Source organism: Nitrospira sp., from assembly GCA_024998565.1.
In the GTDB taxonomy this organism is placed as follows: Bacteria; Nitrospirota; Nitrospiria; order Nitrospirales; family Nitrospiraceae; genus Nitrospira_A.
This window is the reverse complement of the sequence record JACOEM010000001.1, coordinates 339412-394384: the sequence shown is the minus strand read 5'-3', so window position 1 is coordinate 394384 and position 54973 is coordinate 339412. Positions and strand designations below refer to the sequence as shown.

At 59.4% G+C, this 54973-nt stretch carries 61 protein-coding genes, 1 tRNA gene and 1 other RNA gene; 45 read left to right on the top strand and 18 right to left on the bottom strand.

Annotation, left to right across the window (positions count from 1 at the left end; translation table 11 throughout):
- The first annotated feature begins 92 nt into the window (after positions 1 to 92).
- Positions 93 to 656, top strand: a complete 564-nt coding sequence (locus tag H8K11_02020; protein MCS6262505.1) for a sugar O-acetyltransferase — start codon at positions 93 to 95, stop codon at positions 654 to 656.
- Positions 657 to 682: 26 nt separating this feature from the next.
- On the top strand, positions 683 to 1288 hold the full coding sequence (locus H8K11_02015) for a nitroreductase family protein (GenBank protein ID MCS6262504.1): 606 nt from the start codon (positions 683 to 685) through the stop codon (positions 1286 to 1288).
- Positions 1289 to 1298: 10 nt separating this feature from the next.
- Here H8K11_02015 and H8K11_02010 read toward each other — a convergent pair whose 3' ends face one another.
- Positions 1299 to 1976, bottom strand: coding sequence for an SAM-dependent methyltransferase (locus H8K11_02010; protein MCS6262503.1), 678 nt, complete (start codon positions 1974 to 1976; stop codon positions 1299 to 1301).
- Positions 1977 to 2084: 108 nt separating this feature from the next.
- Here H8K11_02010 and H8K11_02005 point away from each other — a divergent pair, with 108 nt between their 5' ends.
- From H8K11_02005 to H8K11_01985, 5 genes are all read left to right on the top strand, one after another.
- On the top strand, positions 2085 to 2816 hold the full coding sequence (locus H8K11_02005; GenBank protein MCS6262502.1) for a glucose 1-dehydrogenase: 732 nt from the start codon (positions 2085 to 2087) through the stop codon (positions 2814 to 2816).
- Between the two features lie 179 nt (positions 2817 to 2995).
- Positions 2996 to 3379, top strand: a complete 384-nt coding sequence (locus H8K11_02000; protein MCS6262501.1) for a RidA family protein — start codon at positions 2996 to 2998, stop codon at positions 3377 to 3379.
- A gap of 47 nt (positions 3380 to 3426) precedes the next feature.
- Positions 3427 to 4104, top strand: coding sequence for a DNA-3-methyladenine glycosylase 2 family protein (locus H8K11_01995; GenBank protein MCS6262500.1), 678 nt, complete (start codon positions 3427 to 3429; stop codon positions 4102 to 4104).
- The gene (locus tag H8K11_01990; GenBank protein MCS6262499.1) at positions 4097 to 4960 is read left to right on the top strand and encodes an MBL fold metallo-hydrolase; all 864 of its coding nucleotides are present in this window, start codon (positions 4097 to 4099) and stop codon (positions 4958 to 4960) included. Before H8K11_01995 ends, H8K11_01990 begins: the two co-directional genes overlap by 8 nt.
- A 20-nt stretch (positions 4961 to 4980) precedes the next feature.
- Positions 4981 to 5652: an ankyrin repeat domain-containing protein gene (locus tag H8K11_01985; protein MCS6262498.1), complete on the top strand. Its 672-nt coding sequence runs from the start codon at positions 4981 to 4983 to the stop codon at positions 5650 to 5652.
- 27 nt (positions 5653 to 5679) lie between these two features.
- On the opposite strand, the gene uraH is transcribed toward H8K11_01985, so the two are convergent.
- Positions 5680 to 6030, bottom strand: a complete 351-nt coding sequence (uraH, locus tag H8K11_01980; protein MCS6262497.1) for a hydroxyisourate hydrolase — start codon at positions 6028 to 6030, stop codon at positions 5680 to 5682.
- 25 nt (positions 6031 to 6055) lie between these two features.
- Positions 6056 to 6970, bottom strand: a complete 915-nt coding sequence (locus H8K11_01975) for a hydrogen peroxide-inducible genes activator (GenBank protein MCS6262496.1) — start codon at positions 6968 to 6970, stop codon at positions 6056 to 6058.
- 132 nt (positions 6971 to 7102) lie between these two features.
- On the opposite strand from H8K11_01975, the gene H8K11_01970 reads away from it, so the two are divergent.
- From H8K11_01970 to H8K11_01930, 9 genes are all read left to right on the top strand, one after another.
- Positions 7103 to 7309 (top strand): hypothetical protein, encoded by a 207-nt coding sequence (locus H8K11_01970; protein MCS6262495.1) that lies wholly within the window; start codon positions 7103 to 7105, stop codon positions 7307 to 7309.
- A 47-nt stretch (positions 7310 to 7356) separates the two neighbouring features.
- Positions 7357 to 8430, top strand: a complete 1074-nt coding sequence (locus H8K11_01965; protein ID MCS6262494.1) for a c-type cytochrome — start codon at positions 7357 to 7359, stop codon at positions 8428 to 8430.
- A 147-nt stretch (positions 8431 to 8577) separates the two neighbouring features.
- Complete coding sequence (locus H8K11_01960) at positions 8578 to 10203, top strand: hypothetical protein (GenBank protein ID MCS6262493.1); 1626 nt, start codon at positions 8578 to 8580, stop codon at positions 10201 to 10203.
- 20 nt (positions 10204 to 10223) lie between these two features.
- Positions 10224 to 11174, top strand: coding sequence for a VTT domain-containing protein (locus tag H8K11_01955; GenBank protein ID MCS6262492.1), 951 nt, complete (start codon positions 10224 to 10226; stop codon positions 11172 to 11174).
- A 246-nt stretch (positions 11175 to 11420) separates the two neighbouring features.
- Positions 11421 to 12035: a hypothetical protein gene (locus tag H8K11_01950; protein MCS6262491.1), complete on the top strand. Its 615-nt coding sequence runs from the start codon at positions 11421 to 11423 to the stop codon at positions 12033 to 12035.
- 170 nt (positions 12036 to 12205) lie between these two features.
- Positions 12206 to 13252: a DUF4325 domain-containing protein gene (locus tag H8K11_01945; protein ID MCS6262490.1), complete on the top strand. Its 1047-nt coding sequence runs from the start codon at positions 12206 to 12208 to the stop codon at positions 13250 to 13252.
- A 189-nt stretch (positions 13253 to 13441) separates the two neighbouring features.
- Positions 13442 to 13792: a transfer-messenger RNA gene (ssrA, locus tag H8K11_01940) on the top strand.
- Positions 13793 to 13907: 115 nt separating this feature from the next.
- Positions 13908 to 14471 (top strand): FABP family protein, encoded by a 564-nt coding sequence (locus tag H8K11_01935; GenBank protein ID MCS6262489.1) that lies wholly within the window; start codon positions 13908 to 13910, stop codon positions 14469 to 14471.
- A 156-nt stretch (positions 14472 to 14627) separates the two neighbouring features.
- Entirely contained in the window at positions 14628 to 15038 is a 411-nt protein-coding gene (locus H8K11_01930; protein MCS6262488.1) for a hypothetical protein, read from the top strand.
- A gap of 193 nt (positions 15039 to 15231) precedes the next feature.
- Here the strand turns inward: H8K11_01930 and H8K11_01925 are convergent, their stop codons facing one another.
- Positions 15232 to 17028, bottom strand: coding sequence for a glycoside hydrolase family 15 protein (locus H8K11_01925; GenBank protein MCS6262487.1), 1797 nt, complete (start codon positions 17026 to 17028; stop codon positions 15232 to 15234).
- A 38-nt stretch (positions 17029 to 17066) separates the two neighbouring features.
- On the opposite strand from H8K11_01925, the gene H8K11_01920 reads away from it, so the two are divergent.
- Together H8K11_01920 and otsB are read left to right on the top strand one after the other, a co-directional pair.
- On the top strand, positions 17067 to 19298 hold the full coding sequence (locus H8K11_01920; protein MCS6262486.1) for a trehalose-6-phosphate synthase: 2232 nt from the start codon (positions 17067 to 17069) through the stop codon (positions 19296 to 19298).
- 17 nt (positions 19299 to 19315) lie between these two features.
- The gene (otsB, locus tag H8K11_01915) at positions 19316 to 20080 is read left to right on the top strand and encodes a trehalose-phosphatase (protein ID MCS6262485.1); all 765 of its coding nucleotides are present in this window, start codon (positions 19316 to 19318) and stop codon (positions 20078 to 20080) included.
- Here otsB and H8K11_01910 read toward each other — a convergent pair.
- On the bottom strand, positions 20077 to 20562 hold the full coding sequence (locus H8K11_01910; GenBank protein ID MCS6262484.1) for a macro domain-containing protein: 486 nt from the start codon (positions 20560 to 20562) through the stop codon (positions 20077 to 20079). The genes otsB and H8K11_01910 overlap by 4 nt on opposite strands.
- A gap of 234 nt (positions 20563 to 20796) precedes the next feature.
- Between H8K11_01910 and H8K11_01905 the strand changes: the two genes are divergently transcribed.
- The 4 genes from H8K11_01905 (at position 20797) to H8K11_01890 (ending at position 25031) form a co-directional block, all read left to right on the top strand.
- Positions 20797 to 21615: a polyphosphate kinase 2 family protein gene (locus tag H8K11_01905; GenBank protein MCS6262483.1), complete on the top strand. Its 819-nt coding sequence runs from the start codon at positions 20797 to 20799 to the stop codon at positions 21613 to 21615.
- A 112-nt stretch (positions 21616 to 21727) separates the two neighbouring features.
- Positions 21728 to 22609, top strand: a complete 882-nt coding sequence (locus tag H8K11_01900) for a DUF4412 domain-containing protein (GenBank protein ID MCS6262482.1) — start codon at positions 21728 to 21730, stop codon at positions 22607 to 22609.
- Positions 22610 to 22640: 31 nt separating this feature from the next.
- The gene (locus H8K11_01895) at positions 22641 to 23354 is read left to right on the top strand and encodes a DUF4412 domain-containing protein (GenBank protein ID MCS6262481.1); all 714 of its coding nucleotides are present in this window, start codon (positions 22641 to 22643) and stop codon (positions 23352 to 23354) included.
- 1251 nt (positions 23355 to 24605) lie between these two features.
- Entirely contained in the window at positions 24606 to 25031 is a 426-nt protein-coding gene (locus tag H8K11_01890; GenBank protein MCS6262480.1) for a mechanosensitive ion channel family protein, read from the top strand.
- Between the two features lie 92 nt (positions 25032 to 25123).
- Here the strand turns inward: H8K11_01890 and H8K11_01885 are convergent, their stop codons facing one another.
- The gene (locus H8K11_01885) at positions 25124 to 25861 is read right to left on the bottom strand and encodes a glycerophosphoryl diester phosphodiesterase (protein MCS6262479.1); all 738 of its coding nucleotides are present in this window, start codon (positions 25859 to 25861) and stop codon (positions 25124 to 25126) included.
- Between the two features lie 239 nt (positions 25862 to 26100).
- Between H8K11_01885 and H8K11_01880 the strand changes: the two genes are divergently transcribed.
- The 3 genes from H8K11_01880 (at position 26101) to H8K11_01870 (ending at position 29103) form a co-directional block, all read left to right on the top strand.
- On the top strand, positions 26101 to 26589 hold the full coding sequence (locus H8K11_01880) for a CBS domain-containing protein (GenBank protein ID MCS6262478.1): 489 nt from the start codon (positions 26101 to 26103) through the stop codon (positions 26587 to 26589).
- 86 nt (positions 26590 to 26675) lie between these two features.
- Positions 26676 to 27023, top strand: a complete 348-nt coding sequence (locus tag H8K11_01875) for a 4a-hydroxytetrahydrobiopterin dehydratase (GenBank protein ID MCS6262477.1) — start codon at positions 26676 to 26678, stop codon at positions 27021 to 27023.
- Positions 27024 to 27237: 214 nt separating this feature from the next.
- Positions 27238 to 29103 (top strand): RiPP maturation radical SAM protein 1, encoded by a 1866-nt coding sequence (locus tag H8K11_01870; protein MCS6262476.1) that lies wholly within the window; start codon positions 27238 to 27240, stop codon positions 29101 to 29103.
- A gap of 36 nt (positions 29104 to 29139) precedes the next feature.
- Here H8K11_01870 and H8K11_01865 read toward each other — a convergent pair whose 3' ends face one another.
- The 3 genes from H8K11_01865 to H8K11_01855 all read right to left on the bottom strand — a co-directional run bounded on the left by H8K11_01865 (position 29140) and on the right by H8K11_01855 (position 30796).
- Positions 29140 to 29472, bottom strand: coding sequence for a carboxymuconolactone decarboxylase family protein (locus tag H8K11_01865; GenBank protein ID MCS6262475.1), 333 nt, complete (start codon positions 29470 to 29472; stop codon positions 29140 to 29142).
- An 88-nt stretch (positions 29473 to 29560) separates the two neighbouring features.
- Positions 29561 to 29830 carry a hypothetical protein gene (locus H8K11_01860; protein MCS6262474.1) on the bottom strand — a complete coding sequence of 90 codons (270 nt, stop codon included), beginning with the start codon at positions 29828 to 29830 and terminating at the stop codon, positions 29561 to 29563.
- Positions 29831 to 29974: 144 nt separating this feature from the next.
- On the bottom strand, positions 29975 to 30796 hold the full coding sequence (locus H8K11_01855; protein MCS6262473.1) for an inositol monophosphatase: 822 nt from the start codon (positions 30794 to 30796) through the stop codon (positions 29975 to 29977).
- A gap of 250 nt (positions 30797 to 31046) precedes the next feature.
- Here H8K11_01855 and H8K11_01850 point away from each other — a divergent pair, with 250 nt between their 5' ends.
- A complete protein-coding gene (locus H8K11_01850; protein ID MCS6262472.1) occupies positions 31047 to 31556 on the top strand; it encodes a winged helix-turn-helix domain-containing protein in 510 nt (169 codons plus the stop codon).
- 241 nt (positions 31557 to 31797) lie between these two features.
- Here H8K11_01850 and H8K11_01845 read toward each other — a convergent pair whose 3' ends face one another.
- The 6 genes from H8K11_01845 to H8K11_01820 all read right to left on the bottom strand — a co-directional run bounded on the left by H8K11_01845 (position 31798) and on the right by H8K11_01820 (position 37203).
- Entirely contained in the window at positions 31798 to 32724 is a 927-nt protein-coding gene (locus H8K11_01845; protein MCS6262471.1) for a UDP-3-O-acyl-N-acetylglucosamine deacetylase, read from the bottom strand.
- Between the two features lie 284 nt (positions 32725 to 33008).
- Positions 33009 to 33680, bottom strand: a complete 672-nt coding sequence (locus H8K11_01840) for a response regulator transcription factor (protein MCS6262470.1) — start codon at positions 33678 to 33680, stop codon at positions 33009 to 33011.
- Positions 33667 to 34788: a hypothetical protein gene (locus H8K11_01835; GenBank protein MCS6262469.1), complete on the bottom strand. Its 1122-nt coding sequence runs from the start codon at positions 34786 to 34788 to the stop codon at positions 33667 to 33669. Before H8K11_01835 ends, H8K11_01840 begins: the two co-directional genes overlap by 14 nt.
- Before the next feature lie 108 nt (positions 34789 to 34896).
- Positions 34897 to 35361 (bottom strand): transcriptional repressor NrdR, encoded by a 465-nt coding sequence (nrdR, locus tag H8K11_01830; protein ID MCS6262468.1) that lies wholly within the window; start codon positions 35359 to 35361, stop codon positions 34897 to 34899.
- A 15-nt stretch (positions 35362 to 35376) separates the two neighbouring features.
- The gene (locus H8K11_01825; protein ID MCS6262467.1) at positions 35377 to 36633 is read right to left on the bottom strand and encodes a serine hydroxymethyltransferase; all 1257 of its coding nucleotides are present in this window, start codon (positions 36631 to 36633) and stop codon (positions 35377 to 35379) included.
- A gap of 75 nt (positions 36634 to 36708) precedes the next feature.
- Positions 36709 to 37203 (bottom strand): 50S ribosomal protein L9, encoded by a 495-nt coding sequence (locus H8K11_01820; GenBank protein MCS6262466.1) that lies wholly within the window; start codon positions 37201 to 37203, stop codon positions 36709 to 36711.
- A 302-nt stretch (positions 37204 to 37505) separates the two neighbouring features.
- Here H8K11_01820 and H8K11_01815 point away from each other — a divergent pair, with 302 nt between their 5' ends.
- From H8K11_01815 to H8K11_01805, 3 genes are all read left to right on the top strand, one after another.
- Positions 37506 to 38981: a hypothetical protein gene (locus H8K11_01815; protein ID MCS6262465.1), complete on the top strand. Its 1476-nt coding sequence runs from the start codon at positions 37506 to 37508 to the stop codon at positions 38979 to 38981.
- An 89-nt stretch (positions 38982 to 39070) separates the two neighbouring features.
- Positions 39071 to 39157 (top strand) — tRNA-Leu (locus tag H8K11_01810).
- Between the two features lie 346 nt (positions 39158 to 39503).
- Positions 39504 to 40874, top strand: a complete 1371-nt coding sequence (locus H8K11_01805) for a cytochrome P450 (GenBank protein MCS6262464.1) — start codon at positions 39504 to 39506, stop codon at positions 40872 to 40874.
- Positions 40875 to 40973: 99 nt separating this feature from the next.
- Here the strand turns inward: H8K11_01805 and H8K11_01800 are convergent, their stop codons facing one another.
- From H8K11_01800 to H8K11_01790, 3 genes are all read right to left on the bottom strand, one after another.
- Positions 40974 to 41435, bottom strand: coding sequence for a flagellar basal body-associated FliL family protein (locus H8K11_01800; protein MCS6262463.1), 462 nt, complete (start codon positions 41433 to 41435; stop codon positions 40974 to 40976).
- 416 nt (positions 41436 to 41851) lie between these two features.
- Positions 41852 to 42268 (bottom strand): DUF393 domain-containing protein, encoded by a 417-nt coding sequence (locus H8K11_01795; protein MCS6262462.1) that lies wholly within the window; start codon positions 42266 to 42268, stop codon positions 41852 to 41854.
- A gap of 18 nt (positions 42269 to 42286) precedes the next feature.
- Positions 42287 to 43204 (bottom strand): cobalamin B12-binding domain-containing protein, encoded by a 918-nt coding sequence (locus tag H8K11_01790; GenBank protein MCS6262461.1) that lies wholly within the window; start codon positions 43202 to 43204, stop codon positions 42287 to 42289.
- A gap of 137 nt (positions 43205 to 43341) precedes the next feature.
- On the opposite strand from H8K11_01790, the gene H8K11_01785 reads away from it, so the two are divergent.
- From H8K11_01785 to H8K11_01710, 16 genes are all read left to right on the top strand, one after another.
- Positions 43342 to 43638: a hypothetical protein gene (locus H8K11_01785; protein MCS6262460.1), complete on the top strand. Its 297-nt coding sequence runs from the start codon at positions 43342 to 43344 to the stop codon at positions 43636 to 43638.
- 57 nt (positions 43639 to 43695) lie between these two features.
- Positions 43696 to 44658, top strand: a complete 963-nt coding sequence (locus H8K11_01780) for an SUMF1/EgtB/PvdO family nonheme iron enzyme (GenBank protein ID MCS6262459.1) — start codon at positions 43696 to 43698, stop codon at positions 44656 to 44658.
- Positions 44659 to 44721: 63 nt separating this feature from the next.
- On the top strand, positions 44722 to 45780 hold the full coding sequence (locus H8K11_01775) for an SUMF1/EgtB/PvdO family nonheme iron enzyme (protein ID MCS6262458.1): 1059 nt from the start codon (positions 44722 to 44724) through the stop codon (positions 45778 to 45780).
- A 52-nt stretch (positions 45781 to 45832) separates the two neighbouring features.
- Positions 45833 to 46201, top strand: coding sequence for a hypothetical protein (locus H8K11_01770; GenBank protein ID MCS6262457.1), 369 nt, complete (start codon positions 45833 to 45835; stop codon positions 46199 to 46201).
- Between the two features lie 38 nt (positions 46202 to 46239).
- Complete coding sequence (locus H8K11_01765; GenBank protein MCS6262456.1) at positions 46240 to 47028, top strand: SUMF1/EgtB/PvdO family nonheme iron enzyme; 789 nt, start codon at positions 46240 to 46242, stop codon at positions 47026 to 47028.
- A gap of 492 nt (positions 47029 to 47520) precedes the next feature.
- Positions 47521 to 47799, top strand: coding sequence for a hypothetical protein (locus tag H8K11_01760; protein MCS6262455.1), 279 nt, complete (start codon positions 47521 to 47523; stop codon positions 47797 to 47799).
- Positions 47800 to 47831: 32 nt separating this feature from the next.
- On the top strand, positions 47832 to 48770 hold the full coding sequence (locus H8K11_01755) for a TIGR01777 family protein (protein MCS6262454.1): 939 nt from the start codon (positions 47832 to 47834) through the stop codon (positions 48768 to 48770).
- Positions 48746 to 49228 (top strand): DUF4149 domain-containing protein, encoded by a 483-nt coding sequence (locus H8K11_01750; GenBank protein MCS6262453.1) that lies wholly within the window; start codon positions 48746 to 48748, stop codon positions 49226 to 49228. Before H8K11_01755 ends, H8K11_01750 begins: the two co-directional genes overlap by 25 nt.
- A gap of 22 nt (positions 49229 to 49250) precedes the next feature.
- A complete protein-coding gene (locus tag H8K11_01745; GenBank protein MCS6262452.1) occupies positions 49251 to 49733 on the top strand; it encodes a PDZ domain-containing protein in 483 nt (160 codons plus the stop codon).
- Positions 49734 to 49740: 7 nt separating this feature from the next.
- Positions 49741 to 50265 (top strand): hypothetical protein, encoded by a 525-nt coding sequence (locus H8K11_01740; GenBank protein MCS6262451.1) that lies wholly within the window; start codon positions 49741 to 49743, stop codon positions 50263 to 50265.
- A gap of 48 nt (positions 50266 to 50313) precedes the next feature.
- Complete coding sequence (locus tag H8K11_01735) at positions 50314 to 50745, top strand: hypothetical protein (GenBank protein MCS6262450.1); 432 nt, start codon at positions 50314 to 50316, stop codon at positions 50743 to 50745.
- Positions 50742 to 52187 carry a deoxyribodipyrimidine photo-lyase gene (locus H8K11_01730; GenBank protein ID MCS6262449.1) on the top strand — a complete coding sequence of 482 codons (1446 nt, stop codon included), beginning with the start codon at positions 50742 to 50744 and terminating at the stop codon, positions 52185 to 52187. The genes H8K11_01735 and H8K11_01730 overlap by 4 nt, the downstream gene beginning before the upstream one ends.
- The gene (locus H8K11_01725; GenBank protein ID MCS6262448.1) at positions 52184 to 53137 is read left to right on the top strand and encodes a DUF523 and DUF1722 domain-containing protein; all 954 of its coding nucleotides are present in this window, start codon (positions 52184 to 52186) and stop codon (positions 53135 to 53137) included. The genes H8K11_01730 and H8K11_01725 overlap by 4 nt, the downstream gene beginning before the upstream one ends.
- A gap of 182 nt (positions 53138 to 53319) precedes the next feature.
- Positions 53320 to 53688, top strand: a complete 369-nt coding sequence (locus H8K11_01720; GenBank protein MCS6262447.1) for a hypothetical protein — start codon at positions 53320 to 53322, stop codon at positions 53686 to 53688.
- A gap of 39 nt (positions 53689 to 53727) precedes the next feature.
- Positions 53728 to 54237, top strand: coding sequence for a CbiX/SirB N-terminal domain-containing protein (locus tag H8K11_01715; GenBank protein ID MCS6262446.1), 510 nt, complete (start codon positions 53728 to 53730; stop codon positions 54235 to 54237).
- An 84-nt stretch (positions 54238 to 54321) separates the two neighbouring features.
- The gene (locus tag H8K11_01710; protein MCS6262445.1) at positions 54322 to 54900 is read left to right on the top strand and encodes a chalcone isomerase family protein; all 579 of its coding nucleotides are present in this window, start codon (positions 54322 to 54324) and stop codon (positions 54898 to 54900) included.
- Positions 54901 to 54973 lie beyond the last annotated feature (73 nt).

Genomic DNA, 54973 nt, shown 5'->3' with positions numbered 1-54973 from the left:
CCTATGATGATCCGGCGGACCTCTTGCGCCACCTGGACGAATGTGGCGTACGGCCTGAACCACCCGTGTAACGTGTCGAAAGCGTCGAGTTGATGGCCGAGAAGACCGAAAAAAACAAGATGCTGGGAGGGGAGCTCTATCGTGCACACGATAAAGAGTTGCTCGATGAGCGACGCCATGCCCAGCAGCTACTGGCCAGGTACAACGGGTTGCCGGACAGTGGTCACGATATGCGTACGACCCTGCTTCGGCATTTCCTATGTGCCGTCGGCGAAGGAACCGTGGTCCTTCCCACCTTCACGTGCGACTACGGATACAACATCAGCCTTGGCCGGAACGTCTTCATCAATTATCACTGCATCTTTCTTGACTGTGCTCCTATCGCCATTGGAGATGATGTACAGATCGGCCCTGCCGTGCAACTCTATACGGCGCAACATCCCATTGATGCCAAGGTGCGTCGCTCCGGCCTGGAATCCGCAAGCGCGATTCGGATCGGCAACGATGTGTGGATCGGCGGCGGGGCGGTGGTGCTGCCGGGCGTCACGATCGGAGATCGTAGCATCGTGGGAGCAGGCAGCGTGGTCGTGCACAACGTGCCTCCGGATAGCCTTGTCGTCGGCAATCCAGCCCGCATTGTGCGAACGTTGGTGTAAATTCTGATCCGGAGAAGGATTCGTTCATGGAAAAACCTGCTGATGTGATCCACCCCATTCATGCTCTGTTACAGCGGCGGTGGAGTCCGCGCGCGTTTGCGGACCGGATGGTGGAGCCGGAACAACTGCAGAGCCTGTTCGAGGCGGCGAGGTGGGCGCCGTCTTCGAACAACGAGCAGCCCTGGCATTTCATTGTCGGGACGAAAGCGGACCCTCCCGCGCACGACCGTCTCGTGGCCTGCCTCAAGGAGGGCAACAGGAAGTGGGCGTTTCGTGCCCCGGTCTTGATATTGTCCGTCGCACGGCTGAATTTTGAGGACGAAGGCACTCCGAACCGACATGCCTGGCACGACACGGGGATGGCCGCGCTCAGCCTCTGCTTGCAAGCGACGGCGCTGGGATTGGTGACTCACCAAATGGCGGGATTTGAGATAGAGAAGGCCCGCACCGATCTCGGTATTCCCGCCGGGTATGAACCGGTGGCGATGATCGCCGTGGGATACCCGGGCGACCCGGCTGCGTTGCCGGACTATTTGCGCGAGCGGGAATTGAAACCGCGGGAACGGAAGACTGTGACCGAGTTCGTGTCTCACGGAAGGTGGAATGGCCCGACCAAGTGGCCGACCAGGTGATGGTCCCCGGTTACGCTCGCTGCAGGCGCAGCATCTCGTTTCCACCCCGTTGAAGTTCGTACCCCACCCGTTCGATCGAGAGGTGATGGCCTTCTCGACGGAGTTGCTCACACACCGGTTCCAGGTGCTGTGACCGCTCAGCGCGGAGCGCGAGCAGAGGGAAAATTCTCACTTCATGGGCGACGCGCAGCAGGGCTCGAATGGCATCGAGGTGAAACGCTGCATCGAAGTGGTCCGAGTAGAGAAAGTGCGACGACAGTGCCAGGTCGAACCGGTCGGTTTCGAACGGGAGGTTCGGCAAGGCGCCGCAGAGATATCGACCTGTTCCCGTCCCCTCGCTGTAATCGGCGACAAATTGTTTCATCACCGCGATCCGGTTCCGCCGCAGATCCTCCGGGTCGCGATGATAACTCCAGACCCAATTTTGCGGCGTCGCCCGCACCTGCTCGATGACGTGATCCAGGGTGGAGAAGAATTGCCGTTGGATCTCCGCTCCGCTGAATTGATACAGTGGGTCGATCGACCGGACGTCACCACCGGCCGCCGTAAGTTCGGCATTGAAGCTGGACGGTCCGGCGGCACAGTCCAGAATTCGGCTCCGGCGGTCGACCGCGCTGAACGAAAACATCAGTTCATATTCGCGTAGCGACCGCCCGAACGGCACGGTCTGGTCAAGACGGATGCTCATGGCCGCACTCTATCAGACGCGGTCTTCACGAGACCATCGGCCTACGGAGAGTGATCTGTGGATGAGCCGGCCGATGGCGAGTGGCAGGACGGGAATGGAGGTGCGGGCATGGGGTTGTTGAAGGGCAAAGTGGCCATTGTGACCGGATCGTCCAGCGGGATCGGCCGCGCCATCGCCGAACGCCTGGCGCAGGACGGCGCGACGGTGGTGGTGAATTACCATGCGCACGCGGAGAAGGCCCGGGAGGTTGCCGCAGCGATTCAGGCCAAGGGCGGGATCGCTGCCGTCCTCCAGGCGGACATGAGCCGGGTGGCGGACGCGCAACGTCTGGTGCAGGAGACGGTCAACCAGTTTCAGCGGCTCGATATTCTGGTCAACAATGCCGGTCGCTTCATTCCCAAAAAGTTGGTGGAGACGACGGAAGCCGAATTCGATGCCATTTTTGCGTTGAATGCGAAGGGGCCCTACTTTGCGATGCAGGCGGCGGCCACGGTGCTCAGCGACGGTGGGCGCATTGTGAATATTTCCTCGGCGCTCACCCACCTGAAGTTTCCCGGCGCCACGGCGCACCTGGGAAGCAAGGCGGCGCTGGAGCAGTACGGCAAGGGGCTCGCGCAGGAACTGGCACCACGCGGCATTACGGTCAATACCGTGTTGCCGGGCTTTACCGATACCGGTGTGTTGACGGAGCAGTATCGCAGCATGGGTGAACAGCTGTCGCCGTTCAAAAGGCTCGGGCTTCCGTCCGACGTGGCCGATGTGGTGGCGTTTTTGGTGAGTGAGCAAGCGCGGTGGCTGACTGGCCAGGTCATTCAGGCCGGCGGCGGGTTGGTGATGTAACGTGTAACAGGATGCGGAAAACGGCCTCCAGCGGCGTTCTCGCTTCATGCAGAACCTCAACGTACCGCAAAGGGTACGCTTCGGTTCTCCATTCGCTGCGGCCTTGCTGGAGAGTCCTTTTGCGCATCCTGCGTGCTGTGTAAATTGGAGTTTTTCCGTAGCGGATCAAAGGAGGATTCATGGCAAGGCAGAACGTTTCGACCGGTGGACCATGGGAAGCGAAAATCGGGTATTCACGCGCGGTGCGAGTCGGTCAGTCGGTGCAGGTCTCCGGAACGACCGCGATGACCGCCACGGGGCTTGTCGGCAAGGGTGATCCCTATGCGCAGACAATCCAGGCCTTGAAGACGATTGAGGCGGCGCTCGTACAGGCCGGCGCGTCGATGGCGGACGTCGTGCGCACGCGCATCTACATGGCGAATATCGATCAATGGCAGGAGGTCGGACGCGCGCATGGCGAAGTCTTCGGGGCGATCAGGCCGGCGACCACCATGGTGGAAGTGAAACGGTTGATCGATCCGGATATGTTGATTGAAATCGAAGCGGACGCGATCGTGTCCTAAGCGGATGGCCGTTCTCCACCGTCTGCAGTTCGGATAGGCGAAGTCGTATGAACCAGCCGTCACCGGCCATTGCTCACCTGTGTAAGATCGATCCGGTGATGAAGCGGGTGATCGGTGAGGTCGGGCCCTATGCACTCTCGCTTCGAGCGAGGCGCTCCCCGTTTGAGTCGCTGGCCCGCGCCATTGCCTATCAGCAACTGCATGACAAGGCAGCGGAGAGCATTCTCAAGCGGTTCATCGCGTTGTTTCCCGGCCGGCGGTTTCCCCGTCCGGCTGACTTGCTGGCGATGGCGCCGGAGATGATTCGCGGCACAGGGTTTTCTCGCGCCAAGATTGCCGCGTTGCAGGACCTAGCGGCCAAGGCGATGGATGGAACCGTGCCGACCACGGCCGTGATTCAACGCCTCGAGGATGATGCCATTGTCGAACGACTGATCGCGGTGCGCGGTGTCGGACGATGGACCGTGGAGATGCTGCTGATTTTTCAGCTTGGCCGACCCGATGTCCTGCCGGTGGATGACTTTGGCGTGCGGAATGGATTCCGGATCGTATACAAACGAAAGGCCATGCCGACTCCAAAAGAGCTGCTGGTGTACGGAGAACGCTGGAGGCCCTATCGCACGGCCGCAGCCTGGTATCTCTGGCGCGCGGCGGATCGGGCGAAAGTGCTGCGCACAGCTCTGCCCGTGGTGACGGGTGCGGGGAAGCGAGCTCCGAATGGCTGACGCGCGTAAACGATTGGATGCGAATCGAGCCGGCAACTTCTATGTCGATTCCACCTGCATCAATTGTGATGCCTGCCGACAATTGGCTCCGTCGAGTTTCGAAGAAGTGGGAGAATATTCGGCGGTGACTCATCAGCCGGCCACCGAATTGGAAACCAGGCAGGCCTATCGCGCGTTGCTCGCCTGCCCGACCGGGTCGATCGGGGCCGAGCATACGAACCAAACCCTCTTGAGTGCCGCGAAAGCCGACTTCCCGTTCCCTATTGAGGGCAACGTCTACTACTGCGGCTTCAATTCGGAAAAGTCGTTCGGGGCGAACAGTTTCTTCGTGCAACATCCCGGCGGCAACTGGTTGATCGATTCGCCGCGGTATCTCAAACCGCTTGTCGATGTCTTCGATCGGATGGGAGGTCTCGCCCATATTTTTCTCACCCATGAAGACGATGTGGCGGATGCCGCCAGGTATGCACGCCGGTTCGGTGCCCGGCGAATTATCCACCGTGCGGATGTCCATGCCATGCCCGATGCGGAGGTGATCATTGAAGGGGCGGACGCTCGCGTCTACGGTGAAGACTTTCGCATCATACCTGTTCCCGGCCATACGGCCGGTAGCCTCTGTCTGCTGTATCGGGACCGGTTTCTGTTTACCGGCGATCATCTCTGGTGGGAGCCGGAGGTTAGGGAACTTGCCTCGCCGCGGCAGTTGGTGTGGAATGCAGCAGCCTTACACCGTTCCATCGAGCAACTGACGAACTGTTCATTCGAATGGGTGTTGGCCGGTCATGGCGGCCGTGTCTGGCTGCCACAATCCGAAATGCGAGCGGCGGTGCGTGATCTGGTCGAGCGACGACAATGAGGTGGAATCAGATGGGTTGGATGCGCGCTCTGTCATGGACCGGTCTGCTCTTCATGGCGAGCGTCACCCTGGCTGGCGCCGAGCCGGGTCATCGGACGAGAGACCAGGCTCTGATTGCGGCGGCAGAACGCAACGATCTTGAGGCGGTGCGGAAGCTGTTGAAAGATGGAGCCGGCGTCCGGGCTCATGATCCGCAGGGGCGCACGGCCCTGATGGCTGCAACTTATCGGAATCATGTCGAGGTCGCCAAGATGTTGATTCAGGCCGGTTCCGATGTGAATGCGCAAGATGCCATGCAAAACAGTCCTCTGCTGTTGGCCGGGGCGAGCGGGTATATCGACATTCTGCGAATGACGTTGGCTGCCGATCCCGACTTCACGATCTACAATCGCTACGGAGGCACCGCCTTGATCCCGGCCTGCGAGCGCGGCCACGTGGAAGTGGTGAAAGAACTGCTGAAGACAAAGATCGACGTGAATCACGTGAACCGGCTGGGCTGGACGGCTTTGTTGGAAGCCATCATTCTCGGTGACGGTGGATCGACACATCAGACCATCGTCGGATTGCTGGCGGCTGCAGGGGCTGATCTCAACCTGGCCGACGGAGACGGGGTGACGCCGCTCCGGCATGCCAGACAGAAGGGCTACAGAGTCATTGCCGACATTCTCCTGTCGGCGGGGGCGCGGGAATAACCGGCAGAGGGGATCGCCGATCTTCGCTCAACTCCCTCGATAGGTGCTGTAGCCGAAGGGGCTCAGGAGCAGCGGAATGTGATACGGCTGTCCCGCGTCGGACAGATTGAAGATGACGACTACCTCAGGGTAAAAGCTCGGCACGTGCTGTGCGCGAAAATAGGTCGAGACGTCAAATGTGAGACGGTAGACTCCGGGCTGAAGGCGGAGATTTGCAGGGTACAAATCATTGCTACGGCCGTCCGCATCCGTTCTGCTCTTGCCGAGTAGTTTCCAGATTCCCGCCAACCCCTGGCCTTCCAACGTGACGGGAATACCCTGCGCCGGTCGGCCTTGCGCAATGTCCAGCACATGCGTGCTGAGTCGTGACTCGGCCATTCTTCCTCCTTTCATCGTGGGATGCTTAGGATCCTGAGGTGATGGGCGTCAGTCCGGGAATTTTCAACGCACCGACCGCATCCTGGATCACCGGAATCACCGAAGGCCTCGTGAATCCCTTCCGCCACGCCAGCGCAATCCTGCGTTCCGGCACCGGCTTCATGAACTCCAGGACAGCCAGCCGTTTGTTCTGATGTTTGGCCGTGACGGCACTGCAGGGCATGACGGTGATGCCCAGTCCGGAGGCCACCATCTGACGGATCGTCTCCAGCGAATTGCCCTGCAAACTTTCCGTGTCCGACCGGCTGAGTTCCGGGCAGCTCTCCAGGACCTGTTGCCGGAAACAATGTCCTGCGTGCGGTAAGAGCACGCGCTCCGTGCTCAAGAGTGCCGAATCGATTTTTGACCGTTTGGCCAGCCGGTGATCGGCCGGCACGACGGCCTTGAACGGTTCGTCATAGAGGGCTTGGGTGAGAATGCCCGGTTCTTCGAACGGTAGCGCGATCATAATCACGTCCAGTTTGCCGCTCTTCAGCATGGCGGTCAGATTGACGGTCAGATTTTCTTCGATTTCGAGCGGCATGCCGGGGGCGCGCTTGTGCAGCAGCGGGATCAGGTCGGGCAAGAGATACGGCCCCACCGTCGCAATCACCCCGAACCGCAAGGCGCCGACGAGTTGGTTCTTCCCCTGCGCGGCGAGCAGTTTGATCTGATCCGCCTCCTCCAGCACGCGTTGAGCCTGATGGACGATCTGCTCCCCGAGCGGCGTGAGCTCGACGTGATTCTTCCGTCGCTCGAAAATCGCCACCCCCAATTCATCTTCCAACTTCTTAATAGCCTGGCTGAGGGCCGGTTGGGTGACGAAGACCCGATCCGCCGCCCGTCCGAAATGACGCTCGCGCGACACCGCCACGATGTACTGCAGTTCCGTCAGGGTCATGACTCCCCTCCACTATTGATAAGCTCAGTTTATCGTGATGCCATAGACTATCAATTGGACTGATTCTCAGGCAACCGGTATCGTCTCTGTATGACCTCGCAACAATGCAGCCATGGAACAAGGAGGTGGGGTATGCGACAGATTGTGATAGCCGTCGGTATGGGGTTCGCCGTGATCATGTTGCAGGCGTGCGCAACGCCGTCGAACCCAACGGGTCATCGGACCGTGGCCTTCTCGGAAGGGCAGCAAACGCCCCTGTCGGAAGAAGAATTCATTCAAAAGGTCGAACGGCACATGGAGCGCCAGGATCGGCTGGGCACGACTCTGCGGTTTCGATGATCCGTACGGAAGGAGCATCGAAGGAAGAAGGAGGAAGGGAGGAGATCATGGGCAAGATGAGCATCAAGTGGATGGTCGGTACAGTGGTGGTGGCGACCGTCGGGGCGATGGGCTTGGCGGCCACCAGGGTCATGGGTGAGCCGTCGGTGGCGCAACCAGGCGCCGTTCCCGTGGCGCAGGAGGTGCCGCTGGGATTGGAGGATCCCAGCGGATATATTCCCGCCGACAACCCGCAGACGGCGCGGAAGCTCGAGCTGGGTCGCTGGCTCTTTTTCGACAAGCGGCTCTCAAAGAACGGAACGGTGGCGTGCGCAACCTGTCATATGCCGGGCCTGGCCTTCACCGATGGACAACCGGTCTCGACGGGCATTTATCGGTTGCAGGGCGGACGCAGCGCCCCGACGGCGATCAACCGGGTGTATAGCAAGGCGCAATTCTGGGACGGTCGAGCCGACACGTTGGAGGATCAATCAGTCGGTCCATTCGTCAGCCCGGTTGAGCACGGGTTTCTCGACCACCATGAGTTGGTGAGCAAGATCAAGAGCATCGAGGGCTATCGGATGCTCTTTCAGGAGGTGTTCGGCCGCGAAGTGACCGTCGGCAATGTGGGCCGTGCGATCGCTGCTTTTCAGCGGACCCTGTTGTCGGGCAACAGCCCGGTGGACCGGTTCGATATGGGCGGCGATGAGCAGGCCTTGAGCGATTCGGCGAAGCGAGGGCTCGAACTGTTTCGAGGGAAGGCCCGCTGCACACGATGCCACTCCGGGTTCAACTTCTCCGACGAGAAATTTCATAACCTCGGTATCGGCTGGGACACGAACACCGTCGATTTGGGGCGCTACATGGTGACGAAGAATGCCGAGGATATCGGCGCGTTTAAAACGCCCACGTTGCGAGAGATCGCGCGTACGGCGCCGTACATGCACGACGGCCGGTTTGCGACGCTCGAAGATGTCGTCCGGTTCTACAACCAGGGTGGCATCAAGAATCCGCACCTCGATAACACCGTGATCCCGCTCGAACTGACCGAGCCCGAGCAGCAGGATCTGGTCGCATTCTTACGGTCGCTCAACGGCGAAGGATGGCAGCACGTGGCTGCGCCCGTAGAGTTTCCGAAGTAAGCCGTACGTGTACTGTTTGGAAGGGCCGGGGTCGTGAGGCTCCGGCCGTTCCATCCGGCTCTCCGGGCTGCTTGCAAATGGTGGTCCCGTACGGGTAACAGAGAGGGAGAAGAAGATCCGTTCACTGCCGTCCCTGGATACGCATTCGTGATTGCTGCTGCCTCCCGCTGGATCGACCGCAATATTCTGGAACTCGCGCGCGACTTCCGGCTCTCCTATCTGCCGCCCCTCATGGTCTATATGGCCGCAGGGATTTCCGGTCTCACCGGCATCGTGGGCACGTTCTTCGTCAAAGATTATCTGGGCCTGTCCGCCGCCTTTCTTGCCGCGTTGGGATTCTGGGCAGGCATTCCCTGGGCGCTCAAAATGCCGTTCGGACACCTGGTCGATCTGCTCTGGCGCTGGAAAAGCCTGCTCGTCTATTTCGGTGCCGGCGTGATTGCGGCCAGTCTGTTGATCATGGTCGGCCTGATCGGTCACCGCGAGGCGATGGTCGCCGTGATGCCGGCCGAAGTGTGGTACGTGCTCAGCGTGTTGTTGTCGCCGATCGGCTATGTGATTCAGGACACGGTGGCGGACGCGATGACGGTCGAGGCCGTGCCAAGGGTCGATGAGCGAGGGGTGCCCATCGATGAAGCCAGGCTGAAGCTCATGCACACCACGATGCAGACGCTCGGGCGTGTCGCCATTATCAGCGGGGGCATTCTGGTCGCCCTCATTAATCTGTACCTGTTCAACGGTGTGGAAAATATGCCGAAGGAGCAGGTGGCCTCGATCTATGAGCAGGTGTATCTGATGGCGTTGGTGATCCCGGCCGTATCGGTGCTCGGGGTCATCACCGCGTCGATCCTGCGGGTGCGAACCAGGCGGCGGCTTCTCAGTCAGGGTATGACGCCAGAACAGGTTGCGACGCTCACGGACCGGGCCGCTGAACCGACCAAGCCCAATTGGTGGATTCTGGGGGGCAGTCTGGCTTTCGTGCTCTTTACCCTGACGGTCGGAGTCGCAGACTTTGCCTACAGTGAAGAAATCGTGTTCGCCGGGTCGATGGCCATCGTCTCGTTGTTGATGGTGCGCCTCACCAGGGAGCTGGCTCCCGACGCGAGGCATGTGCTCGTGGGTACCGCGCTGGTGGTCTTCGTGTTTCGCGCCGTTCCAGGGCCCGGCGAAGGGGCGACCTGGTGGATGATCGATCAGTTGAAGTTCGATCAACAGTTCCTGTCGGTGCTGTCGCTCATCGGCAGCGCTCTCACGCTCGCGGGCATGTTTCTGTTCCGGCGATTCATGGCTGAGCGGTCCATTGCCTATGTGGTGGGCTTTCTCACCCTGGCGGCATTCTTCCTGGGCTTGCCCATCGTCAGCATGTATTACGGGCTTCACGAGTGGACGGCGGCCGTGACCGGCGGGCTGGTCGATGCGCGGTTCATTGCGTTGGTGAATACCGCTCTGGAATCGCCGCTCGGTCAGATTTCCATGATTCCCATGCTGGCCTGGATCGCGAATTCTGCGCCGCCGAATCTCAAGGCGACCTATTTTGCCGTGATGGCGTCCTTCACGAACCTCGCGCTGTCGCTCGGTCAGCTCGGGACGAAGTATCTCAACCAGCTGTTTGTCGTCACCCGGGAGGTGCGCGATCCGGTGACCAACGCTATCCAGACCCCTGACGACTATAGTCAGCTCGGACTCCTGTTGATTGTGCAGGCCCTGCTCGGCCTGGCCCTCCCCTTCGCCGCCATTCTCTTTGCGCGATTCTCACGGTATCGCAGCGCCTGAGCGCACGGAAGGAGATCGCCATGAACACCTTCCAATTTCTCGCCGATCACGGCGCCTCGGTGCTGTTCTGGGTGATCTTCGTTGAGCAGATCGGATTTCCGATTCCGGCGATTCCTCTCCTCATTGCGGCAGGTGCGCTCGTCGGGGCCGGAAAAATGAGCCTCGCCATGGCGTTGCTCGTGCCGGTGGCCGCTGCGCTCCCGCCGGACCTCGCCTGGTACTATCTTGGTCGCATCAAAGGCGGCAAGGTGCTGGGGTTTCTCTGTCGCCTGTCGCTTGAGCCGGACTCCTGCGTCAGGGATACGGAAAATCTGTTTCACCGGTACGGGCCACGTGGTCTGTTGCTGGCCAAGTTCATCCCCGGTTTCAATACGGTGGCGCCGCCGCTGGCCGGGATTGTCGGCATGGCCGCGACGACCTTCGCACTGTACGATGTCGCGGGCACGTTGATCTGGGCGGCGGTCAGCGCCGGAGTCGGCGCATTATTCAGCAATCAACTTGAGCAACTCGTCGGGGTGTTGGATCAAGCGGGCGGACTGGTGTTCGGGGTGCTGCTCATCGGCCTGGCGGGATTCATCGGCTATAAGTTCTATTACCGGCAGCAGTTCCTCAGGCATCTGCGCATGTCGAAGATTTCCGTGGACGAGCTCAAACAGCGGCTGGATGCGGGCGAGGCGATCAGCGTGGTGGATGTGCGGCATCCCCTGTCGCTGCAACTCGATCCGGATACCATTCCCGGTGCGATCAACTTCACGTTGGAAGAGATCGAGCATCGGCACCAGGAGATTCCGCGTGATCGCGACATCGTGCTCTATTGCACCTGCCCGAATGAAGTCTCCAGCGCCAGGACGGCGTTTCTGCTGAAAAAGAAAGGCATCCACCGTGTTCGCCCGCTCGAAGGTGGTCTCGATGCCTGGCGGGAACGGCAGTATCCCGTAGAGCGACGAGTGAATGCCGGTGTGGGCGGTTGACGGCATGCCGCTGCGCGGAATAAGGGAGGGTCGCTAGGGGGGTGTCTCTAGCCCGGATTATTCATGAATGCCGTCGCGAGGCGTTCGAGACCGAAGCCCGCCGCGGCTTCTCGCACGTGAGGCTGACGCAGGCGTACTGGCAGTCCGTCGTGGAGGCCGAACGAGAAAAGCCACGCCGGGTGAGAGAATCAGACGACGGAGCAGGTATTCATGAATAGTCCGGGCTAGCTTGCAGAGGAGTGACGCATGACACGTCTGGTGGTGCTGATGATCGCAGGGACCGTGCTCATGTCGAGCGGCCGTGAGGCAGGCGCATGGCCGGAGATGTCGACCACTGTGAGCGAAGCCATGGTCTGGCTCACGAAAGGGGCCTCCCGTTCGAAGCCCGCACCGTTGAAGTACAAAGTGGTGGGAGTCTTTCAAAGAGACAAGCAATTCGTCGGTGGTTCGGCCGTCGCCGACGTGACGAAGCAGGTCGAGTTCGAATTCAAGTGGCCGCTGGAGGATGGGGTGTCGCCAAAAGTGCTGCCGGATATTCCGACGAAGGCGGAGCACTATCGTGATGGCTCGGCGGTCTGCCCGGCACCGATTCTGAAAGGGGCCTATGAGCATTTTGAGTTGAAGAGCATTCTGGTGATGGGACCGATGTTCGGGCTGGTGGGTGAACGGAGAACGCCGGATATGGAGGAATATGTCGGGGGTGGCGGCTGCAAGGGCACACACCTGGTTCAGGGGCAGGTGCGCGAGGAACAGGTGCTGGTGACACTTCCTCCCGAGTTCCTCGCAGGCCAGCTGTCAAAAGGGCAGGTCTTCACGCAACAGGACCAGGGATGGACCTGGACCTTCACGCCGATTCCGTGAGTTTGGAGAGGAAAGCCCGAGTTACTACGCTCACATCGTATCTCATCTGGTGGCTATTGCTGTAGAGCGAAGCAAAGGGTGATCATGCATAGGTTGACGCAGAATCGACAAAAGTTTACGCTATGACTCTGTAAAGTTTACTTGTTGGTCTGTTAAAGTTTACGGCTATCATGAAGAGAAAAACAGAGGAAATACGAAGACTTATATTGGAAAGGATTGATGACATCGGGAGGGTTTCCCAGACTGAGGTTGCCAAGACCTTTGGAATAACTCGCCAAGCTGTGTTTAAAAATCTGAAAGAACTGGTGAGGAATGGTGTGGTGCAAAAAACAGAATCGGAAGTTCACCCATATAGCCTCGTACCCCTTAAAGAATCACATGTGACCGTGCCGATTGGGCACGAGACACAAGAGGATCAAATATGGAAGGAATCTGTCGCACCCCTACTTGCAGATCAAAAGGTGAACATACGTGGGATTTGTCAGTATGGTTTTACCGAGATGTTCAATAACGTCATAGACCACTCTGTATCAGATACGGCGGATGTCCGCATCACAACGGACGCGCTGGCTGTCAGAATGGTGATCCAAGACTATGGAGTAGGAATTTGGAAGAAGTTGCAGCAGGCGTTCCAACTGGATGATCCGAGACATGCGCTATTGGAGCTCACAAAAGGGAAGTTGACGACTGATCCTAAGCGACATACGGGGGAAGGCATTTTTTTTACCTCCCGCATGTTCGATAAATTCATTCTTGCCTCCGACAAGCTTACCTTCTGTCGTTTTCACGAAGGCAACGAATGGCTTTTTGATGTCAAAGAAGAGGAAGCGGGCCCAGGTACAAGAGTTACGATGGTCCTGTACTTAGATTCTAACAAAACCACCAAAGAGGTCTTCGATAAGTTCACCGCTGACTTGGATGATTTTGGATTCAGCAGGACACATCTGTCTGTTCAGTTGGCAAAGTACGAAGGAGACCATCTGGTCTCGCGCTCTCAGGCGAAGCGCATCTTGAATCGACTCGAAAAGTTCAGAGAGGTGTATCTCGACTTCAAAGATGTGACGGAAATTGGCCAAGCATTTGCCGACGAGATTTTTAGAGTATTTGCCAATGATCATCCCTCAGTAAAATTCGTCCCTGTGAACGTCACTCCAGACGTTTCAAAAATGATTCAAAGAGCTCGATCCCATCAAGGACAGATCGAATTACCTATGTGATCGCTCGGAGCTTGGCAAAACCGACTTAGTGTGCTGGCATCCCCTTGACCTGTGCTGTATGATGAGCATCTAAGACGTAATGAGACGTGAACAGTGAAACGCGAAAGGAAGCGGAGAAGTAGCCGAATCCTTTCATGAGCGAATGGCCTCTCACGTGTTGCGTCTGACGTTTCACGATCACCAAGAAAGGGGGGCGACCGGTTTCGACGGGGATATTGACGCCATCGTCGCATGTCGAGATCTCGGGAACTCGTAAAATTCCGGGAAAAACGCAACTGCCAACCAAGAACTGGCACTCGCAGCCTAATTTAGGCTGAGACGTCGTTCCATCTGAGGCCCGCGGGGGTGGAATGGCGCGATGCAGCGGGCTGGTCCCACGCCGGTGCTCAGCGGCGGGGGGCGAGACAATACTGGGCTAGCGGCGATTCTAAGCCGGCCGATAGGCGTGGGTCGCTGCGAAGCTTAAAGAATCGGCTACACATGTAGAAGCGATGAGCTGACGATCTTCGGACAGGGGTTCAACTCCCCTCGCCTCCACCAAACCAAGCCCCTGAGTCGCAAGGCTCAGGGGCTTTTTCATTGTTGCCGGCTGCGGGTCGATGAAGGTAGATTCCCACTCCAATGGAACAAGCCACAGCATGAAAGGAACGACGACATGGGTGACGATCTGATCAAGCATCTCGGTCCGTTGGCGGCGTTGGCCGGTGTGTGGGAAGGCGATAAGGGCGCCGATGTGGCGCCTGATGACAACCGGGGCACGGAACAGAATGCCTATCGCGAGCGGTTGACCTTTGAGCCGTTCGGTCCGGTCAACAATCATGAACAACAGATCTATGGCCTTCGTTATGCGACCGTGGCCTGGCGGTTGAGCGACGGGGCGCCGTTTCATGAAGAAACCGGCTACTGGCTGTGGGATGCGGCGGCGAAGCAGGTGCTGCGCTGTTTCATCGTGCCGCGCGGTGTCACGGTGCTGGCCGGAGGAACCGTGGAGCCGGACGCCACGTCGTTTCAGATTTCGGCGGATGTCGGCTCGGATACGTATGGCATCTGTTCGAATAAGTTTCTAGATCGCGAGTTCAAGACGGTCCGGTATGAACTCACGGTGACCCTGCACGGCCCCGACAGTTTCAGCTACCACGAAGATACGCAACTGAAGATGAAGGGACGGAGCGACTTGTTTCACCACACCGATACCAATCGGGTGACACGAGTCAACTAATGCAGGTAGGCGTCCACGCGAAAATACTGAGTCCCGAGCTTGGAAGTGATCTCGTGGAACGTGGTAGAGTAAAAAGGGTGCGTTCGAAAGAGTAAGAATAGATCGCTCAGATTCTGAGAGTCTAAACGTACGATCGTTTTAGGAAGGAGGGGCGATATGCGAGGAACGTGGGTGGCGATAGCAGGAATGGTTTTGGCGACTGGTTGTGCGGGGCTGCCGCAGACCTCGAGAACGGCGATCATCCATGAGGTCAAATTTGAGGGCAGTCTGGCGCCGGCGGATCTGACCGTACATGTCGGTGACGAAATACGCTGGGTGAACCATCGGACGCTCCCCGTGCTCATCGATATTCCCGGCCTGAATGCAGAGATGTTGTCTTGCGATCGCGGCTTCTCCGGCATGATGGGAGGGGTGAGCGAGTTGAAGGAATTAGACCCGAGCAAAAGTGCAAGCTTGTGTTTCAGCAAGCCTATTGTCATCAGCTACAATGCCCGCATGAAATCAGCCGATCCGGGGGGCATGAAGATCGAGCCCGGCACCATCCGCGTCGTCGGCCCCGCCCAGTAGTCTGTGCTTACCCGGCTTACGCCGCGTTACCCTCTCCTTCGCCCCGGGGCTTGTCGCACGGCTCCGGGGTTCGAGTTAGATCCTCAGACCAGAGATTTCGATTGTGCCGGATGTCGTCTCGGTCGGCGCGCACTGTCGGCGCGGCACTGTTGTACGGGGCAGAGGCGGCCGTCGGACTGCACAGGCGTGAGAGTTAGAGCACCGTCGTCCAGGAGGGACTGACGGCGAAGGCGGCGTTGATCAGACCGACGTGGGAATAGGCTTGTGGAAAGTTTCCAAGCTGAGTGCGGGTTTCGGGGACGAAATGTTCGGAGAAGAGCCCCAGATGGTTTGCGCCGGTGAGGACCTGGGCCATAATCTGCTGCGCTTCAGCCATTCGCCCCAGTCGCGCGAGTCCTTGGACGACCCAGAAGGAACAGATGACGAAGCTGGATTGCGGCCGTCCGAAGTCGTCGGTGCGCAGGTAGCGGAAATAGAAGCCGGTTTCTTTCCCGCCGGCTTGCACGGCCAGCGCGCGCGCGATGCTCTGCATCGTGGTTTCGCACACGTCGCGGTTGGGAAAGCCGAGGATCGCCGCTTGTGCCAACGAGGCATCGTAGGTGTCGTCCTTGGGACCGTTGCGCAGTGAGCCGTCTTTCGTGGCGTTCAACAGCGCCTGTGCCGCCCGTGCGCGCGCCGCGTCGAGGTCGAGCGTCAACGAGGGGAGAAATCCCGCCTTGTGCATGCGGTGAGCCCGATCGAGCCCGGCCCAACACATCAGATTCGAAAAGGAATGTTCCTGCCAGCCGTTGCGAATCTCCCACAATCCTGCATCCGGTTGGGCGATGGTTCGATCGCAGAGTCGGGCCAGGTTGGCGACGAGTTGTTCCTGATCTTTGGTCCGCAGATCGTAGAAACGATTGTCGGAGAAGATCGGCGTCAGTGCGAGGACCAGTTCGCCGTAGACATCGTTTTGGATATGTTCGGCGGCCTGATTGTGATTGCGCACCGGCGCGCTGCCGCAGAAGCCGGCCCAGTTCCGGTGTTCGGTTTCCGGCAGCGGGAGATCCTGGCTGAGCGTATACACGGGCGCGAGTCGTTCCCGCGAATGTTCATGCGTGTAGGCGATGTTGAGCAGGAACTTGAGAAACCCTTCCATCTCTTCGAAGTGCCCGAGATTGTGGAAGGCGGTCAGAGAAAAATAGGCGTCGCGCAGCCAGCAGTACCGATAGTCCCAATTCCGCGGGCCGCCCGGTTCTTCCGGGAGGCTGGTGGTCAACGCGGCGAGAATGGCGCCCGTGTCTTCATAACAATGGAGCTTGAGCGCGAGGGCGGAGCGAATGACTTCTTCCTGGTGCAGCACCGGGATCGAGCAATGTTTCACCCACATGCGCCAGTAGCGGGTCGTCTGGTCGAGGAACTCGTGACTGACCTTGGCGAGATCGTCTTCGATGCCCAGGCCCCAGGTGAGCGCAAAGTACGTTTTCTCGGTGAGGGCGAAGGGGCGTTCCTCGTACAAGTAGGTCAGGGGCATGTTGGTCAACAACCGGAGGTACTCCCCGCGGATGTCATACCGGACGTGGCTGTTGCCGCGCATGCCGCGGGCATATTCTTTCCCCCATCCCGTGACCGGGCGGCAACTCACGCGGATCGAAGGGGTGCCGGCCAGCGGTTCGACGATTCGAAAGAGAGCGGCGGGACGATAGACGCGGCCGTACTGTTCGAAGCGCGGGCAGAAGTCTGTGATCCTGAAGGTGTCGCCCTTTGACGTGGACACCTCCGTCACCAGGATATTTGTATTAGGAAGGTAGCGTTGCGTTGTCTTGACTTGAGCGGAGCTGGTAGGGCTTGATATGGAAAAGTGCCCTCCCTCCGGATCGAGGATTCGACCGAAGACCGGGTCGCTATCCGGTCTCGGCAGACAGAGCCAGTCCACAGACCCGCTTTCATGAATATGGGCGGAGACGTGGCAATTGCCGATGAGTCCGTAGGGGTACATGCCCCCGACCATAAGAGATTTTCGTCTCAAAGTAAACTGCAGGAGCAAAAATGCGGCTGTCCCTCCGGTTTATCCTTCCCCTCTTGCTGGTTTTGGGAGTCGTGGCGTATAGCGTCGTGCCCCTCGTCGATTCGCTCACGCTGAAGTGGTTCACGCGCGACCTCGAAAGCCGATCCAAATTACTGGCCAGCACGATGGAAGTGCCGTTGGCGGACCTGGTCGTTTCGCGTTCACGCACCAAGATCTTCGCCTACTTTCACAAAGTCATTCAGGATGAGCGGCTCTATGCGCTGGGTTTCTGCGATACGCAGCAGCGCCTGCTCTACCAGACGCTGACCTATCCCGACCAGCTGTCCTGCGAAAGTCTGGCGCATCTGGCACCGGGCTCATCGGAAGTGGTGGAGTTTGCGCAGGGCCCGCTGCACGTGGTGGTGGCGACCATTCAGTCGGGGGGGAAAGTTCAGGGCCGCCTGATGTTGGTCCACGATATGAGTTTTGTGCACCAGCGCAGCACCGATACGAAGTGGTACATCTTTTATCTGTTCGTCGGACTCGCAGGGCTGATTTCCGCGGTGACCGTGCTCGTCGCGCAGCTCAGTTGGCGAGGTTGGGTGGCGGGAGTGCGGGCCATGTTGACCAGCAAAGGGTTGCCGCCTGAATCCGCCGGAGCCCATTCGTCCGAACTGCATCCGGTGGCGCAAGATCTCCATGCGCTGGTGCGGGAATTGGAAGCCGATCGCCGGATGCGCGATGAAAGCCAGATCACCTGGAGCCCGGCCAGCCTCAAAACCATTCTGCATGAGCATCTCTCGGGCGACGAGATTCTGATTGTCTCCAATCGTCAGCCCTACATCCACAATCGACGCGGGCAGAAAATCGAGGTGCAAGTGCCTGCCAGCGGGCTGGTGTCCGCACTCGAGCCGGTGATGCGGGCTTGTTCGGGCGTGTGGATCGCTCACGGAAACGGTTCAGCGGACCGGGAAGTCGTGGATAGCCGCGACCACGTACGGGTACCGCCGGACCATCCTTCCTACGACATTCGCCGCATCTGGTTGTCGCCCGACGAAGAATCCGGGTTTTATTACGGGTTCTCCAACGAGGGCCTCTGGCCCTTATGCCACAATGCGCATGTCCGTCCGACGTTCAGGACTTCCGACTGGGAACAGTATGTGGCCGTCAACGAGCGGTTCGCGAAGGCGGTGGTGGAAGAGGCCAAGACGGATGATCCGGTGATCCTCGTACAGGATTACCACTTTGCGCTGCTCCCGAAGATGGTGCGTGAGAAGCTGCCGAACGCCACCATCATTATGTTCTGGCATATTCCCTGGCCCAATTCCGAGAGTTACGGCATCTGCCCCTGGCGGCAGGAAATTCTGGAAGGTTTGCTCGGCAGCAGCATCGTCGGGTTCCACACCCGTGAGCATGGCAACCATTTCCTGTCCTGCATCGATCGCATCCTGGAGGCGCGCATCGACCGCGACAGCTCCACCGTGTCCTACGGCGGGCGCCTCACGGCGGTGAATCCCTACCCGATTTCAATCGAGTGGCCGTCGCGCTGGTTGGAGAACCAACGGCCGGTGCCGGACTGCCGGGTGCACATTCGTGAGCGTCATGCGATGGGCCCGGATCGGCTGGTCGGGATCGGCGTCGACCGCTTGGACTACACCAAGGGCATCATCGAGCGATTTCTCGCCGTGGAACGATTGTTCGAGCTGCAGCCCGAGTGGGTCGGCAAGTTTTCCTTCATTCAGATCGCGGCACCGAGTCGGACGATCATCGACCAGTACCAGCATTTCCACGATCAGGTGTATGCGCTGGCTGAGCGCATCAATAAGCGGTTCGGGCGCGAAGGGTATGAACCGATCGTGTTGAAGGTGAAGCATCACGAGCCGCCGGATGTGTATGAGTATTACCGGGCCTCCGAGCTCTGCTTTGTCACGAGTCTGCATGACGGCATGAATCTGGTGGCGAAGGAATTTATCGCGGCCCGCGACGACGAACAAGGTGTGCTGATCCTCAGCCAGTTCACCGGAGCGGCGCAGGAGCTGCCGGAAGCGTTGGTGGTGAATCCCTACGATATCGACCAGTGCGCGGCGGCGTTGCACATGGCGCTCTCCATGACCCCGAAGGAGCAGCGCGCCCGTATGCGCAGCATGCGCGGACTGATTCAGGAGTTTAATGTGTACCGGTGGGCCGGTCGTATGCTGATGGATGCGGCCCGCATGCGGCGCCGTATCCGCGTGATGAAGCAAGTGGGACAAGCTTCGGGACGGGGGCGGTAATCGCACCGATGCAGGACGTGCTCAGCACTGCAGGCAAGCGTGTCCTCGATCGGCTGGCCGGTCAGGCCGAGGCGTTGTTTGCCTTCGATTTCGACGGCACACTGGCGCGCATCGTTCAGGACCGGCACGCCGCCGTTCTCACCCACCCCATTCGTGATGCCTTGCATGCCCTGGCAGTGACGGCGCCGACGGCGGTCATTTCGGGACGCTCACTTGCCGACCTCAGTCCGCGCGTGGACGGCATTCCCGCCCATCTCATCGGCAATCATGGGCTCGAAGGGTTGCATGCGTCGGAACGCGTCATGCACCAGGCTCAAGATTGTTGTCGCGCCTGGCTCAAGACGATCTCCAAGGACGAGCGCAATCTGACGCGAGCGGGCGTGGTGGTGGAGGACAAAACCTATTCGGTCACGTTTCACTATCGGCAGGCTTGCTCACCGCAGGTTGCGCGGGAGGCGATCTTTCATACCGTGTCGATGTTGGCGCCTGCGCCAAGGCTCGTGTTGGGGAAAGCCGTGGTGAATGCCATCCCCTCCGGCAATCTCCATAAGGGGTCTGCGATGTTGGAATTGATGCACCAGCTGAAGAGTTCCGGTGCCCTGTACGTCGGCGATGACGATACCGATGAGGACGTGTTTTCGCTGCCGGATGAGCGCATCGTCACGGTGCGCATCGGGAAGAAGGCTGCGTCTGCCGCACAATGGTATCTTGCGCGGCAGTCGCAGATCGGACTCTTGCTGCAGTATCTCGTCCGGGCGCGAAGCCGGACCCTATCGGCCTAAGCTTCCTGCGCCGTCACCCCTTTTTTGTACTGACCGTAGACGTACACAGGAATATTCAGGTCTTTCAAGGCCTGCTGGAGCAAGGGATAGACCTTTTCCCATTCCAGTCCGCCGACTCCCGTTGCCAATCGAGGTAACGCCAGGCTCTTCACCTGATGCTCCTGCAGTTCCTTCTTCAACGCCTGGAGCGCATGGTTGACGTTAGGCAAGGTGGCCTTGCCGGGACGATCCTGATCGCTGGCCGGCGGCTCTTGCGTAAACAGGTTGATGATGACCGGCGAATTCGGTCCTTTCCAGGACCAGGCGCCGCCCGGTTTGGGATTGTAGGTTTGGCAATAGTGGCGAAAATCTTTGTACATGCCGGGCCACTGCTCACGAAGTGACAAGGCTAAGCCCTGCTTAAAATTGTCGTGGGGGGCAATGCCGTGTGCGATCGCGCCTGCGGTGGATAAGAGGATGTCTCCGGTCACTTCCTTGAGCATGACTGACGCCTCCTTGATGTGGGAATAAGGTCATGTCTTATCACATAAGGCCGCGTCCGTTTCAATCAATGGAGCGCGGGAAGAAATTTAATTCGAGTCCTGGATGCGACTCGTTTCATCGCCGATAGAGTCGCTCGCCATGACGGCGTGCAGGCAGCTGTTTCATCAAGAGATCGTGCAGAGACGCGCTGGTCGTGGTCAGTGGAGGGAGGCACTATTGTGGAGAAGGATGACATGAAGGCCTATCGCATCGAGCCCGGCTGCCGCCTGGCATTAAAACGGTTCGATCCCGATGACACCGGGGCGTACAAGAAGAATGAGGATGGGAAAGCCAAGGCCAAGGCGGCGGCGGACGAACTCATTGCGACACTCGATCAATTGCAGGAACGTCTTTATGCCAACGGCTCGCGCGCCCTGTTGATCGTGCTGCAGGGTATGGACACCAGCGGTAAGGACAGCACGATCAAGCACGTGATGTCCGGGGTCAACCCGCAAGGCTGCAAGGTGGTATCGTTTAAACCACCCTCCGACGAAGAGTTGTCCCATGACTTCCTCTGGCGTGTGCACCAGAAAGCGCCTCCCAAAGGCCAGATCGGAATCTTCAACCGCTCGCATTATGAAGACGTGTTGATTACACGGGTGCATGGCTGGGTCTCGGACAAGGTGGCGAAGCGCCGATTCAATCAGATCAAGGAATTCGAGGAACTCCTTGCCGAGAACGGGACGGCCATTCTGAAATTTTTCCTCCATATTTCAAAAGACGAACAGAAGGCCCGCCTGGAAGCCCGCATTCACGATCCTGAAAAGCGGTGGAAATGGAATTCCGGGGATCTGGAAGAGCGCAAATTGTGGGGCGAGTATATGACGGCGTTCGAAGAGGTGATCGCGGCGACCAGCACCGAACAGGCCCCCTGGTACGTCGTGCCGGCCAATCGAAAATGGTATCGTAATCTCGTGGTGGCGGAACTGGTCGTTCAAGCGCTGACTGCGATGAAGCTCTCGACCCCTCCGGCTCCGAAGGGGGTGAATTTCAATACGCTGAAGATTGTCTAGGGCGTGGTTGCTCGCATAGGCAGGCCCGGCCGGTCCCGGCTGGTTCGGGCCACTACACTCGGCTACACTGCAACTTGTGTTGCAGGCGCTCGTCTAACCAGGAGTCTGAATCATGCAGAGAAGATGGCCGATTGTTGTCGCGACCGTTGCCTTGAGTCTCGCTCCATTCTCTGCCGGCGCCGGTGAGTTTGAAGGTGTGCTCCGCATGACGACCAGTCACGCGGACACCGGCATGAAGAGCGCGATGGACTGGTATCTCAAGGGTGACAAGGGCCGCATGGAAATGTCTCGCGGCGAAGGGCGCACGAGCGTCATGATCTTCGACGCCACGACCAGAACGATGCAGATGGCGATGCCCGGGCAGAAGTCTTATATGGAATTCAGCTTGGCGGGCGAGCGTGGGGAGCATCTTGCGCAGGCGTTCGAAAATCAGGCCGTCGAGCGGACGGGCAAGACCGAGACGATCGCGGGATATTCCTGCGAGATCTGGCGCATCACCGACAAGGAACAGCATCGACTGAAGAGCCACGTCTGTGTGGCCAAGGGATTCGGAAAAGCCGCGACGTTCTGGGCTGATCAGAAGGATGGGCGGCGATCTTCGCGGCCCGGCTGGATGAAGCAACTTGCCGAAGAGGGAGGCTTCGCCATCCGGAGTATTCAGTATGACGAAGCGGGCAAGGAGTCCATGCGCATGGAAGTGACCAGCATCGACAAAAAGAGTTTGGATGCCGGCCTCTTTGCCTTCCCGGCTGACTGGGCGAAGCAGGACATGTCGGCGATGCAGGAACGGATGAAGGCGATGCGTGAGCAACAGGGGCAGGGTAAGGCGGATCTTTCCAAGATGCTGGAGGACATGAAAACGCGCAAAGCCGCGCGCCGCGGTGCGGGTGAGCCGGCCGGTGAGGCCGAGCAGCAACCGGATATGCAAGAGATCATGAAGCAGCTCGGCGAGGCGATGAAAAAACAGCAGGTACAACCGCAAGGCGGGCAGTAGCTCCGCGCATCCGGACTGAAAGGAGAGCGACATGCGTACGGTCATGCTGGGTTTGGCGGGAGGCGTCCTGCTGACGGCTGTTGCGGCAGTCGCGTCGGCGAGTGATTTTGAGGGCCTCATGCTCCTGAATGAGACGAGCGACGGGATCACCATGCAGCAGCAGTGGTTTCTGAAGGGCGACAAGCTGCGGTTTGAAGAAATGGGTCCGGATACGGACAAGGGCGCCATGATCTTCGATGCGAAGAAGAAGGTGATGTACGGCCTTCAGCACGACGAAAAGATTTATATGGAGATCCCCACGGGGGAGACGTCGAAGGCTGCACCGGACAGGTCGGAGGATGTCGTGGTCGCGAAGACTGGAAAACGCGACCAGGCCGCGGGGTATTCGTGCGAGATCTATCACACGAAAGACAAGTCGGACGGCAGCACCGGCGAGCTCTGTATCGCGAGGGGGATCGGGAATGCGGCCATGCTCGGGATGATGAGCGCGCAAGCGGGAGGTGGTTCGTTGCTGCCGGGGTGGATGCGTGAGCTGTTCAAGGACGGCGGGTTTCCGATCAAGGGTGTGGATCGTGATGCCAAGGGGAATGAGGAGGCTCGCTGGGAGGTTGTGACCATCGAAAAGAAGAGCCTCGACGATGCGTTGTTCCTCCCTCCCGCCGACTACAAGAAACAGGACATGGCCGTGATCAGGCAGCAGTCCGGCGACGCGATGCAGGAGGGGCGGTCACCGGCGGACCGGTAAGGCTGCAAGTTGCCGGCCTCGAGTGACGGGGGCGGTCGGGTCCTCACCGGAATATCAACGACACCCTGTATTGACAGAATTTTTCGAGGAGCGTAGATAGGATTTGCGGCCCGATTCCATCGTGGTAGCTGGGAGACCGGACAGACCGCGCGGCTGCCGTCTAGATCTCCCACTGAGTCCCGCAACGGAAAGGAGGGTGGACGATGAACGATACGACTCCACCTGGCCCGTACGGCCTGCCGGATTGAAGGCGAGCAGCTCGCCGGGGCTTCCGGACAGTTCTCTCTCGGCTATGCCTCGCGGCATCGAAGACGCACCGATCACCATCATCGCGTCATGCCCCTAAGCGGAGAACTGATGTCGGTATCCACACGTCGCCTGTTGATGACAGGCTGTTGTTCTCCGGCGAGATGTTCTTCCCTCTTGTTCGACTCGGCGGGTCTTCACGGGCCGCTACATCACAGACAACATTCGGCGTCCTAAGCGCCACCCAGGGGCTCCTGTCCAAGCAGGGGCCCTTGCCGTAACGAGAATCCCGAACCGACCTATCGGAATCGGATCAAGAAATATGACTAGGGCCGATTTTCCTATTGACAGGATTTTCTAAGGAGCGTAATAGGGAATCGTGTATTCCAAGGGCTGTGTTAACCGTGACGAGGCGATGGACAGTGCGCGCCTGTTCGGGAAACCTCGCCACTCCTCAACCGGGGAGGTTCACAGATGGAAGAACTTACGCCACCGGACTAGAACGGCCCGCAGAGTAGAGGGTGGGCTGATCGTCGGTCGGGTTTGACGATCCTTCGCTGGCTTGTGCCTCTCGGCACTATCCGATAACCGGATAACAGCCACCGAAAAAGAGAAGGATTCGATTCAAACACGAGGCACACAAGTTTCCTGGGATAGACTATCCCCCGACGGACATCCTGATACCCCGTCTTCTCGACCGGGTCCTGTGTCTCCGACAACATAATCGACATTCGGCGTCCCAAGCGCCATCCACGGGCGACCTCCCACCGCAGTGTAGGGTCGCCCGTGGCTTTTTATGCGACCCGGTCTTCCGCCCTTGTTCCTTCCTTCTTCCATGGCATACAGTCCCAAGAGTTGCTGGTTCTGATCACGTGCCGTGCCATGGGAGGTCCCTATGTCTTTTCTTGACGTATTTGTTCGTGGAGATTTCATCAATCCTGCCACTTTGGTCGGGCTGCGTTTTACGCGTTCTTATGTATCCTGATTGCCTGGGTCCTCGCTCGTATGATCCGGTTGGGCGTGCGCCGGGTGGCGTATCTTCTGAGCGATCCGGCGGCATCGACGCTGCTGATCAGGTTGGGGCAAGTGGTGGTCTATACCCTGGCGGTCATTCTCTACTTCAACGCGATCCCACAACTGCACTCCGTGGGGACGGCGTTGCTGGCGAGTGCCGGTGTGGCGTCGATCCTCTTCGGTTTGGCGGCGCAGACCACCCTCAGCAACTTGGTTGTCCGGCTTCGCCTTGCTGTTCTATCAGCCCTTCGAGGGGGCAATCGTGTGCAACTGTCTGCACCGACCGGACTCGAAACCGGCGTGATCGATGAGATGACCATGGGCTATATTTTGGTGAAGACGGTCGATGACCGCCATATCGTGGTGCCGAATAGCGTCGCTGCCCAGCAGATCGTGGTGAAGCTCCGTGCATCTTAAGAGCCAATAGCAAATGGCTTATCGCCCAGAACAGTGACGGGGCCGTTCTCTTTCCGAGCCATAGGCCATCAGCCATCTGCTCTGTGCCGAGTTCAGATGCGGTCCGGAAAGTCGGAAATGATGCCGTCCACGCCCAGGTTGCGCATGCGTTGGATGTCCTGCGGTTCATTCACGGTGTACACGAAGACCTGTCGTCCGAGGTTGTGGTACGTCTGCAGCAAGATGGGTGTGACCGTCGAAAAGTGGAGCCCGACATGGGAGGCATCCAACGCGACGACATCCGCCACAGGGTCCGGCGGCAGCCGGCGGTGCTGCAAGACCATGATCTTCGCGTCGGGATCGGTGTGCCGTACGCGCTGCAGCTCCGGCATCAGAAACGACGCGTAGATCAACGGTCCGGGGAAGCCGGTGCGCTTGACGATCGCGCAGGCCTCGTTGCCGATTCCCTCCACTTTGAGTTCGAGAATCATCCCGACGGCGCGCCCCGCCACGTCCAAGGCTTCCTCCAGCGTGGGGACACGCTGCCAGTTCCCCGCATCGAGCCGTTGTATCTGCTCGAGCGACATCTCGGACACGTGTCCGCTCTTGTTGGTGGTGCGGTCGATGGTGTCGTCGTGCAGCAATACAAGATGACCGTCGCTGGTTGCGCGGAGATCGATTTCGATGAGATCTGCGTGAAACGAGCGGGCTTTCCAAATAGCGGCGAGGGTGTTCTCGGGGGCGTGGCCGGCGGCTCCCCGATGACCGATGCGAAGGACGGTGGCGATAGCGACCTCGCGTGAGATGCCCTGGGAGAGGGCCCTCCCCGATCCTGCGTCGACCGGTTGCAGGGAGGGGCTTTCTTTTCGAACCCCACTTCCCTACCATATTTCGCATAAGTCTGCAAAGAACGCCGAGGGGCCCATTCTCCGGTGAGTTGGTATGATGGTGAAGGGCAGACCCGGTCCCGGTTCTGTCATGATCGGATGATGTGGTCGGAGGTGGCATGGATCAGAGCGAGTGATGATGCAGAATACATTCCCCTTCCGGTGACTCCTCTACGAGTCGCCCTGTGTGAAAGGAGGCTGCCATGCTTGTCCAGGATGTCATGTCTACCGGGGTGGTCACGGCCAGGAGAAATGAGTCGGTCCGTAGCGTGGTCACCAAGATGCTGAGTCGTCATTGCGGTGCCATTCCGGTCGTCGAGGACGGCGAGCTCTTGATCGGCATGGTGACGTTGCGCGATGTTTTGATTCCGCTCTATCCCAATTACGGCGAATATATTCATGACAATGTGCACAGCCGGGATTTTGTCGAGATGGAGGAAGGGTACGCGGATGTCCTCACTCAACGAGTCGAGGAGGTCATGAGCCTGAATCCGCTGACGGTGACGCCACGGACCCCGGTGCTTGAGGCCGCGTCCTATATGGGCCTGAAGAATTTTCGCCGGATTCCGGTGGTCGAAAAGGGGACATTGGTCGGGATGGTCAGCCTGGGCGACATCAATCGAGGGCTCTTTTTCGAACGGGGGCATGCCGTGATGGATGAACGCAGGGTCGCGCAACCGTCAGGGCGATAGGGCGGTTGCGGGACCGAACGGGCAACTCGTAGAATAGCCTCTGCTTGAAACGACCAAGGGCTGTCACCGTCTGCGAAGGAGATGTCATGAGTCTGGCCGACAATAAATGTATTCCCTGTCGAGGCGGAGTCCCTCCCCTCCCCGCCGATCGTACACAGACCTTGTTGCAAGAGTTGGGGCGTGGGTGGGCGTTGAACGCCCAAGGCCATCTCGAGCGGCTGTATACATTCAAGGATTTTGCGCAGTCGCTGGCCTTTGCGAACAAGGTCGGCGCAGTGGCCGAGGCCGAGGGGCATCATCCGGATCTGTACGTGGCCTGGGGCAAGTGCAAGGTGGAGATTTGGACGCACAAAATCAATGGGCTCACGGAGAGCGATTTTTACCTGGCTGCCAAAGCGGATCGAGAGTTTGAACCGTTCCGGGCGGGGACCTAACCAGGAGAAGTCATGGCGCATCTACTGCGACAGCCGATCCTCTCGCTCGGCGCGGACGTTCTCGTTCGACCTCCTCGACGGATCGCGGTGAATACGCCTGCGTCGTCCTCTCTGCGGGCGCCCGCGGCGAGCTTCGGTCTCGACTGTCTCGTGACGATGTCCCTGACTTATCCGGGTTTGGCCCCCGCCTTGTGCCGGCTGGATTGGGGATCTTATGAGTAGCTCTCAGGCCCAGGTGGCGCTCGTCAACATGCCCTTCAGCTTTTCGAAGTATCCCTCCATCCAGTTGGGCACGCTGTCGGCGCTGTTGAAAGCGAAGGGTATCGGGGTCGATTGCCATCACCTCAATGTGCGATTCGCGCACAAGATCGGGATTCCTCTCTACGAATCGATTTGCGAGAAACGCGCGCTGTTCGGCGAGTGGCTCTTCTCCTATCTGCTGTTTCGCGACAACCCCAAACGGGCTGAGTATCCGCGGGTGTTCAAGCCGGTGTTTGAGCAGATTGCCCGGGAGAGCGGCCAGCCGATTTCGTTCTTCGAGGAGATGGCCACGCGGACCGCGCCGCAATTCCTGACCGGAGCCATGACCGGCATCGATTGGGGCCAGTACAAGATCGTGGGGTTCACGTCCACGTTTGATCAAAACGTGGCCAGCCTGACGATGGCGAAGCTCATCAAGGATTTGTATCCGGACGTGAAGATCGTGTTCGGTGGCGCCAACTATGACGGCGAGATGGGGCTGGAATATTTTCGCGCCTTTCCGTTCATCGACCATGTAGTCGTGGGTGAAGGTGAGGTGACATTCCCCGCATTGGTGACCCATATCTTGAGCGGATCGAACGGACCCTGCCCGAAAGGCGTGACGTATCGGGAGCAGGGCGACATTCGATGTGAGCCGAATACTGCGCTCTTTACGGAGTTCGCGCAGACCGGCCCGCCGGACTACGACGACTACTATCACCTGCTGGCCGAGCTCGGCACCGAGGCGTCGCGCGGGCTGGATCGTATTCTGTTGTATGAGGGCTCACGCGGTTGTTGGTGGGGCGAGAAGCACCATTGCACCTTCTGCGGGCTGAATGCGCAGAGCATGAAATTCCGGGCGAAGTCGTCTGAACAGGTCGCTCGCGAGATGGCGTATCTGTCGAGTCGCTACGATACGACACGGTTCCGGCTGGTGGACAACATCATCGATATGAAATATGTCGAGAACCTGTTCGGCCGGTTTGCCGCCGAGCACTGCGATCTGGATGTGTTTATCGAAACCAAGAGCAATCTGCAGAAGAGCCAGATCCGGACGCTGGCCGTGGGGGGCGTGAAGTGCATGCAGCCCGGCTTGGAAAGCCTCAGTCTCTCGCAGTTGAAAGCGATGGACAAGGGCGTAACGCCCATGCAGAACATCATTTGCCTCAAGTGGAGTTGTTACTACCGAGTGTCGGTATCCTGGAATATTCTGCTCGGCTTTCCCGGCGAGACGAATGAAGACTATCGGCGGCAGATCGATCTTCTGCCGTCCCTGTTCCATTTGCAGGCGCCGGAAGCGACCGGGAAGTTCTGGTTGCAACGGTTCAGTCCCTACTTTACGAGACCGCATGAGTACGGCGTGCGCATCACGGGTCCGGGGACAGCCTATGAGTATGTGTATGATGCGGCGCGCGTCGATCTGCGCAAGATCGCCTATGATTTCGAGTATGAACTCGACGACTGGCCGGTGGATCCCCATGTCTATCAGGAATTGACCGGTTTGGTGGAGGAATGGCAGCGGCTGGCGCGCAGCAGCGACCGGCCGTTTTTGTATTACTCCAAGGCCATGGAGTATGTCACGATCTACGATGGTCGTAATCCACAAATGCCCACGAGGCAACGGTACGACTGGCCGGCGGCGGGCATCATCGAGGCCTGCAACGAGGCTGCGAAAAGTCGGGATCAGATTCGCGCAGCGCTGAACGACGCAACGCGTGACAGGGTATGTTCGGAAGATGAGCTGACAGAGGCGCTGGGCATCTTAACGAGTCGTCGTATTCTGTACGAAGAGCGCGGGAAGTATTTTACGCTGGCGATCCCCGAGCACCCCTACCACTGAGCGGATTCTGCGACCTCTTCGGTTTTCTCCCCTCCCCTACATGGACAGCTTCTCAGCGACGTTTCGCATCTGTACCCCGTGCACGAGTGATGCGCCACCGCGAATGGCGCAGGCCACGTGGACCGCTTCGGTCATTTCTTCGGTATTCGATCCCTTTTCCAGGCAGGCCTGTGTGTATGCATCGATGCAGTACGGGCATTGCACGGCATGGGCCACGCCGAGCGCGATCAGCGCCTTTTCCCGTTCCGTGAGCGCCCCTTCCGCGAAGACGGCGCTGTAATAACTCATGAACTTTTCCCACAAGACCGGGTTGCCTTTCCCCATGTCTCCGAATTTGCCGAGATCTTTCGAGTGGTAATAGCAGTCCATGGATAGCCTCGCAGGGTGAGTAGGTGTGGTTCGCTCCGGACCCGATATGACGTCGGCGAGCGATCAGCGGTTTTTCAGTGCCCGATCGTCAGGCGTTACCCGGCGGGGTGGGATCGGTCTCGCCGAGGGCCTGAGAAAAACGGTGTCCGACGATGGTGGTGACTTTGCTCATCAGCTCGCCGAGCTCTTTCCATTCTTCGGCACTCAAGTCTGCCTTAATCTGAGGATGCAGCGCCCACTCGGCATTGACGAGTTGTCCTTTGCGTGACACGTGGACATGTAAGAGTTCGACGTCCCAGACATCCTGCGGATTCGCCGCCGAGGTGACTGGTTTCTGCGGAGGGACTTGGCTTGCCATGGTGCGTGCGCTCCTTCAGTCTGACAGGTGAGAGCGGCATGATACCGCATCGAAGATTGCGCTGTACATGGGACGGCCGGCGGCGTGTGGTGTCCGCCGTCGGAGATGAGTTGCTCGAGAGTCGCCGGCTGGAATCGATGCTGATCAGTGAGGATCGGGGTGCTGGTTGATGGCGCGAAGCAAGTGTTCGTGAATGCGCCCGTTGGTGGCGACAAGCTCCTGTCCGTACAATGAAAATCGGTCCCTGCTGAAGCCCGACACCACACCCCCGGCCTCCCGGAGAATCACAACACCGGCGGCCATGTCCCATGGACTCAGTTTCACTTCCCAGTATCCGTCAAATCGGCCGGCCGCGACATAGCTGAGATCCAATGCGGCTGAACCGGTGCGGCGCACGCCCTGTGCGCGAAGTGAGATGCGGGAAAAGTGGTCGAGATTATTGTTGGTGGTCTCACGGATGTTGTATGCGAAGCCGGTGACCAGCAGCGAGTATTCGAGCGTCTCAATCGTCGACACGCGAAGGCGTTCGCCGTTCAGGTACGCGCCCTGTCCCAAAACAGCGGTGAATAACTCACCGCGAACCGGGTCCAGCACGACACCCACGATGCATTCCCCGTCACATTCCAGGCCGATCGAGACGGAGTAAAACGGGAAGCCATGGGCGAAGTTGGTGGTGCCGTCCAGGGGATCGATAATCCATCGATAGGGCGAGTCTGTGGCCCCGTCTTCCCCGCGTTCCTCCGCAAGGATCCGGTGGGACGGGTGGGCGGAAAGAATGGTGCGCACGATGCTTTCTTCGGCGCCTCGATCCGCATCCGTCACAAGATTGATGGCTGCCTTATAGTCGATCCGAAATCCGGAGCGGGCATGTTCCAGGAGCACGGTTCCGGCCGCTTCCGCTGCTCTAATCGCGGTCGCAAGAAACAAGGTGCGGTCTTCTGAAGAAGGACGCTTCGATGTCTGCATAGATTCTGCATCCTAGCATGACTCGCCTCCAGGTTCCGCCTAGGACTTCTCCTTAATCTGGCAATTCACCGTAACACGTTGAAAAATAACAATATGCTAATAGCTTGTTCTTGTATGGCAAGGCTTGGCTAGGCATTGTATGCATTCGGCTTGTGCACGCGGAGAATGCGATCAAATAGTTATTTTGAATCACTTGACAGAAAATGAATCACTTGCTATAAAGCAAGTATGCTTTATTGAGGACTTGCTTGTGGAAGAATTGACCGACATTCTGGTGGGCCTAGAGCAGCGGATCAGCGCCTATCGGAATCGCTACCAGGAGCTTGAGAAAAAGCGGCGTCGGCTCGACGACGAAATCGCGATGATCAAGAAGTACTTGGAGCTGGCGGAAACGCTGTATCGCGTTGAAGCCGACAAGGCCAAGCTGGCAAGCCTCTCCAGCCAGATTATTACCGATGAAAAGGGTATTCGGCCGCTCCCCGTGACCGATGTTACGGACCAATCGCGCGAAATCCTGCTCGGCAAAAGCAAGTATGTCGGAAAGAGCGTCCCGGAGGCTGCCTATCAGATTCTCCGCGAAGCCAGCCGGCCGATGCATGCCAAGGAGCTTTTGCAGCGCCTGCTGGAGGGCGGTTTGCAGATCAAGGGCAAGACACCATTGACGTCTGTGGCGACTTCATTGAAGCGGGATAAGCGATTCCAGAAAGTCGGACCGAACACGTTTGCGGTGATGACCCAGGAGTTAACGGCAGTAGTGTAAGCGGGCGGAAGAAGTTCATATCAACTCTAAATGTGTGAAGGGAGGTGAGAGTCTTGGCAACGAAGAAGGCAGCGAAGAAACCAGCGAAGAAGGCAGCGAAGAAGAAGTAAGTCCCACCAGGATTTACACGCCGGGGGTAAGGCCACTTACCTCCGGCGTTTTTTTATGCCTAAAAGCGGCCATGGCCTTATGGACATAGGCATGGGCGTGTACCGCGTATGAGGTGCGTGGGAAGCAGCGGTTAGATTGCGAGGGATGGCGCGGGGCGAAGGAGCCCGATCGACGGGCGGGATTCGGGTGCCGCGACTGCATGTTCCCCGGTGATGAGGGCCCATTTGTCGCGCTGAGCCAGGATTTGCTCAACGAGTCTGGTGTGCATGGCATGGCCTGATCGTTCCGCAATGATATGGCCGATGAACGGGAAACCGAGCAACGCGATATCGCCGATCAAGTCCAGGACCTTGTGTCGGACGAACTCGTTCTGGAAGCGGAGGCCCGATTCATTCACGACACCGTCTTTGGACAGAATTACGGTGTTGTCCAGTGTTCCGCCTTTTCCGAGTCCTCTGGCCCACAGGGCTTCGACTTCGTGCAAAAAGCCGAACGTGCGAGCTGTGGCGATGTCCTGCTCAAAAGCCGAGGCGGAACAGGTATAGGTGTAGGACTGGGTTTGGATTAATGGATGATCGTAGTGAATGGAGTACGTAATCTTCGGTGTGGAAGACGGCTCGATCCTGACTCGGCGTGCCCCATCAACAACTTCAATGGGTTGCGTGATTTTCACATACGATTGGCGACGGGTCTGGGGGATTACGCCAGCCGTGCGAATCAATCGCACGAAGGGGCTTGCGCTGCCATCCAGCACGGGGACTTCCCCTGCATCGACTTCTGCGTACACGTTATCGACTTCCATGCCGACCAAAGCCGACAGGAGGTGTTCGATGGTCTTCACTTGACGGCCGTTGACGCTGATGGCCGTGCAGAGCTCGGTCGGTACTTTATTCGAGACTGCAGCCGGAAGGAGGGTTTCCTCCGATCCGTTGCGATAGACAAACACGATGCCGGTATTGGGGGGAGCTGGGCGGAGTGTCAGCGTGACCGGTTGGCCTGAGTGGAGCCCGACGCCCGAACATGAAACTGGTGATCCGATCGTTTGCTGAAACCGCACGGTGCCTCCTCCGTAATGTGTACTCCCATATGAGCAATGCTTGTGCCAAGCATAAACTCAATCGTAATGTATTGATATATATTGAGTTTAGCTCGATGGTTGAAAATGCTCACTGTGGTGAAATTCACACAATTGTATCTTTTGCTGGAGGACGCGAGGCACGGAAGTGTTTGGTTTTCAATGAGTTAACTGATTGTATCCGGCTAGTGTCGAGCGGGAACTGTGTATCCCGGCATCAGCATCGAGATCCTTGCCAGGGCTCTGGCTTGGTGGCACCGCCTCCGTCAGGGTCTCGGCTCCAGTTCGATCAGCCCTTTGCGAATGGCCAGAATCGCGGCCTGGGTCCGGTCATACACCTGCAGTTTGTGAAAGATATTGCGGACGTGGTTTTTAACCGTCTTCTCGCTGAGATCCAGGTTGTTGGCGATTTCTTTGTTGGTCTTCCCGTCCGCGACGAGGCGCAGGACCGTGATTTCGCGTTCGGTCAAATCGTGTTCAACCCAAGCCGGTTTCTTGCCCTTCTTCTGGGACATGAGGGAGAACTCGGCCAGGATCTTACTGGCGACCGACGGATGAATGAGCGACTCGCCCCTGTAGATGGCCCGGATGGCCGCCACGATTTGTGAGGATTCAGAGTCTTTGAGCAGATACCCGGTGGCGCCGGCACGCACGAGATCGAAGATGTATTGCTGCTCTTCGTACATCGTCAGCGCTACGATGCCCATGTGAGGAAACTCCCGCTTGATTTGTCGGGTGGCTTCGATGCCGCCCATGCGGGGCATACTCACATCCATGAGAATGACGTCCGGCATGAGGGTTTTGGTTTTCTCCACGGCTTCCACGCCGTCTTGCGCTTCGCCCACCACGTTGATGTCGTCTTTGGTTTTGAGGATGGCCGCCAGGCCTTCGCGCACCACGCGGTGATCATCAGCGATCAGGACCTTAATTTTTTCCATGACGAATCGTCTCCTTGTCGGCTAGTGGGATTCGCAACACGATGCGCGTGCCGCGCCCTTTCTTCGAGTCGATCGTGGCTTCCCCGCCCACCAGTCGTGCGCGCTCCAGGATGCCACGAATGCCGAAGTGATCCCACTTTTCGGGATCGCGAAGGACCGCATCCATGTCGAATCCGATCCCGTTGTCGGAAATGGTCACTTGCAACAGATCAAGCCGGATATCGAGTTGCACCGACACCCGGCCGGCCTTGGCGTGCTTTTGCACGTTACTCAGCGCCTCTTGGACGATCCGGAACAGAAAGATCTTAGTCCGCGGGAACAGGATTGTTTCGTCTCCGGTCACGGAAAAGGCCGTCTTGATATGGTATTGGGTTTCGTAGGACTTGAGATAGTTCGTCAATGCCGGGATGAGCTCCATTTTGTCGTAGTGGAGCGGACGCAGGTTGAAGATAACCTGTCTGGCCTCCTGGATGGCCAGTTTCAACTGCGCTTTGGATTCACGGATCGTAGCGAGACTGGCTTTGGGATTTTTCCGAAGCAGCTCTTGAGAGAGTTCCAGCTTGAAGTTCACGCCGGCGAGGCTCTGCACCAACCCGTCGTGAATTTCGCAGGCAATACGCGTCCGTTCCTCCGTCACCGCCGCGCCGGTTTCTTTGACGTACAAGCGGTAGAGCGACTGGTACTTATTCAAGGCTTTTTCGATGTCGGCCGTGGCGCGGATGCGCGCCTCGATCAACTGCCACATGAACTTGGCGCTGGCGCCACCGATGACCGAGACACCCATGCGGCGGATATCTTGAAGGTATTCGCCGACCTCGGGGTTGCCTGACACATCGATGACCAGATCGACCGGTCCCATTTTCAGCAGTTGGCGATAGTTGCGCGTCACCCTGATGTGCAGCCGTTTGGCGAGGCCGAGGCCTGGTGCCTGATCGCTGATGTCTGCCACGCCGACGATACGGACCAATGGATCGTTGGCAAAAATTTCCATCAAGGCGGTGCCGCCGCGGCCTGCGCCGATGATGACCACGTGTGTGGCCCCGGGCGATCGGCGCCTGCTTGGCCGCTTGGCTGTTCGTCGATTTCGGGTGACTTTGGTTGTTGCCATGAGGTCAGAACCTATCGGGAGGGCGCAAACCTTTCCTCTGTTGGTGCCCATCCTGCCGAGACCTACACCGAGCGGACTGATCCGAAACAGCGAAGAGAAGGGGAGGGCTTAACGCTCCCGGCGCTGCTGGGCCAGGGATTTGATCTCGTCCATGAACTGGTCGATGTCTTTAAATTCCCGATACACGGAGGCGAATCGAACATAGGCGACCTGGTCGAGTTGAGACAGTTCTCTCATGACTTCCTCACCGACGGCGGTGCTCACGATCTCGGTTTCACCTAAATCCTGGATGCGCTTTTCGATGCGATCGGTGACGGTTTCGATGGTCGCGGTACTGATCGGGCGTTTTTCGCAGGCTTTCTTGAGCCCGGACACGATCTTGCTCCGATCAAACGGCTCCCGTCGTCCGTCCTTTTTTACGACGGCGGGCATGGTTTCTTCGACCCGTTCGTAGGTGGTGTACCGGCGTTTACACGACAGGCATTCGCGCCGCCGCCGGATGACCTCGCCTTCTTTGGCCATCCGCGAATCGACGACTTTGTCCTCGACATCGTCGCAGAAAGGACACTTCACGGGCGAACGTCCTGCCTAAGCGGGAGACGAATCGTAGGCATGAAAGATGGGAAAACGATTGCACAACGTTTTTGCTTGCGCCCGCACCTCGGCCTGCACCTGCTGATCCTGGGGATGCTGCAACACACGATCGATGAGCGCCACGATCTCACGCATCTCCGCTTCGCGCATGCCGCGCGTCGAGACGATGGGGCTGCCGATCCGGATGCCGCTGGCCGTGGCCGGCGGTTTTTCATCGTACGGGATAGCGTTCTTGTTCACGATGATGCCAGACGCGTCCAATGCCGCATCAGCTTCTTTCCCCGTGATGCCTTTGTTGGTGAGGTTGACCAGCATCAGGTGGGTATCGGTTCCCCCCGACACAATTTTATAGCCACGGTCGACGAGGCCCTGCGCCAAGGTGCGCGCGTTGGCGAGCACCTGTTGCTGGTACCGTTTGAACGCCGGCGACAGCGCTTCTTTGAATGCAACGGCTTTAGCGGCAATCACATGCATGAGGGGGCCGCCTTGCAGGCCCGGGAAAATAATCTTATCGACGGCCTTGGCATATTCGGCCTTGCACATCGTCACGCCACCGCGTGGGCCACGCAGCGTCTTATGCGTCGTGGTGGTGACGAAATCCGCGTAGGGGACAGGATTGGGATGCAAACCGGCCGCGATCAATCCGGCAATGTGTGCGATATCGACCAGGAGATACGCGCCCACCGACTTGGCGATGGCCTGAAACTTGGGGAAGTCGAGGGTGCGGGCGTAGGCGCTGGCGCCCACCACCAACATACGGGGCCGGCATTCCTCGGCGATCTTCTGAACCGCCGCGTAATCGATGGTTTCGGTCTGGCGATCGACGCCATACGAAAACGCACGGAAGATGATGCCGGAGAAATTCACCTTGCTGCCGTGGGTGAGGTGTCCGCCCTGGGCAAGGTCCAATCCCAGAATCGTGTCGCCCGGCTTGAGCACGGACAGGTACGCAGCCATATTGGCCTGCGATCCCGAATGCGGCTGCACGTTGACGTGCTCGGCGCCGAAGATCTGTTTCGCGCGTTCGATGGCGAGGCTTTCAACCGTATCGACATGCTGGCAACCGCCGTAATAGCGCTTGCCGGGATACCCTTCGGCATACTTATTCGTCATCACGCTGCCCTGGGCGGCCAAGACGGCGGGGCTGGCGAAATTTTCCGAGGCGATCAACAGCAACTTGTCCCGTTGCCGCTGCTCCTCGGCGACGATAGCCTCGTAGGTTTCAGGGTCGGTTGATTTCAATGCGTCCAACGAACCGATCAGCTCCTGCATGCTTCCTCCGAGCGCAGCCTTCTATCCGGTGGCCACGCATGATCCCGCAACGGGTTATGCGGTTGGTGCGGCTTCTTCCGGCTCTGCTTGCGCTTCTTGCTCGTCTTGCTTCTTCACCACATGGACCGCAATGGTGGCGGTGACTTCGCGCGGCAGCTTGATGGCAATGGCGAAGGTGCCGAGTTCCTTGATGGGCTGGGCCAGCTGGATCTTGCGGCGATCCACGGTGAATCCCTGCTCAGCCAACCCTTCCGCAATATCCTTGGCCGTCACGGATCCAAACATCTTGTCGTCTTTTCCGACCTGGGCGGCAACGGTCAGCGAGACCGCGGAGATCTTCTTGCCGTGCGCCTCGATGTCCTGCTTTTCCTTCTTGGCCTTCTCGGCCGCGGCCCGCTTGGCATGTTCGAATTCTTTGATGTTCCGGCTATTGGCTTCAACGGCCTTCTTGCGGGGCAAGAGATAGTTCCGGGCAAATCCGTTGGAGACGTCCAAAAGGTCGCCGAGGTCACCCACGCCTTCGAGTGTTTCTTGGAGAATCACCTTCATACTGCAACTCCTTCTGTTGGAAAGGGAAAAAGCATACTGGCGGGCTGTGCAAAAGTCAATTGATCTGGAGCCATCGGGCGGTTTTCTTCATTCGGCTCGAAATGGCGGTGCAGGCGCTCAGTGCGGCTCTTGCCGTCTGTTTTCGCTTTTCGACGGTGGATGAAATGGTATGTGCGTCGCTGGTGGACAGGATCTTTGGGAACTCTTTAAGATACGCTCCCGATTCGATGAACGATGCGCTGGTGTCTGTGCGATCGGCACCGCAGACTGCGCCACGACAACACGTGAGGGAAGAACGGAACATGACCGCAATACCAGGCACCTTACCCGATCTCCTCGAACACTTGGCCGTAACGCTGGAAGGTGATGCCGCGCGCAGCACGGAGCAGGGGCTCGACCAGTCGATTCCGCTCACGCGCGGCCGGCTGCTTCAGACCGTCGGGAATTTGCATCTCTATGAATTCTTTCTGCCTGTCGACGTGATGGTGGGAGCCGACCTGTCTGCAACGTTGCTCCTGGGCGAAGAGGCTGAACCCACGGAGGGTATTGTGCTGTTTCAGGACGGGGAGCGCCTCGTGCTGCAATTGTTCGATGCCATCGGCGATGTGATGCCCAGCGCCACGCTGGTGCCTGATGCCGGCGGATTGGCCCTGACCACCAGCCGCCGCTTGGCAGAAATGAGCAAGACCGGCGCCTCCTACACACTCGGCCCGGCCGAACGGCTTCTCCCCGTTCTCGAAGCGGGGCAAACGGGGGACCGCGCTGCTCTGGAGGCCCTGGTGCCCACCTCTGTGCTGACGCCCTTGTGGCAAGACGATCTGACGGCGCGTCGGCAGAAGCTGGCCACGCTCGTGATTGAGCTGCTTCGGGGCAACAAACGCATTCTTCTCGTTGCTCCGGACCACGAGAGCGCCGATGCAATCACTCTTCTCACGGCCCGGGCCATGAAAGCGGCCGGACTGACGTTCAAAAGTTGGCTGAGTCGGTACGAAGTGGCGACCAGCAAGGAGAGCGGAGGCATTCCGCTTCCGGATTTGGGATTCGAGGCGCAGATGCATCAGTTCTATGCCAAGTCTCGATCCGACAAGGCGGTCTTGCGCAAAAAGTACGATCGATTTCGTGAGCTCACGCCGATTCTGGCCTACAAGGCTCAAAAGCAGAAGGATCTGGATGAGGTGCGGTTGCTGGAATGGCGACTCGTGACCCAGTTGACCGATTTCCTGACCAAGATCAAGGAAATCGACCAGACCCTGACCGACTATGAACAGCTCCCCATCTGGAAGCGGTTGTCCATGCAGGCGGTAGGAAAAAACGTCGAATCGCTGCGTGAGTACAAAGCGATCTATGAACGGCACTGTGCCGGGCTTCGCCATGAGGTCGACATCGCCAAGGAACGGATCGCTGAATTGATCCCCGAGGCGACCGTCCCGAAGGAGCTCAAGCCGGAATTTGCCGAACTCAAGGAAGAAGTCATCCGCTTGGGGGGCACGAAGAAGATTCGCGAACTGCTGGCGGCGCAGGAGGATACCAACCGGCAGGCCTTCGTGCAGAACCGGCGGGTCATCGTCACCACGGCGGCGCGGGTGGCGGTCGATCCGTTGTTTCGCAAGGTGCGGTTCGACGTCTTGATTGCGGATGAGGCGCCACGCATCCGCGCGGCCTTTCTGCTGGCGGCGGCGGGGTTGGTCCGCGAACGGATTGTGCTCAGCGGCGACCTGCGCGAGGTGACGGCCGGTGGCGCCTGGAATCTCACCGACGGGGTCCTGACCGTCGGCTGAGCCCGATTCACCTCAGCCGACGGATATTTTCATGTTCCTCACCTTGACGGGTCGAAACCGATCAGCGATAATCCCGCTCTATTCTTCATGCCGAAGTGGCGGAACTGGCAGACGCACTGGTTTCAGGTACCAGCGCCCGTAAGGGTATCCGGGTTCAACTCCCGGCTTCGGCACCATACACAGCTTGCTCGCCCCGGAGCCTCTCTAGATCGTTCTTGGCGACGGGATAAAGCCCTCTAACAGTCTTTCTCTCTTCTCCGCTCTTTTCTTGGCCTTTCGAATATTCTGCGGCACCTCAATTTCCAGACCTCTTCGACCGGGCCTGTAAGAGGGCGGCGAGTGCCAGCGGCAGCCGAATCTGCAGAGCCATTAACCGCCGGACAATCAAACGCCATGTAGCCCTGGTGGTTCGGCCCTACCACTCTTCATGCGAAGTTTGTACCATGCGGAACAGTCCTTGCGAGATCCCATGCCCGGCGCGTCCGACAATCAACCGTCCCATCCCACTCAATGCCTGTCGATGTGAAACCATCTCATACGTTGGTCGATGTTCCCGGCAGTGAGCCTCTGCTGGGCCACCTGCGTGCGTTCAGGCGGCAACCGCTGGAGGCCATGTCGCAGTGGTGGCGACGGCATGGCGATGCGCTACGCTTTCGTCTCGGCCCCAAGACGCTCTACCTCCTCAGCCATCCCGATCTCGCGGAGGAGATTCTCGTCCATCAGGCCGATCGTTTCGTGAAAGTCTACGAGCCGCAGCGTCCCACCGGCCTTGCGTTGGTCTTAGGTAACGGCTTGGTGACCAGTTCGGGCGACGTCTGGAAGCGGCACCGGCGCATCATCCAACCGGTTTTTCATCGCGCCCGCATGGCGGCGATGGCCGAGCGTATGGCGCAGGTGGGCGAGCAGCGGATCGCAGGTTGGACCGTCCACGTGGGGCGGACGGTCGATATCGCCGACGAAATGATGCGATTGGCCCTCGAAGTGATCTCTCACACGATGTTTCACACAAACGTGGCCGACCATACCGACCAGATCAGTCATGCGCTCAGGGTCAGTCTGAAGTATGCGTTCGATTCGTTTCACAGTCCCCTGCGCCTGCCCCTGTGGGTGCCGACCCCGCGCAACCGTGAATTTCGTCTCGCGCTGCAGTTCATGGACAAGCTCATCTATGGATTGATCGCCGAGCGCCGCCGCACTGGAGCGCTGCACGACGATCTCCTGGATCTGCTCCTCAGGGCCCGCGATGAGGACACGGGTGCCGGGTTGAGCGATCAGGAACTGCGGGATGAAGCGCTGACCATCTTTGCTGCCGGACACGAGACCACCGCCAATGCCCTCGCTTGGACCTGGTACCTGCTGGCCACCCATCCGGAGGTAAAGGCGCGTTTTCACCAGGAGGTGGACCGGGTGCTGCAGGGTCGAACGCCTCAGGCCGACGATCTTCAACAACTCCCGTACACGCGCGCGGTTTTCGATGAAGCGGTTCGTTTATATCCCCCCGTTCCGGCGGTCCAGCGAAAGGCTGCCAGCCGCACAAGCATCGGCGGCCTCACCCTGCCTGCCGGAGCGCTTGTCCTGGTGGGCATCTATCACTTGCACCGGCACCCGACCTTCTGGCGCGATCCGGAGCGTTTCACGCCGGAGCGCTGGCTGGAGGGCGAACGACCGGCTCCCCGATGCGCCTACCTGCCGTTCGGCGCAGGCCCCCGGGCCTGCGTGGGGACGCACTTCGCGACGGTGGAAGGGCCGCTGCTCCTGGCGCTGATCGGACGCTGCTACGATCTACAGCTTGCGCAGGAACACGTCGAGCCCGAGATCATGGTGACCCTGCGCCCGAAACACGGCATCCGCATGACCATCCAATCACGGCACCAGCCGGTCCGCTTCGTCTAACGCACGCCGGGTTTCATCCGGACTGGCTGTCTCAGTCTTTCAGCAGCACCAGAGTGTGAAGGTCGATCTGTCGGCAAGCGTAGTTCTTGCGGAAGCGGGTCAGTACCCGACGGGGGTTATCAACCAGTTGGTAATGTAGACATTCTGGACCTGTCCTTTGGGAAGCAATTTGTTGATGCCGCGTCGAATGTCTGCTCGCAAGGCCGGTCGCTGCCCGGACGCACGGAGATCGCTGACGGCATAGGTGTGAAGAATTTCCATCACCTGCCGATCGATCGCGTCGTGGCGGGCCTGGATCAATCCGGCGGTCCCCGAGCGATCAAGCTCCAAGGCCAAATTGACTTGGACGTAATAGTAGCGTTGGCCGTCATCCACGGGCGCGACGACGGGCGGCAGGTTGATGGTCACACCTGGCTGCCCCTGTGAGGGATCGGGAGGAGCGGTTTGCAACGAGAACGTATGCGGCAGGAGGTCCGGATGGTACTGGCTCGCCAAATAGCCTACCAGGAGCAGGATGGCGGCGATGCTGAACAGCACGATGAGGCTGACGCGTAATGTCATGCTGAAACGGATGAATGTGACGTGAAGCGGCGGTTCTGTCCTCGATGATTCTGGTGACGCTGTCTCGCACCAGGACGACGTTCTGCATAACAGTAGCATCTCCTTGGAAATTGTCAGCAAGGGAGCTCTCAGGTAGACACTAGGCAATTACCCAGGCATGGCGGTTCGTGATGGTTAGTGCTGTTGGGTGAGGTTCGGATGGATGTGTAGGGCGCCGCTGTCAGACTTTTCCTTCGCGCGAGGTGAGGTTCGACCGACTGGGACTGACTCGACGAACCGCTCGTTGCGCCGTGCTCCCTCTCAAGGTCTGTCGAGATAGATGAACGTGTACGGTCTAGGAACGAAGGCTTGATCCGGGCCTCGTGGCTCCGTTGTGCTCCGTCATGATCGGGGTGCGGGAAACGAGAGGAGGCGGATTATTGCGGGGCTCGCAATGACGCGGGGGAAGCTGCGGCGCAGGCATTTCGAGGACAGGCATTGCTGCGGCCCGTGAGCCAAAGCCGGTTTCTGGCAAACCACCCGTAGGCCGTCACCATGAGTGGGGCAACCAACGGGAGCCGACTGAGGCGAGACAGGAATCTCAGACCGATCGCCTCCCAAATCGCACGGAAGACCTCGACGCCCGTGATGACGGTGCCGTCCGCCCACTGGGCGTGGATCACTGTGCTCAGATCCGTGACAGCCAGGCCGGCCGGTGCGGCATTGAAGTCGGCAAGAGAGAAGTCGAGCAGGGTGAGGCGTTGCGTCCTATCCAGACGCTTCATCAGCGCCATTTCTCGGGCGCAAATGGGACAGGCTCCGTCGTAGAACACGGTGAGTGGATAGAGAGCCATCCGAACGGTGCCTTTCTGTCATCCCGGGATCGTAAATCGCCGGGTGAATCGATCCAGCACTTCGTCCAACTCGCTGAAGGTATCCAGGACATCGATGCCGTATTGCGCAAACTGATCGCGCATCACGCGCGCGCCATGGCCGCCGGCCATGACCGTGGTAACGGGTTTCAATTCCTCTGCGAGCGAGTGAATCAATTCCGCGGCGTTTCCTTCCTGCAGCACCAGGGTCAACGACAGGATGGCCAGATCCGGGGCGACCTCCCTGCAGAGCCTGCCGAGGGAGGAGATCGGCACGTTGGCTCCTAAGTAGTAGACCCGGCATCCACGCACGCGGCAACGGTAGGCGACTGCCAATGCCGCAATGTCGTGCTCCTCACCGGGCGGGCAGGCCACGACGACTTTCGCGCCGAATTCCGCCACCGGCAATTGATTCATGGCCGCATACAGTTTTTGTTCAATTTGGCTGGTCACGTAATGTTCGAGGGCGATACTGATGCGCCCGCTGTGCCACAGGTCTCCGACGCGTTCCTGCAGCGGGAGCAGAATTCCGTGGAGTGCCTCTTCAAACGGGACGACTGCGACCGCGCCGTTCAAGCGTTTCTCGAATGTGACGCGGTCGAATGGTTCCAAGGCCGAGAGCAGTTCCCGCAAGAGTCGGTCGAACGTATTGTCCACCGCGGCGGTGCGCGGCGCTTCCGCGCGCAAGAGGGCAATCAACTCCTCACGCCCCAGCCTGGCGAGATCACCGATTGAAGCTCCCGCATCCAATTGCTGCTTCAGATAGCGCAGCAAGGCCACATCTTCATCCGAATAATTGCGATAGCGATTCGCGCCTCGTGTCGGTTTCAGCAGGCCAAATCGGCGCTCCCACACTCGAATCACATCGCGACTCAGACCGGTGAGCTTCGCAACCCTATGAATTCTGTGCGTATTCATTGTTGATCCCAAGTATATGGTTGTGTCCAATGTTTGTCAAATATTTATTAAAATAACTATTGACACATTGGACAAAAGAGGTTAAACATTGGACATAGAGGTTGCAAACATTGGACATGAACATGCGAGGAGTGATCATGGCGACCACAAAGACAATGGAAGGAACTGTGGGACTGAGTGACATCCGGAGACAGATCCTGACTGTTCAGCAGGAGTCGAGCTGCCTGCGATGCGGCGGACTAATGGTTCGTGATTTCTGCACGGACCTGTTGAACGGAGCCAGCGGGCTCGATAGCACCACTTCGCGTTGTGTGCAATGCGGGGATGTCGTCGATCCGGTCATTCGGTGGAACCGGTACCTGCAGCAGGCTGCCGGCGCAGTGCGGGAGATGAGTACGTCGAAGCCGGTCCTCCAGGGCCAGGTCTCTGTTTAGCAACAATCGTGACCCCACCGGGGGGTCTGTCAGGGTTCTCAACCAAGGAGGTTTCTCATGCGGAGGCACACAGGTCTACAAATTGGAATAGGAGCGATGCTCGTGGCTGGATCCATGTCGATGGCCGTGTCGGCGAAGGCAGCCGGCGACCATAAAGACATGGTCCTCATCCCCAGCGGCGAGTTCACCATGGGCAGCAACGAACATTCCGATGAGGTGAGGCACCAGGTGGTGCTGGATGCGTACCTGATCGACAAGTTCGAGACGTCAAACGCGCGGTACAAGGAGTTCATGCGGGCGACCGGTCATCCGGCGCCGGCCTACTGGGACGATCCGCGGCTCAGCAAGCCCGAGCAACCGGTCGTCGGAGTGAGTTGGACGGACGCCAACGCCTTTTGCAAGTGGGACGGCAAGCGGTTGCCCACCGAGGCGGAATGGGAAAAGGCTGCCAAGGGTCCGGAGGGAGACAACCACTACCCGTGGGGACATCACCTCGATCCGAAGAAGGCCAACTATGGACAGAATGTGGGACGCACCACGCCGGTGGACTCCTATCCTGAAGGGGTGAGCGGGTATGGTGTGTACAACATGGCGGGCAATGTCTTCGAGTGGGTGGACGACTGGTACGATCCGAAATATTACCGCACCAGCAATGCGTTGAATCCCCGTGGCGCCGAGAAGGGCTACAACTTCGCGAATCAAGGGCCGGTGAAGGTGTTGCGTGGCGGGTCCTGGCTGGCTCCGGAAACCTCGCTGCACACCAGCCACCGGTTCTGGAATCAGCCCGAGAATAACTCCTACGGCGTCGGGCTGGGTTTCCGTTGCGCGAAGTCGGCCAGCGTGGCGTCCGACGAGGCCGCTCAAGCCGGGCGGGATGCCTTCATTCAGGCGCTTGTAGGCATGGGAGCGGAGAAGAATGCCGACGCCCTCGCCTCTATCGAGAAGGCTCTGGCGGCGGATCCCGACAACAAAGAGTATCTGGCCACTCGCGATCTCATCAAGAAGAGCATGAAGAAGTAGCACGTAGCCGTGGAGGGGGCGGCTGACCGTCCCCGACCCGGCCCTCAGCGCAGGAGGTATAGCATGAAGACAATGGGGAACGTAGTCAGGGCAGGACTGATCATGACCGTCGCCGTCATGGCCGCGACGGCGCAGGCGGAGGATTCCATCATTCCCGCGGATATGGTCTACGTGGGACAAGGACCGTCGATCATGGGATTAGACAAGGCTCCACCGGCGGATTCCGGTCGCCGGCTGACGCTGTACGACAAACGAATGAAGACGCCTTTGTCTGCCGAAGCGTTCAACGATGAGGGGCCGGCGCATATGGTGTTCCTGGATTCCTATCTGATCGACAAGTACGAGGTGTCGAACAAGGACTATGGCGCCTTCATCAAGGCGACCGGTCATCCGGCGCCGGCCTACTGGGACGATCCGCGCTTGAATAAGCCTCAGCAGCCGGTGGTGGGCGTCAACTGGATCGACGCCAAAACCTACTGCGAGTATCGCGGGAAGCGGTTGCCCACCGAAGCCGAATGGGAAAAGGCGGCCCGCGGCCCGCACGGCAACCTCTATCCCTGGGGCAACGACTTCGATTCCAACAAGGCCAATTATGACAGGCATCATGATGCGACCTTGCCGGTGGATTCTCATCCGGAGGGCGCCAGCTACTACGGCGTGTACAACATGGCGGGCAATGTCTTCGAATGGGTCGGCGACTGGTATGACCCGAAATACTACGGGCGACTCGAAACCATGGTGAACCCCACCGGTCCGGAAAAACCCTTGTGGATCGGTGGAACGGGAACCTACGTAGACCGCTTGACCGTCGGCGAGAAGCGCGTCATCCGCGGCGGCTCGTGGATCGCACCGGAAGGCACGATTCGCTCGACGCACCGGTTCTGGAATCATCCGCTCAATAACAGTTACGGCGTCGGCCTCGGTTTCCGGTGCGCCAAAGCGGCTCCGGCTGACTGGGAGCAGCGCATCAGGGACAGCTACATCACCGCGCTGGTGGAAATGGGGCGGGAACGCTTCAGCGAGGCCCAGCAGGCAGTCAGCCGGGGTTTGGCCATGGATCCGGCGAACATTGAATTGTTGGAGCTGCGACCTCTCATCGAACAGTCGATGAAGCAGCGATGAGTGCACAGGGCGGGAGGGGCCGGCCCGCCATTCACCCGACGGAGGCAGAGGCATGACGTACAGCACGATGATCACACTGGTCGGCGGATTCAGCGCGCTCTTGATGACGGCGGATCTCCAAGCCGGTCCGATCGATGCCAGCCGCCACCCCCATCCGGAAAAACTCCAGATGGTGCATGAGGCGGAACACAGCGTGGATCACGCGTGGGAGGTGTATCACCGCGCGGCCCTGGGGGGCACCGTGGCATCGCCTGATCTGCAGGCGCAGATCGAACATCATCTGCATGAAGCCAGAACCCTTGTGACACAGGCGCAGGAGGCGGCCGACCGGGGAGACACGGGTAAGGTGGAACGGCTTGTCGGTGAGATCAAGATTCATACGGCCCAGGCAATCGCGGGGAGCAAGGAGCAGAAGAAATGACTCAAGGTTTGACCAGGAGAAGAACCAGGTGGAGATGCATGAGCCTGTTCGTGACGGCAACCTGTGCGGTCGCCCTGACACCTGTGCTCGCGGCGCCGACTCTCAAGGAGCTGGATCCGGTTCCGATGGTCACCGTGCCGGGCGGACCGTTTTTGATGGGCAGTGAGAATCCCAAGGGGCGGGCCGACGAGTGGCCGCAACGGTCGGTTCATGTCGATACGTTCGCCATCGATCAGGTGGAAGTGACCAATGAGCGCTACATGGCGTTTGTCGCCGCCACCGGTCATCGCAGCCCGCCGAATCCCTATGGCACCGGGGTCTTGGTCTCGGCCAAAGGGATCGAGCAGCTGCCGGTTGTGCAGGTGACGTGGTACGACGCCAAAGCCTATTGCGCGTGGGCCAAGAAGCGGCTGCCCACCGAAGCGGAGTGGGAGAAGGCCGCACGCGGCACCGATGGCCGGATGTTCCCGTGGGGGAACGAAACCCCGAGTCCGACCCGGGCGAACTTCGACCGGGAGTGGGTCGACGACAAGACATTGTATGCCGTCGGTTCGCTGTCCGGAGGGGATTCTCCATACGGCATCAAGGATATGTCCGGCAACGCACGGGAATGGGTGCAGGATTGGTACGCCCCCGACTATTACGCGAATGCTCCAGATAGGAACCCGCAAGGCCCCGACAAGGGGATCGTCCGGGTGATTCGTGGAGGGTCGTGGCACAGTCCCCAGTCGGATATTACCGCCACGGCACGGGGACGAGGAGGATTCGCGCTGCAGACGCATGGCACCGGATTCCGGTGTGTCCGGGGTGGAGAGACAGCGAAATGAGCCATGTGCAGGCGTGAGGAAGCGAGGCCGGTCCGAAGCAGTGACTGTCAGGAGGTACCGCGACTCCGCACGCGGCCTCCCGTTGAGGAGGGCGGGTTCTTCCTTCGGAGGAATCCGTCCCCTCAGCGAACCATCGGATAACCAGCAGAATGTACGGCGCCCCCAGGCGCCACGATCAGGAGGCATTCATGACGCAGATGTTCGCATATGGTATCGCGGCAATAGTGATGAGCATCGGGACGGCCCTGTTCGCCAGGCAGCGGCGAGCTGCCTATGCGGTGGTGCGGTCGGCTCGGCCGGCAAGGTCACGGGTGCGATAGGGCATGGGTGGGCGCCGGAACGGGAGCAGTCGCATGCAGTGGGCCCGGTTCAGTTCGTGGTCGTCCATTTTTTTCCCAGTCGGGGGTTCCAATGGAAACACATGGGACACCAGAATCTCTCTCCACTCCGCAGCCCGGGCATCACATCTGTCCGCGCTGCGGAGGATTGTTGTTGACACAGCACTACATCGATTTGCTCGATGATACCGGTCAGATCGATATTACGGCATGGCATTGCACGATGTGCGGCGAGGTGCTCGACCCGGTCATCCTGAAGAATCGCCGGAGCCCGCCGCCGAACCTGCTGTATGGCACAAAGCAGAGAAAGTTCAGCCAGCGCGTGACGGCCGTTTCCGACAGCAGGCCTGTGAAACAGTCATCGGACGATCGAGCACCGGACGAGAGTGACGAGGAGTCGGCCGATGAGGCCGACCAGGACGGGGCATTGTAGCCGTGGACTGTGCCCGACGGGAGGACAGACAGATGAAGATCATCGTCGCCGGAGGAACGGGATTCATCGGCCATGCGTTGGTCGAAGAGCTGGCCCGACAGGGTCATGAGGTGGTGGTCTTGAGCCGCCGGTCCGGTCATGCGTCCCAGTCGTCGGTCCGGTTCGTGGAATGGGACGCTCGTTCTGACGGACCCTGGCACGCTGAAGTGGCGACGGCAGATGTCGTCATCAATCTGGCCGGTGCGCCGATCGCCGACGGGCGATGGACTGATGCCCGCAAGCGGCTCCTGGTGGAGAGCCGGGTCCTGTCGACCAGACTGCTGGTGGACGCATCGGCCGGCCGGTCTGCGCCCCTTCCTCTGTTGATCAGCGCATCGGGGATCGGTTACTACGGCCCGAGCGACGATCGGCTTCTGGATGAGGCGTCGCCGCTCGGTCAGGGTTTTCTGGCCGAGCTGTCTGCCGCCTGGGAAGCGGAGGCCTTGCGTGCCGGTCGGCTCGGGACGCGTGTCGTACTATTGAGAACCGGGATGGTGCTCGAACAGGGCGGTGGCGCGTTGCCGAAGATGTTATTGCCGTTTCAGCTCTTTGTCGGAGGGCCGGTGTTGCCGGGCACGCAATGGGTGTCATGGATTCACCGGGCGGATCTCTTGAGCCTGATTCAATGGGCCATCGCCACGCCGACCGTCTCCGGCCCTGTGAACGCAGTGGCGCCTGAGGCGGTCACGATGAAGACGTTCTGTGCCACGGTCGGCAAGGTGCTCCATCGTCCCTCGTGGCTTCCGGTTCCCGGCTTCGCGTTGCATCTGGCGTTGGGTGAGGTAGGGACGTTGATGACCACCGGGCAACGTGTCGATCCGGCGAAGGCGAGAGCCGGGGGATATACCTTCCGTTATCCGACGTTGGAGCGGGCCTTGCGGGCGATCGTGAACAAGGAGGATCAGGCATGTCTGCCTTCCTCGACCCGGTGATGCAGTACCTGCAGGCCCTGGCTGTCGCGGTCTTGGTCGGCAAGGTCGTGCTGCTCTCGTTTGTGGTGGCGCCGATTCTGGCCAAGAACCTGGACCAGGAAGCGTTTGGGAAAGTCGTCCGCCGGCTTTTTCCTGCCTACTATGTGCTGGGCATGGGAGCCGCTGCGGCCGGGCTGTTGTCGGTCACCGTGCTCGGGAGCACACGTGGGTGGAATTTGCCGGTGCTGATCGCAGGCGGCATCTGGCTGGTGATTCTCGCGGCCGAATCCTATTGCCGGTCGCCTCTCACTCCGCAGAGCAATGCGATGCGAGATCGACTGAAAGAACAGGAACAGCACGGGGTCGTTGATGCGACGTTGAAGCAGGCCTGGGATCGATTGCATCAACGGTCTTTATATCTGAACTCGCTGGTGTTGCTGGCAGGCTTGTGTTTGGTAGGCGTTGCGCGTCAATTCTGATTGTCACGAAGGGAGATGGACGATGAAAAAGCAGAACAATACCTCCGTCTACTTGGTCGTAGGATTCTTGAGCGTCTGCCTGAGCCACTCGCCTGCCGCAACCGGCACAGCTCTGGCGAGCGATGGACATGACAAGGCAGGGGCGCCGGCACCCACATTCAGTTTGGAAGCGGCGATTCCGGATGGCGTGATCGGAGTGTCGCTGCACGTGGGGGCGGAGCGTGTGGGTGAGACGGCGGTGCTCTATGTGGCGCAGGTGCTGCCTGATGGACCGGCGGAGAAAGCCGGACTCAAGCAGGGGGATGAGCTGACGACCGTAGACGGTGTGGCCGTGACCGGGAAGACCTACGAGCAAGTGGCCCTCCTCGTTCGGGGCGAGCCCGGGTCGGTGGTGAAGTTGGGGGTGAAAAGCGAGGGCGGTCCGCGCGAGGTCTCCGTGACTCGTGTCTCGGGCCAGACTCTGTACAAAGGACAAATGGGATCACACGGCGGCTCGGGCCGATAGGTGGCATGTGAAACGGATGCTTGCGGCGCTTGGCTTGTCGATCATCGTGGCCGGACCGTTTCCCGTCGAGGGGCATGGACAGGTGATGCCTGTCTCACGGGCCTCCGGCATCGAGAGAGCGGGGTTATTCCTCATGGCAGGCGACTATCGCCGGGCGCTGGAGGCTTGTGAGCAGGCCATTCAGGATCGGCCGTCGGCAGAAGCCTACCTTCAGCTCACCTATGTCTATCAGGCGATCGACGCCTACCTCGAACAGCTGTCCAAGGATGAGAGTTGGACGGCCGTGGAACAGTTGTATCTGAACCTCGCCTATCGGCACACGGAGGATCTCGTCGATCCACCGGGCGGCCTGGCTCGCATGGCGAAGGAAATGATTCAAACCAGCGTGCGCCAGCAATCCGATGTCAGCGCCGCGATGGCGGTCCGGTTGAACAGGGTCACGGCCGACCGTCTCTGGCAGGAGCAGGCGCAGTGGCGGCACACACATCCCACCGAATGGTGGCGGGCGTTTCCGGATTCCTGGGTTCGATGAATGAGCACGGACCCACGGAGTCCGTCCGCAGGGAAGGAGCGTGAAAACATGACCGGGCACACGACTTCACGGGGCATCGACATCAAACTCTTCGGGGCGCTCTTTTTGCTGGTGGGATTGATCGATGTGCTGATCATCGAATTTTTCCCCGCCTATGGGCTCAAACTGTTCGGCGTCACGATCACCGGTCCGCTGGCCTACATGGTCAAGCTGCATTCGCCGGCCGTGCATTTTCTGATCGGCTACGGGTTTCTGTTTCTGCGTCCGTGGGCCTGGGGGTTGGCCATGGCCTATGGGGGCTTCGGCCTCACCAGCGAATTGATGAATCAGTTTCAATTCGGCTTTCATCACTTGCGCACGGGCTTCATGGCCACCACGGCCTTGTTTCTCTGTTATGTCGCCTGGCGGCGAATCCTGTTCGCCGATCCTGTCCCTCCGGCGCAGCGGCTGGCCTCCTCCTCTCCCGAGGTTCCCTTATGAAAGGTCTGGTCTGGTTTCGTCGAGATCTCCGGCTCCGTGACAACCCCGCCCTGTCGGCGGCCTGTCAGGAATGTCAGGAGATTGTGCCGCTGTTCGTGTTCGATGAACCGCTGCTGCGTTCGCACGCGTTCGGCTCAGCCTGCGTCGGGTTCATGCTGGGGTGTCTGGAGGAGTTGCGCCGGTCCCTGGCCCTGCACGGCGTGTCCCTCGCCTGGCGGATGGGCGATCCGGTTGAATCGGTCATGCAGGCGGCGTCCGACTTCAAGGTCGATGTCGTGTATTGGAACCGGGACTATGAACCGGCGGCGCTGGAGCGGGATCGCACGGTTCAGCAGCGGTTGGCGCAGCAGGGCCGGACGGTCAGGACATTCAAGGACCATGTCGTGTTCGAAGCGGAGGAAGTGCGCGGGCTGAGCGGAGATCCGTTTCAGCGCTACAGCGCGTATCGCGACCGCTGGTGGACGAAATGGCGGGCTGCTGCTCCGCCTCTGCTGGGCATCCCTTCGTTTCCGTCGGCCGGCAAGGCCTCTACTCCGGATTCGCGGAAATGGCCTTCGGTGACGGATCTCGGATATGAGTCGGTGCCGATGTGGATCGAGCCGGGTGAACAGGCGGCCCATACCAGACTGCAGTGGTTCTTGGGGGGGCCGGTTCATCAGTATGTGACCGGCAGAAATCTTCCGGCGAGCGACGGCACCTCGAAGTTGTCACCCCATCTGCGCTTCGGAACGGTCTCCGCGCGTACGTTGGTGCATGCGGCGCTGAATGCGCTTGCCAAAGGCGGTGCGGTCTCGCGGGCGGATGTCTTCACCTGGATCGATGAACTGGTCTGGCGGGAATTTTTTCAGCAAGTCCTCACGGCGTTTCCCCACGTGGCGCAGGGGCCGTTCAAAGCGAAACCGGGTCTTCCCGAGCCCAGACCCGCGGGGCCTGAGCGCGAGCGGTTGTTTGCCGCCTGGTCTCAGGGCCTCACGGGCTACCCGATTGTGGATGCCGGCATGCGGCAATTGAACCAGACGGGATGGATGCACAATCGCGTGCGGATGGTGGTCGCCTCGTTTCTGGTGAAGGACCTCCGGATCGATTGGCAGAGCGGAGAGCGTTATTTCATGGAACGGCTCGTCGACGGAGACCTGGCCGCCAACAACGGCAACTGGCAATGGTGCGCTTCGACGGGGACGGATGCCATGCAGGGCTACAGGATCTTTAATCCGAGAATCCAAAGCGAAAAGTTCGACGCCGAGGGGGAATATCTTCGCCGCTACGTCCCGGAACTCAAGCATGTGCCGACGAAATGGATTCATGAGCCGCATCTCATGCCGCCGTTGGAACAGGTGCAGGCCGGATGCCGCATCGGGTCGGATTATCCGGAGCCGATCGTGGACCATCGACAAGCGCGCCAGGAATATCTGGATCTCGGAAAGGCGCAGGTGAAGGCATGATGACCCCCCCGCTTCGCCTGGGCATCAGCCGGTGCTTGCTCGGGGAAGAGGTCCGTTTCGATGGAGGCCACAAACGGGACGTGTTTCTGACCGAAGTGCTGGGTCGGTACGTTGAGTGGGTGCCGGTCTGTCCGGAAGTGGAAGCCGGGCTCGGTACCCCGCGTGAAGCGATGCGACTCATCGGCAATCCCCAACAGCCTCGGCTGGTCGCCATCAGGAGCGGGCGAGACCACACGCTGGCGTTGGAGACGATGGCCGGGAAGCGTCTGGGTGATCTTGAGGAGCTGGACCTGTCCGGGTTTGTGTTCAAGAAAGACTCGCCGAGTTGCGGGGTGGAGCGTGTTCGTACCTACAACGAGCATGGCATGCCGGGCAGAAAGGGTGTGGGGTTGTTTGCGCGCGCCTTTCTCGATCGGTTTCCGCTCATTCCGGTGGAGGAGGAGGGGCGGCTCTGCGATCCGCTCCTGCGGGAAAACTTCATCGAGCGGGTGTTCTGTTACCGTCGTTGGCAGGATCTGATGCAGCGCGGCGTCACGAGGCAGGCGCTGGTGCGGTTTCATACGATCCACAAATATCTGCTCCTGGCACATAGCGCCCCGCACTATCGTCAGCTCGGGCGATTGGTTGCGCAGGTGAACGAGTATCGTCCGAAGGACCTGGCCATCCGGTACGGCGAACTGTTTATGCAGGCCCTCGCGGCGAAGGCGACGGTGCGAAAACATGTGAATGTGCTCCAGCACATCCTGGGCCATTTCAAAGAACGGCTGGATGGGCAGGAAAAGGCCGAGCTGTTGGGGGTCATCGGGGACTACCACCAGGGACTCACGCCGCTGATTGTTCCGCTGACATTGATCAAACACTACGTCCGGCTCTTCGATGTCGAATACATTCGCGACCAGGTGTATCTGAATCCGCATCCGAAGGAGTTGATGCTCCGCAATCATGTGTAACAGGCTGTGGAAACACTCGATGGGTACGCAATACATGAACCTGCAGGATGCGCAAAAAGGCCGTCCAGCAAGGCCGCAGCAAGCGAAGAGGCGAAACGTACTCGGGCCGTACGGTGAGCCCCTGAGCGCCGCGAGAACGCCGCTGGCGGCCTTTTTGCGCATCCTGTTAGAAAGGAGCGACGATGCCGCACGTAGTGATCGAATCGACCGGTGAACTCCAGGCTGTGTACCAGGCCTTCGCCCCGATGTTGCAACGGACGGAGGGGGAGATTGTCAAGGTTCAGGAGTGCTACCTGGCGAAGAGCGGACGAGAAGCGCTGCTGGATGCGGTCGTGATCGAGCAGGGTACGGCGCGCAGTTTTTTCATTCAGCTGAAACGGCACGAGACGACCATCACCGTCCGCCTTCTTCCCGCCACCGATCCCGAGAAGACGCCGGCCGTCAAAAAGGCGATGGCGCTGGTGGCCGGACTCATCCGGAAGGTGTACCCGGCAAGCCGCTACGGCAAGACCAATCTCCAGGAGTATCTGGAGTCCCCGATGTCGATGTGAGTGCAACCAGGTGTGAATTTCAATCAGAGGAGAGATGACATGGCAACAGTGCGACAGGGTGTGATTCTCGTCGGGCATGGCGGTATCCCAAGAGGATGCCCGCAGGATTTGGTGACGAAATTGAAACGGCTGGAGGGGCAGCGGCGCGCGGCGAAACAACCGGCTTCGGCCGAGGAACTGGAATTGGATGCCAAAATCCGCCAGTGGCCGAGGAACGCCGAGACGGATCCGTATCAGGCCGGGCTGGAAGCGGTGGCGGCGCAATTGCGCGCCAACCTGGGCGATGTGTTGTTCGCCGTGGCCTATAACGAATTTTGCGCACCCACACTGGAAGAGTCGGTCGAGCAACTCGTCAAGCAGGGAGCAACTCACATTACGGTGGCGACGACGATGTTCACGCCGGGCGGTTCGCATTCGGAAGTCGAGATTCCTGAAATCCTCGAGCATCTTCGACCGCAGTATCCCGGGGTCGAGTTGCGTTATGCCTGGCCGTTTGATTTGAGCCTGGTTGCCGGGACGCTGGCCGAGCAGGTGCGGCGATTCTCCTGACCGGAGTTCCTGGGTACGGAGAGGTTCGGCCGGGATGCCGGTCAGGGGTCACCTGGGAGTCGGATGATGCACGGATCAGGGAACATGTCAGAGTGGCTCGTCGTCATCGGGCTGGCGGTTTCGGGACTCGTGTCCTCGCCCGTTATCGGCGGAGCGTTTGAAATCGAAGGCGTGACGTTTGCCGATACGTTCCAGGCCGGTCCCCTGCCGATGCCGCTTCAGGGGGTGGGGGTAGCGAAGTTTCTGCGTACGATCACGGTGTATGTCGGGGCACTGTATCTCGCCCCGGGGACGAAACCTGAGCGCGTGTTGGATGATGTGCCGAAGCGTCTGGAGTTGTCCTACTTCAGAGCCATCCAGGCCGGTGACTTCGGGCGGGCGGCGATGAAGGTGCTGGCCGACAATGTGTCGCCGGCCACGATCACGCGCCTGAAGCCTCGCATCGAGCAGCTCCATCGGCTCTATCAGGACGTGAAGCCGGGGGACCGGTACGGGCTGACCTATCTCCCCGGAGTCGGAACCGAACTCGCCTTGAACGGCGAGCGGAAGGGCATTGTGGAGGGGGCCGACTTCGCCGCCGCGTATTTCGCCATCTGGCTCGGCCCTGATCCGATCAATGAAGCGTTGAAAGAGGGGCTCATGCACCGGCGGGAGGGGGGCTAACGCCGGTGATCGACGGAGAGCGCTGAAAGAATCCGTCCGTCAGGTGCCTTCGTAGAAGAGCAGGAAAGGAATC

Excerpts from the sequence above, each read along its gene's own strand:
- H8K11_02020 (MCS6262505.1), top strand. The coding sequence starts at position 93 with ATGGCCGAGAAGACCGAAAAAAACAAGATGCTGGGAGGGGAGCTCTAT.
- H8K11_02015 (MCS6262504.1), top strand. The coding sequence starts at position 683 with ATGGAAAAACCTGCTGATGTGATCCACCCCATTCATGCTCTGTTACAG.
- H8K11_02010 (MCS6262503.1), bottom strand. The coding sequence starts at position 1,976 with ATGAGCATCCGTCTTGACCAGACCGTGCCGTTCGGGCGGTCGCTACGC.
- H8K11_02005 (MCS6262502.1), top strand. The coding sequence starts at position 2,085 with ATGGGGTTGTTGAAGGGCAAAGTGGCCATTGTGACCGGATCGTCCAGC.
- H8K11_02000 (MCS6262501.1), top strand. The coding sequence starts at position 2,996 with ATGGCAAGGCAGAACGTTTCGACCGGTGGACCATGGGAAGCGAAAATC.
- H8K11_01995 (MCS6262500.1), top strand. The coding sequence starts at position 3,427 with ATGAACCAGCCGTCACCGGCCATTGCTCACCTGTGTAAGATCGATCCG.
- H8K11_01990 (MCS6262499.1), top strand. The coding sequence starts at position 4,097 with ATGGCTGACGCGCGTAAACGATTGGATGCGAATCGAGCCGGCAACTTC.
- H8K11_01985 (MCS6262498.1), top strand. The coding sequence starts at position 4,981 with ATGCGCGCTCTGTCATGGACCGGTCTGCTCTTCATGGCGAGCGTCACC.
- uraH (MCS6262497.1), bottom strand. The coding sequence starts at position 6,030 with ATGGCCGAGTCACGACTCAGCACGCATGTGCTGGACATTGCGCAAGGC.
- H8K11_01975 (MCS6262496.1), bottom strand. The coding sequence starts at position 6,970 with ATGACCCTGACGGAACTGCAGTACATCGTGGCGGTGTCGCGCGAGCGT.
- H8K11_01970 (MCS6262495.1), top strand. The coding sequence starts at position 7,103 with ATGCGACAGATTGTGATAGCCGTCGGTATGGGGTTCGCCGTGATCATG.
- H8K11_01965 (MCS6262494.1), top strand. The coding sequence starts at position 7,357 with ATGGGCAAGATGAGCATCAAGTGGATGGTCGGTACAGTGGTGGTGGCG.
- H8K11_01955 (MCS6262492.1), top strand. The coding sequence starts at position 10,224 with ATGAACACCTTCCAATTTCTCGCCGATCACGGCGCCTCGGTGCTGTTC.
- H8K11_01950 (MCS6262491.1), top strand. The coding sequence starts at position 11,421 with ATGACACGTCTGGTGGTGCTGATGATCGCAGGGACCGTGCTCATGTCG.
- H8K11_01945 (MCS6262490.1), top strand. The coding sequence starts at position 12,206 with ATGAAGAGAAAAACAGAGGAAATACGAAGACTTATATTGGAAAGGATT.
- H8K11_01935 (MCS6262489.1), top strand. The coding sequence starts at position 13,908 with ATGGGTGACGATCTGATCAAGCATCTCGGTCCGTTGGCGGCGTTGGCC.
- H8K11_01930 (MCS6262488.1), top strand. The coding sequence starts at position 14,628 with ATGCGAGGAACGTGGGTGGCGATAGCAGGAATGGTTTTGGCGACTGGT.
- H8K11_01925 (MCS6262487.1), bottom strand. The coding sequence starts at position 17,028 with ATGGTCGGGGGCATGTACCCCTACGGACTCATCGGCAATTGCCACGTC.
- H8K11_01920 (MCS6262486.1), top strand. The coding sequence starts at position 17,067 with ATGCGGCTGTCCCTCCGGTTTATCCTTCCCCTCTTGCTGGTTTTGGGA.
- H8K11_01910 (MCS6262484.1), bottom strand. The coding sequence starts at position 20,562 with ATGCTCAAGGAAGTGACCGGAGACATCCTCTTATCCACCGCAGGCGCG.
- H8K11_01905 (MCS6262483.1), top strand. The coding sequence starts at position 20,797 with ATGAAGGCCTATCGCATCGAGCCCGGCTGCCGCCTGGCATTAAAACGG.
- H8K11_01900 (MCS6262482.1), top strand. The coding sequence starts at position 21,728 with ATGCAGAGAAGATGGCCGATTGTTGTCGCGACCGTTGCCTTGAGTCTC.
- H8K11_01895 (MCS6262481.1), top strand. The coding sequence starts at position 22,641 with ATGCGTACGGTCATGCTGGGTTTGGCGGGAGGCGTCCTGCTGACGGCT.
- H8K11_01890 (MCS6262480.1), top strand. The coding sequence starts at position 24,606 with ATGATCCGGTTGGGCGTGCGCCGGGTGGCGTATCTTCTGAGCGATCCG.
- H8K11_01880 (MCS6262478.1), top strand. The coding sequence starts at position 26,101 with ATGCTTGTCCAGGATGTCATGTCTACCGGGGTGGTCACGGCCAGGAGA.
- H8K11_01875 (MCS6262477.1), top strand. The coding sequence starts at position 26,676 with ATGAGTCTGGCCGACAATAAATGTATTCCCTGTCGAGGCGGAGTCCCT.
- H8K11_01870 (MCS6262476.1), top strand. The coding sequence starts at position 27,238 with ATGAGTAGCTCTCAGGCCCAGGTGGCGCTCGTCAACATGCCCTTCAGC.
- H8K11_01865 (MCS6262475.1), bottom strand. The coding sequence starts at position 29,472 with ATGGACTGCTATTACCACTCGAAAGATCTCGGCAAATTCGGAGACATG.
- H8K11_01860 (MCS6262474.1), bottom strand. The coding sequence starts at position 29,830 with ATGGCAAGCCAAGTCCCTCCGCAGAAACCAGTCACCTCGGCGGCGAAT.
- H8K11_01855 (MCS6262473.1), bottom strand. The coding sequence starts at position 30,796 with ATGCAGACATCGAAGCGTCCTTCTTCAGAAGACCGCACCTTGTTTCTT.
- H8K11_01840 (MCS6262470.1), bottom strand. The coding sequence starts at position 33,680 with ATGGAAAAAATTAAGGTCCTGATCGCTGATGATCACCGCGTGGTGCGC.
- H8K11_01835 (MCS6262469.1), bottom strand. The coding sequence starts at position 34,788 with ATGGCAACAACCAAAGTCACCCGAAATCGACGAACAGCCAAGCGGCCA.
- H8K11_01820 (MCS6262466.1), bottom strand. The coding sequence starts at position 37,203 with ATGAAGGTGATTCTCCAAGAAACACTCGAAGGCGTGGGTGACCTCGGC.
- H8K11_01815 (MCS6262465.1), top strand. The coding sequence starts at position 37,506 with ATGACCGCAATACCAGGCACCTTACCCGATCTCCTCGAACACTTGGCC.
- H8K11_01800 (MCS6262463.1), bottom strand. The coding sequence starts at position 41,435 with ATGACATTACGCGTCAGCCTCATCGTGCTGTTCAGCATCGCCGCCATC.
- H8K11_01795 (MCS6262462.1), bottom strand. The coding sequence starts at position 42,268 with ATGGCTCTCTATCCACTCACCGTGTTCTACGACGGAGCCTGTCCCATT.
- H8K11_01790 (MCS6262461.1), bottom strand. The coding sequence starts at position 43,204 with ATGAATACGCACAGAATTCATAGGGTTGCGAAGCTCACCGGTCTGAGT.
- H8K11_01785 (MCS6262460.1), top strand. The coding sequence starts at position 43,342 with ATGGCGACCACAAAGACAATGGAAGGAACTGTGGGACTGAGTGACATC.
- H8K11_01780 (MCS6262459.1), top strand. The coding sequence starts at position 43,696 with ATGCGGAGGCACACAGGTCTACAAATTGGAATAGGAGCGATGCTCGTG.
- H8K11_01775 (MCS6262458.1), top strand. The coding sequence starts at position 44,722 with ATGAAGACAATGGGGAACGTAGTCAGGGCAGGACTGATCATGACCGTC.
- H8K11_01770 (MCS6262457.1), top strand. The coding sequence starts at position 45,833 with ATGACGTACAGCACGATGATCACACTGGTCGGCGGATTCAGCGCGCTC.
- H8K11_01765 (MCS6262456.1), top strand. The coding sequence starts at position 46,240 with ATGAGCCTGTTCGTGACGGCAACCTGTGCGGTCGCCCTGACACCTGTG.
- H8K11_01755 (MCS6262454.1), top strand. The coding sequence starts at position 47,832 with ATGAAGATCATCGTCGCCGGAGGAACGGGATTCATCGGCCATGCGTTG.
- H8K11_01750 (MCS6262453.1), top strand. The coding sequence starts at position 48,746 with ATGTCTGCCTTCCTCGACCCGGTGATGCAGTACCTGCAGGCCCTGGCT.
- H8K11_01745 (MCS6262452.1), top strand. The coding sequence starts at position 49,251 with ATGAAAAAGCAGAACAATACCTCCGTCTACTTGGTCGTAGGATTCTTG.
- H8K11_01735 (MCS6262450.1), top strand. The coding sequence starts at position 50,314 with ATGACCGGGCACACGACTTCACGGGGCATCGACATCAAACTCTTCGGG.
- H8K11_01730 (MCS6262449.1), top strand. The coding sequence starts at position 50,742 with ATGAAAGGTCTGGTCTGGTTTCGTCGAGATCTCCGGCTCCGTGACAAC.
- H8K11_01725 (MCS6262448.1), top strand. The coding sequence starts at position 52,184 with ATGATGACCCCCCCGCTTCGCCTGGGCATCAGCCGGTGCTTGCTCGGG.
- H8K11_01720 (MCS6262447.1), top strand. The coding sequence starts at position 53,320 with ATGCCGCACGTAGTGATCGAATCGACCGGTGAACTCCAGGCTGTGTAC.
- H8K11_01715 (MCS6262446.1), top strand. The coding sequence starts at position 53,728 with ATGGCAACAGTGCGACAGGGTGTGATTCTCGTCGGGCATGGCGGTATC.
- H8K11_01710 (MCS6262445.1), top strand. The coding sequence starts at position 54,322 with ATGTCAGAGTGGCTCGTCGTCATCGGGCTGGCGGTTTCGGGACTCGTG.